The sequence below is a fragment of the Modestobacter sp. VKM Ac-2977 genome (genome assembly GCF_026968045.1).
Lineage (GTDB): Bacteria > Actinomycetota > Actinomycetes > Mycobacteriales > Geodermatophilaceae > Modestobacter.
In genome coordinates, this window is the sequence record NZ_JAPVBQ010000002.1 from 277312 (window position 1) to 333734 (window position 56423).

At 73.9% G+C, this 56423-nt stretch carries 55 protein-coding genes (2 of these 55 only partly in view); 24 read left to right on the forward strand and 31 right to left on the reverse strand.

What is annotated here, in order from left to right:
- Positions 1–123, forward strand: partial view of an amidohydrolase family protein gene (locus tag O2V63_RS08945; RefSeq protein ID WP_269167190.1) — the end only. 1380 nt of this gene lie to the left of the window's left edge; the window shows 123 of its 1503 coding nt (coding positions 1381–1503); its start codon lies off the left edge, out of view; it ends in the stop codon at positions 121–123.
- Between the two features lie 72 nt (positions 124–195).
- Positions 196–1026, forward strand: a complete 831-nt coding sequence (locus O2V63_RS08950) for an IclR family transcriptional regulator domain-containing protein (RefSeq protein WP_269167191.1) — start codon at positions 196–198, stop codon at positions 1024–1026.
- Positions 1027–1042: 16 nt separating this feature from the next.
- Here O2V63_RS08950 and paaZ read toward each other — a convergent pair whose 3' ends face one another.
- From paaZ to paaK, 3 genes are read right to left on the reverse strand one after another with little or no spacing between them, the layout of a single operon-like run.
- Positions 1043–3100, reverse strand: coding sequence for a phenylacetic acid degradation bifunctional protein PaaZ (gene paaZ, locus O2V63_RS08955; protein WP_269167192.1), 2058 nt, complete (start codon positions 3098–3100; stop codon positions 1043–1045).
- Entirely contained in the window at positions 3097–3723 is a 627-nt protein-coding gene (locus tag O2V63_RS08960; protein ID WP_269167193.1) for a TetR/AcrR family transcriptional regulator, read from the reverse strand. Before O2V63_RS08960 ends, paaZ begins: the two co-directional genes overlap by 4 nt.
- On the reverse strand, positions 3723–5075 hold the full coding sequence (gene paaK / locus O2V63_RS08965; protein WP_269167194.1) for a phenylacetate--CoA ligase PaaK: 1353 nt from the start codon (positions 5073–5075) through the stop codon (positions 3723–3725). Before paaK ends, O2V63_RS08960 begins: the two co-directional genes overlap by 1 nt.
- A 222-nt stretch (positions 5076–5297) precedes the next feature.
- Here paaK and paaA point away from each other — a divergent pair, with 222 nt between their 5' ends.
- Genes paaA through paaE form a run of 5 tightly spaced genes read left to right on the forward strand, consistent with a single transcriptional unit; the run spans position 5298 to position 9190 of the window.
- Positions 5298–6263, forward strand: a complete 966-nt coding sequence (gene paaA, locus O2V63_RS08970) for a 1,2-phenylacetyl-CoA epoxidase subunit PaaA (RefSeq protein ID WP_269167195.1) — start codon at positions 5298–5300, stop codon at positions 6261–6263.
- Positions 6263–6655, forward strand: coding sequence for a 1,2-phenylacetyl-CoA epoxidase subunit PaaB (gene paaB / locus O2V63_RS08975; RefSeq protein ID WP_442929009.1), 393 nt, complete (start codon positions 6263–6265; stop codon positions 6653–6655). Before paaA ends, paaB begins: the two co-directional genes overlap by 1 nt.
- Before the next feature lie 14 nt (positions 6656–6669).
- Positions 6670–7578 carry a 1,2-phenylacetyl-CoA epoxidase subunit PaaC gene (paaC, locus tag O2V63_RS08980; protein ID WP_269167196.1) on the forward strand — a complete coding sequence of 303 codons (909 nt, stop codon included), beginning with the start codon at positions 6670–6672 and terminating at the stop codon, positions 7576–7578.
- Positions 7579–7583: 5 nt separating this feature from the next.
- Positions 7584–8114, forward strand: coding sequence for a 1,2-phenylacetyl-CoA epoxidase subunit PaaD (gene paaD / locus O2V63_RS08985; RefSeq protein ID WP_269167197.1), 531 nt, complete (start codon positions 7584–7586; stop codon positions 8112–8114).
- Positions 8114–9190, forward strand: a complete 1077-nt coding sequence (gene paaE, locus O2V63_RS08990; protein ID WP_269167198.1) for a 1,2-phenylacetyl-CoA epoxidase subunit PaaE — start codon at positions 8114–8116, stop codon at positions 9188–9190. Before paaD ends, paaE begins: the two co-directional genes overlap by 1 nt.
- 50 nt (positions 9191–9240) lie before the next feature.
- Here paaE and O2V63_RS08995 read toward each other — a convergent pair whose 3' ends face one another.
- Positions 9241–10428 (reverse strand): aldose epimerase family protein, encoded by a 1188-nt coding sequence (locus tag O2V63_RS08995; protein ID WP_269167199.1) that lies wholly within the window; start codon positions 10426–10428, stop codon positions 9241–9243.
- Positions 10429–10864: 436 nt separating this feature from the next.
- On the opposite strand from O2V63_RS08995, the gene O2V63_RS09000 reads away from it, so the two are divergent.
- From O2V63_RS09000 to O2V63_RS09010, 3 genes are read left to right on the forward strand one after another with little or no spacing between them, the layout of a single operon-like run.
- Positions 10865–11029: a hypothetical protein gene (locus O2V63_RS09000; RefSeq protein WP_269167200.1), complete on the forward strand. Its 165-nt coding sequence runs from the start codon at positions 10865–10867 to the stop codon at positions 11027–11029.
- A gap of 45 nt (positions 11030–11074) precedes the next feature.
- A complete protein-coding gene (locus O2V63_RS09005) occupies positions 11075–11227 on the forward strand; it encodes a hypothetical protein (RefSeq protein WP_164699637.1) in 153 nt (50 codons plus the stop codon).
- A 47-nt stretch (positions 11228–11274) separates the two neighbouring features.
- The gene (locus tag O2V63_RS09010) at positions 11275–12546 is read left to right on the forward strand and encodes a D-arabinono-1,4-lactone oxidase (protein WP_269167201.1); all 1272 of its coding nucleotides are present in this window, start codon (positions 11275–11277) and stop codon (positions 12544–12546) included.
- Here O2V63_RS09010 and O2V63_RS09015 read toward each other — a convergent pair.
- The 12 genes from O2V63_RS09015 to O2V63_RS09070 all read right to left on the reverse strand — a co-directional run bounded on the left by O2V63_RS09015 (position 12543) and on the right by O2V63_RS09070 (position 25107).
- Positions 12543–13484: a CapA family protein gene (locus O2V63_RS09015; RefSeq protein WP_269167202.1), complete on the reverse strand. Its 942-nt coding sequence runs from the start codon at positions 13482–13484 to the stop codon at positions 12543–12545. The two genes, O2V63_RS09010 and O2V63_RS09015, sit on opposite strands and share 4 nt — an antisense overlap.
- A 326-nt stretch (positions 13485–13810) precedes the next feature.
- Positions 13811–14398 carry a class I SAM-dependent methyltransferase gene (locus O2V63_RS09020; RefSeq protein WP_331253835.1) on the reverse strand — a complete coding sequence of 196 codons (588 nt, stop codon included), beginning with the start codon at positions 14396–14398 and terminating at the stop codon, positions 13811–13813.
- A gap of 275 nt (positions 14399–14673) precedes the next feature.
- Positions 14674–15510: a polyphosphate kinase 2 gene (gene ppk2 / locus O2V63_RS09025; RefSeq protein ID WP_269167204.1), complete on the reverse strand. Its 837-nt coding sequence runs from the start codon at positions 15508–15510 to the stop codon at positions 14674–14676.
- A gap of 84 nt (positions 15511–15594) precedes the next feature.
- Positions 15595–16602: a sugar phosphate isomerase/epimerase family protein gene (locus O2V63_RS09030; protein WP_269167205.1), complete on the reverse strand. Its 1008-nt coding sequence runs from the start codon at positions 16600–16602 to the stop codon at positions 15595–15597.
- The gene (locus O2V63_RS09035; protein ID WP_269167206.1) at positions 16602–17789 is read right to left on the reverse strand and encodes a Gfo/Idh/MocA family protein; all 1188 of its coding nucleotides are present in this window, start codon (positions 17787–17789) and stop codon (positions 16602–16604) included. The genes O2V63_RS09030 and O2V63_RS09035 overlap by 1 nt, the downstream gene beginning before the upstream one ends.
- 70 nt (positions 17790–17859) lie before the next feature.
- A complete protein-coding gene (locus O2V63_RS09040) occupies positions 17860–18918 on the reverse strand; it encodes a substrate-binding domain-containing protein (RefSeq protein ID WP_269167207.1) in 1059 nt (352 codons plus the stop codon).
- Between the two features lie 114 nt (positions 18919–19032).
- The gene (locus O2V63_RS09045) at positions 19033–20196 is read right to left on the reverse strand and encodes an ABC transporter permease (RefSeq protein ID WP_269167208.1); all 1164 of its coding nucleotides are present in this window, start codon (positions 20194–20196) and stop codon (positions 19033–19035) included.
- Entirely contained in the window at positions 20196–21749 is a 1554-nt protein-coding gene (locus O2V63_RS09050; protein WP_269167209.1) for a sugar ABC transporter ATP-binding protein, read from the reverse strand. Before O2V63_RS09050 ends, O2V63_RS09045 begins: the two co-directional genes overlap by 1 nt.
- Before the next feature lie 379 nt (positions 21750–22128).
- Complete coding sequence (locus tag O2V63_RS09055) at positions 22129–23328, reverse strand: ROK family protein (protein WP_269167210.1); 1200 nt, start codon at positions 23326–23328, stop codon at positions 22129–22131.
- 56 nt (positions 23329–23384) lie between these two features.
- Positions 23385–23825, reverse strand: coding sequence for a flavodoxin family protein (locus O2V63_RS09060; protein WP_269167211.1), 441 nt, complete (start codon positions 23823–23825; stop codon positions 23385–23387).
- A gap of 17 nt (positions 23826–23842) precedes the next feature.
- The gene (locus O2V63_RS09065) at positions 23843–24610 is read right to left on the reverse strand and encodes a creatininase family protein (protein WP_269167212.1); all 768 of its coding nucleotides are present in this window, start codon (positions 24608–24610) and stop codon (positions 23843–23845) included.
- Positions 24611–24642: 32 nt separating this feature from the next.
- Positions 24643–25107 (reverse strand): RidA family protein, encoded by a 465-nt coding sequence (locus tag O2V63_RS09070; protein WP_269167213.1) that lies wholly within the window; start codon positions 25105–25107, stop codon positions 24643–24645.
- A gap of 69 nt (positions 25108–25176) precedes the next feature.
- Here O2V63_RS09070 and O2V63_RS09075 point away from each other — a divergent pair, with 69 nt between their 5' ends.
- Positions 25177–26721, forward strand: coding sequence for an ATP-dependent DNA ligase (locus O2V63_RS09075; protein ID WP_269167214.1), 1545 nt, complete (start codon positions 25177–25179; stop codon positions 26719–26721).
- A 10-nt stretch (positions 26722–26731) separates the two neighbouring features.
- Here O2V63_RS09075 and O2V63_RS09080 read toward each other — a convergent pair whose 3' ends face one another.
- The 5 genes from O2V63_RS09080 to O2V63_RS09100 all read right to left on the reverse strand — a co-directional run bounded on the left by O2V63_RS09080 (position 26732) and on the right by O2V63_RS09100 (position 30715).
- Positions 26732–27109 carry a DUF4267 domain-containing protein gene (locus O2V63_RS09080; RefSeq protein ID WP_269163271.1) on the reverse strand — a complete coding sequence of 126 codons (378 nt, stop codon included), beginning with the start codon at positions 27107–27109 and terminating at the stop codon, positions 26732–26734.
- Positions 27106–27693: a hypothetical protein gene (locus tag O2V63_RS09085; RefSeq protein ID WP_269167215.1), complete on the reverse strand. Its 588-nt coding sequence runs from the start codon at positions 27691–27693 to the stop codon at positions 27106–27108. The genes O2V63_RS09080 and O2V63_RS09085 overlap by 4 nt, the downstream gene beginning before the upstream one ends.
- Positions 27690–28364, reverse strand: a complete 675-nt coding sequence (locus O2V63_RS09090; protein ID WP_269167216.1) for a class I SAM-dependent methyltransferase — start codon at positions 28362–28364, stop codon at positions 27690–27692. The genes O2V63_RS09085 and O2V63_RS09090 overlap by 4 nt, the downstream gene beginning before the upstream one ends.
- Positions 28365–28431: 67 nt before the next feature.
- Positions 28432–29451, reverse strand: a complete 1020-nt coding sequence (locus O2V63_RS09095; RefSeq protein WP_269167217.1) for a lysylphosphatidylglycerol synthase transmembrane domain-containing protein — start codon at positions 29449–29451, stop codon at positions 28432–28434.
- Positions 29452–29686: 235 nt separating this feature from the next.
- Positions 29687–30715 carry an Atu2307/SP_0267 family LLM class monooxygenase gene (locus O2V63_RS09100; RefSeq protein ID WP_269167218.1) on the reverse strand — a complete coding sequence of 343 codons (1029 nt, stop codon included), beginning with the start codon at positions 30713–30715 and terminating at the stop codon, positions 29687–29689.
- A 123-nt stretch (positions 30716–30838) separates the two neighbouring features.
- Between O2V63_RS09100 and O2V63_RS09105 the strand changes: the two genes are divergently transcribed.
- The 3 genes from O2V63_RS09105 (at position 30839) to O2V63_RS09115 (ending at position 35753) form a co-directional block, all read left to right on the forward strand.
- Positions 30839–32176 (forward strand): M20 family metallopeptidase, encoded by a 1338-nt coding sequence (locus tag O2V63_RS09105; RefSeq protein WP_269167219.1) that lies wholly within the window; start codon positions 30839–30841, stop codon positions 32174–32176.
- A gap of 95 nt (positions 32177–32271) precedes the next feature.
- Positions 32272–34674 (forward strand): phosphoketolase family protein, encoded by a 2403-nt coding sequence (locus O2V63_RS09110; protein ID WP_269167220.1) that lies wholly within the window; start codon positions 32272–32274, stop codon positions 34672–34674.
- Positions 34671–35753, forward strand: coding sequence for an acetate/propionate family kinase (locus tag O2V63_RS09115; RefSeq protein WP_269167221.1), 1083 nt, complete (start codon positions 34671–34673; stop codon positions 35751–35753). Before O2V63_RS09110 ends, O2V63_RS09115 begins: the two co-directional genes overlap by 4 nt.
- Here O2V63_RS09115 and mug read toward each other — a convergent pair.
- Positions 35743–36246 carry a G/U mismatch-specific DNA glycosylase gene (gene mug / locus O2V63_RS09120; protein ID WP_269167222.1) on the reverse strand — a complete coding sequence of 168 codons (504 nt, stop codon included), beginning with the start codon at positions 36244–36246 and terminating at the stop codon, positions 35743–35745. The two genes, O2V63_RS09115 and mug, sit on opposite strands and share 11 nt — an antisense overlap.
- Before the next feature lie 126 nt (positions 36247–36372).
- On the opposite strand from mug, the gene O2V63_RS09125 reads away from it, so the two are divergent.
- From O2V63_RS09125 to O2V63_RS09140, 4 genes are all read left to right on the forward strand, one after another.
- A complete protein-coding gene (locus O2V63_RS09125; protein WP_269167223.1) occupies positions 36373–37233 on the forward strand; it encodes an NAD-dependent epimerase/dehydratase family protein in 861 nt (286 codons plus the stop codon).
- Positions 37230–38543, forward strand: a complete 1314-nt coding sequence (locus O2V63_RS09130) for a glucose-6-phosphate dehydrogenase (protein ID WP_269167224.1) — start codon at positions 37230–37232, stop codon at positions 38541–38543. Before O2V63_RS09125 ends, O2V63_RS09130 begins: the two co-directional genes overlap by 4 nt.
- Positions 38544–38760: 217 nt before the next feature.
- Complete coding sequence (locus tag O2V63_RS09135; RefSeq protein WP_269167225.1) at positions 38761–39900, forward strand: globin domain-containing protein; 1140 nt, start codon at positions 38761–38763, stop codon at positions 39898–39900.
- The gene (locus O2V63_RS09140) at positions 39897–40676 is read left to right on the forward strand and encodes a DivIVA domain-containing protein (protein WP_269167226.1); all 780 of its coding nucleotides are present in this window, start codon (positions 39897–39899) and stop codon (positions 40674–40676) included. The genes O2V63_RS09135 and O2V63_RS09140 overlap by 4 nt, the downstream gene beginning before the upstream one ends.
- Positions 40677–40734: 58 nt before the next feature.
- Here the strand turns inward: O2V63_RS09140 and gdhA are convergent, their stop codons facing one another.
- Positions 40735–42084 (reverse strand): NADP-specific glutamate dehydrogenase, encoded by a 1350-nt coding sequence (gdhA, locus tag O2V63_RS09145; protein WP_269167227.1) that lies wholly within the window; start codon positions 42082–42084, stop codon positions 40735–40737.
- Positions 42085–42185: 101 nt separating this feature from the next.
- A complete protein-coding gene (locus tag O2V63_RS09150) occupies positions 42186–42917 on the reverse strand; it encodes an HpcH/HpaI aldolase family protein (protein ID WP_269167228.1) in 732 nt (243 codons plus the stop codon).
- Between the two features lie 197 nt (positions 42918–43114).
- Here O2V63_RS09150 and O2V63_RS09155 point away from each other — a divergent pair, with 197 nt between their 5' ends.
- Positions 43115–44512 (forward strand): short-chain fatty acid transporter, encoded by a 1398-nt coding sequence (locus tag O2V63_RS09155; RefSeq protein WP_269167229.1) that lies wholly within the window; start codon positions 43115–43117, stop codon positions 44510–44512.
- A gap of 24 nt (positions 44513–44536) precedes the next feature.
- On the opposite strand, the gene O2V63_RS09160 is transcribed toward O2V63_RS09155, so the two are convergent.
- Together O2V63_RS09160 and O2V63_RS09165 are read right to left on the reverse strand one after the other, a co-directional pair.
- Positions 44537–44761 carry a hypothetical protein gene (locus O2V63_RS09160; RefSeq protein ID WP_269167230.1) on the reverse strand — a complete coding sequence of 75 codons (225 nt, stop codon included), beginning with the start codon at positions 44759–44761 and terminating at the stop codon, positions 44537–44539.
- Between the two features lie 121 nt (positions 44762–44882).
- Positions 44883–45338 carry an Lrp/AsnC family transcriptional regulator gene (locus O2V63_RS09165; protein ID WP_269167231.1) on the reverse strand — a complete coding sequence of 152 codons (456 nt, stop codon included), beginning with the start codon at positions 45336–45338 and terminating at the stop codon, positions 44883–44885.
- A 131-nt stretch (positions 45339–45469) separates the two neighbouring features.
- On the opposite strand from O2V63_RS09165, the gene pdhA reads away from it, so the two are divergent.
- The 4 genes from pdhA to O2V63_RS09185 all read left to right on the forward strand — a co-directional run bounded on the left by pdhA (position 45470) and on the right by O2V63_RS09185 (position 49483).
- Complete coding sequence (gene pdhA / locus O2V63_RS09170; RefSeq protein WP_269167232.1) at positions 45470–46561, forward strand: pyruvate dehydrogenase (acetyl-transferring) E1 component subunit alpha; 1092 nt, start codon at positions 45470–45472, stop codon at positions 46559–46561.
- Positions 46561–47574, forward strand: coding sequence for an alpha-ketoacid dehydrogenase subunit beta (locus O2V63_RS09175; protein WP_269167233.1), 1014 nt, complete (start codon positions 46561–46563; stop codon positions 47572–47574). The genes pdhA and O2V63_RS09175 overlap by 1 nt, the downstream gene beginning before the upstream one ends.
- A complete protein-coding gene (locus O2V63_RS09180; RefSeq protein ID WP_269167234.1) occupies positions 47571–48965 on the forward strand; it encodes a dihydrolipoamide acetyltransferase family protein in 1395 nt (464 codons plus the stop codon). The genes O2V63_RS09175 and O2V63_RS09180 overlap by 4 nt, the downstream gene beginning before the upstream one ends.
- Before the next feature lie 74 nt (positions 48966–49039).
- Complete coding sequence (locus tag O2V63_RS09185; protein WP_269167235.1) at positions 49040–49483, forward strand: thioesterase family protein; 444 nt, start codon at positions 49040–49042, stop codon at positions 49481–49483.
- 24 nt (positions 49484–49507) lie between these two features.
- Here the strand turns inward: O2V63_RS09185 and O2V63_RS09190 are convergent, their stop codons facing one another.
- From O2V63_RS09190 to O2V63_RS09210, 5 genes are all read right to left on the reverse strand, one after another.
- Positions 49508–50707 carry an alpha-hydroxy acid oxidase gene (locus tag O2V63_RS09190; RefSeq protein ID WP_269167236.1) on the reverse strand — a complete coding sequence of 400 codons (1200 nt, stop codon included), beginning with the start codon at positions 50705–50707 and terminating at the stop codon, positions 49508–49510.
- Complete coding sequence (locus O2V63_RS09195) at positions 50704–51540, reverse strand: ABC transporter ATP-binding protein (RefSeq protein WP_269167237.1); 837 nt, start codon at positions 51538–51540, stop codon at positions 50704–50706. Before O2V63_RS09195 ends, O2V63_RS09190 begins: the two co-directional genes overlap by 4 nt.
- Positions 51541–51592: 52 nt before the next feature.
- Positions 51593–53503 (reverse strand): branched-chain amino acid ABC transporter ATP-binding protein/permease, encoded by a 1911-nt coding sequence (locus tag O2V63_RS09200; protein ID WP_269167238.1) that lies wholly within the window; start codon positions 53501–53503, stop codon positions 51593–51595.
- Between the two features lie 3 nt (positions 53504–53506).
- The gene (locus tag O2V63_RS09205) at positions 53507–54376 is read right to left on the reverse strand and encodes a branched-chain amino acid ABC transporter permease (RefSeq protein WP_269167239.1); all 870 of its coding nucleotides are present in this window, start codon (positions 54374–54376) and stop codon (positions 53507–53509) included.
- A 100-nt stretch (positions 54377–54476) separates the two neighbouring features.
- Positions 54477–55679 (reverse strand): ABC transporter substrate-binding protein, encoded by a 1203-nt coding sequence (locus O2V63_RS09210; RefSeq protein WP_269167240.1) that lies wholly within the window; start codon positions 55677–55679, stop codon positions 54477–54479.
- A gap of 253 nt (positions 55680–55932) precedes the next feature.
- Here O2V63_RS09210 and O2V63_RS09215 point away from each other — a divergent pair, with 253 nt between their 5' ends.
- A protein-coding gene (locus O2V63_RS09215) for a pyridoxamine 5'-phosphate oxidase family protein (protein WP_269167241.1) crosses the window boundary here: on the forward strand, positions 55933–56423 show its 5' portion. It continues 13 nt past the right edge of the window; only the first 491 of its 504 coding nucleotides appear in the window; the start codon lies at positions 55933–55935; its stop codon lies beyond the right edge, outside the window.

Genomic DNA, 56423 nt, shown 5'->3' on the forward strand with positions numbered 1-56423 from the left:
CTGCCGGACGACGACGTGCTGGACAACCCGTACACCTACACCGAGTACAAGTCCCACTCCACTCACGGAGCGCGGGGCAACGTGTTCGGCGAGCCGTCGCTGGACCAGCACAGCTCACACTGAACACCCGTCGCACCGCGCCGGCCCGGCGCGGTGCGACGCACCAGCAGCAACGGGACGGGGAGGTGGCACACAGTGGCAGGACGGGGCACGGGGCCGGACTTCGTGGAGGCGCTCGCGCGCGGGCTGGACGTGCTGGCCTGCTTCGACGCCGACCACCCGGTCATGTCACTGAGCGACGTCGCGACCGCCGCCGGGCTGGCCCGGCCGACCGCGCGACGGCTGCTGCTCACCCTGGAGGAGCTCGGCTTCGTCCGCTCCTCCGCCGGTGCCTTCCGGCTCACGCCCAAGGTGCTCACCCTCGGCATGGCCTACGTCGGGGCGCTGGGGCTGTGGGAGATCGCCCGCCCGCACCTGGAGGCACTGGTCGCGCAGACCGGTGAGTCCTCCTCGATGGCCCAGCTGGACGGCTCGGACATCGTCTACGTCGCCCGGGTCGCCGTCCCGAAGCTGATCACGCTGCGGGTGGAGATCGGGACGCGCTTCCCCGCCGTGCAGACCTCGCAGGGCAAGGTGCTGCTCGCCGGCCTCTCCCCCGCCGAGCTGGAGGCCACCCTCGCCCAGCCCAGCCGGGCCGGGCTGCCGACCTACATCGGTCGCTCCGCCGACCAGCTGCAGACCGAGCTGACCGAGGTCCGCGCCCGTGGCTGGGCACTGGCCGACGAGGAGCTGGCCCCGGGCGTCCGCTCGGTCGCGGTCCCGGTCCGGGACGGCGCCGGCGCCGTGCGCGCCGCGATGAACGTGACGGTGCACGCCGCGGAGACCTCGACCGACCGGCTGCTCACCGAGCACCTCCCCCGGCTGCTGCGCACCGCCGGCGACGTCAGCGCCGAGTGGGCGCTGTGGCAGACCCGGCCGCACGTCGAGGTCACCCGCCGGCCGGACGGCTCGACCGCCGCCGGCTGAGCCCCTCTGCCGCCGATCAGCTCGGGTCGGCCGCCGGGGGCCAGGTCTTCGCGACCATGGTGAGCACGTCGTAGGTGGCCACCGGCTGTCCGTCGCCGTCCACCACGACCGCGTCCCAGCGGACCTCGCCGTGGTCGGCGCCGCCCCGCGGGGTGATCTGCTTGGCGGTGAGGGTGACCGTCAGCTCCGCGCCGGGCTTGACCGGGGTGAGGAACCGCAGGTTGTCGACCCCGTAGTTGGCCAGCACGGGGCCCGGGTCGGGGTCGACGAACAGGCCTGCGGCCCAGGAGACGATCAGGTAGCCGTGCGCGACCCGCCCGCCGAACAGCGGGTTGGCCGCGGCGGCCGCCTCGTCCATGTGGGCGTAGAAGGTGTCGCCGGTGAACTCGGCGAAGTGCTCGATGTCGGCGAGGGTGACCGCGCGTGGCCCGGCGGTCACCGAGTCCCCGATCCGCAGCTCGGCCAGCGACTTGCGGAACGGGTGCACGCCGTCGTCGGTGCGCGCGGCGCCGGTCACCCAGCGCCCGCCGATCGTGGTCAGCATGTCCGGCGAGCCCTGCACGGCGGTGCGCTGCATGTGGTGCAGCACCCCGCGTATGCCGCCGAGCTCCTCGCCGCCACCGGCCCGCCCCGGGCCGCCGTGCACCAGCACCGGCAGCGGGGAGCCGTGGCCGGTGTTCTCCCCGGCGTCGTCCCGGTCCAGCACCAGGATGCGGCCGTGCGCGTGCGCGGCGCCGAGCACGAACTCCCGGGCGACCGCCGGGTCGTGGGTGACGATCGAGCCCACCAGGCTGCCCTGACCGCGCGCCGCCAGCTCGACCGCGTGCGCCACGCCGTCGTAGGGCAGCACCGTGCTGACCGGCCCGAACGCCTCGACGTCGTGCGGCTCGCGGGCGGAGAGGTCGTCGCAGCGCAGCAGCATCGGCGGCAGGAAGGCCCCCCGGTCGCGGTCGGCGCCGACCACGGAGAAGTCGTCCGGGTCCCCGGCGACCAGGTCGGCGACCCCGCGCAGCGCCTTCACCGCGCGGAGCACCTCCTGCCGCTGGTCCAGGCTGGCCAGCGCGCCCATGGTGACGCCCTCGGCGCCCGGCGCACCGACGACGACCTCGGCGAGCTTCGCCCGGGTGGCCTCCACGACGTCGTCGGCCAGCTCGCGCGGCACCAGCGCTCGGCGGATGGCGGTGCACTTCTGCCCCGCCTTGACGGTCATCTCGGTGACCAGCTGGTCGACGAACAGGCCGAACTCGGGGGTGTCCGGGGTGGCGTCGGGGCCGAGAACCGCGCAGTTGAGCGAGTCGGCCTCGGCGTTGAACCGCACCGAGTTCGCCACCACCGCGGGGTGGCTGCGCAGCTTGCGGGCGGTGGACGCCGAGCCGGTGAAGAAGACCAGGTCCTGGCCGGCCAGTCCGTCGAGGACGCCGGCGGCGCTGCCGGCCAGCAGCTGCACGCTGCCCTCGGGCAGCAGGCCGCTGTCGACGATCGAGCGGACGACGGCCTCGGTCAGGTAGGCGGTCTGACTGCCCGGCTTCACCACGGTCGGCACGCCGGCGATGAAGGCGGGGGCGTACTTCTCCAGGAAGCCCCAGACCGGGAAGTTGAACGCGTTGACCTGCACCGCGACCCCGCGCAGCGGCGTGTACAGGTGCTGGCCGAGGAAGGTGCCGCCCCGGCCCAGCGGCTCGGGTGCCCCGTCGAGCACCACGGTGTCGTCGGGCAGCTCCCGGCGTGCCTTGCTGGCGTAGGACAGCAGCGTGCCGAAGCCGCCGTCGACGTCCACCGCGGTGTCCCGGTCGGTGCACCCGGTGCGCCGGGAGAGCGCGTAGAACGCGTCCTTCTCCGCCATCAACCGCAGGCCCAGCTGCTTGAGCAGCGCGGCGCGCTGGTGGAAGGTCAGCTCGCGCAGCGCCGGACCGCCGACCGAGCGGGCGTGGTCGAGCATCGCCGGCACGTCCAGCCCGGTGCTGGACACCCGGACGACTGTCTCGCCGGTGACGGCGTCGGCGATCGGCGTCCCCTCGTCGGAGGCGGTGTACCAGCGGCCGGCGACGTAGCTCGGCAGCAGCGGTGCGGTCATCGGAGCGCCTCCGGAGGGACGGGTGCGGCTGCGGTGCGCAGGCCGCTGAAGGTGGTCGTGACCAGCGCGTCGGCCAGCGCCTCGGCGTCCAGGCCACGACCGGGGCGGTACCACTCGGTGAGGGAGTTGACGGTGCCGAACAGCAGCCGGCTGGTCACCGCGGGGTCGACGTCGGGCCGCACGTCGCCCTCCGCCTCGGCCGCGCGGACAAGGTCGGTGACGATCCGGTCGAACTCGCGGCGCCGGTCCAGCGCCTCGGACTCGACGGCGGAGTTGCCGCGCACCCGCAGCAGCAGGGTGACGAACGGCAGCTGGGTGGTCAGCACCCGCACCGACCCGCGGACGACGTGCTCCAGCCGGTCGATGGCCGGGCCGTCGAGCGCCCCCGGCTCGTCCAGGACGGCGAACAGCGCGTTCAGCGCGCGGTCCAGCGCCAGCCGCAGCAGCTCCACCTTGCTCGGCACGTGGTGGTAGATCGCCGACTTGGTGACGCCGAGCCGGGCCGCCAGCTCGTCCATGCTCGTCGCCTCGTACCCACGCTCGATGAACACAGCCACCGCGGTGTCCAGCAGCGAGTCCAGCGAATGGCCGGGCCTCCCCCGCCGCGCCGGGATCACGGTCATCAGCGCTCCCGGCGGTCGGTCAGCCGCTGCAGCTTGCCCACCGAGCGGGCCAGCGTCTCCGGGTCGACGACGGACACCTCGACGGTGATCCCGATGGTGTCCTTGACGGCCGTGCCGACCTCCTGGGCCGCAGCGTCGCGCCGGTCGGCCGGGCAGTCCGGGCGGGCCTCCACGTGCACGGCCAGGTGGTCCATCCGGCCGCGGGTGGTCAGCTCGAGGGAGAAGTGCGGGGACAGCCCCGGGGTGCGGAGCACGACCTCCTCGATCTGCGTCGGGAAGACGTTGACCCCGCGCAGGATGATCATGTCGTCGGTCCGGCCGGTCACCTTCTCCATCCGGCGCATGCCCGGCCGGGCGGTGCCCGGCAGCAGCCGGGTCAGGTCACGGGTGCGGTAGCGGATGACCGGCATCGCCTGCTTGGTCAGCGAGGTGAACACCAGCTCGCCCTGCTCCCCCTCCGGCAGCACCTCGCCGGTGTCCGGGTCGATGACCTCCGGGTAGAAGTGGTCCTCCCAGATGTGCAGGCCGTCCTTGGTCTCCACGCACTCCTGTGCGATGCCGGGGCCCATCACCTCCGACAGCCCGTAGATGTCGATCGCCTCGATGTCCAGGCGCTCCTCCATCTCCCGGCGCATCTCCTCGGTCCACGGCTCGGCGCCGAAGATGCCGATCTCCAGCGAGCAGGCACGCGGGTCCAGGCCCTGCTTCTCGAACTCGTCGATGATCGTGAGCAGGTAGGACGGCGTCACCATGATCACCCGCGGCTGGAAGTCCTGGATCAACTGCACCTGGCGCGGGGTCATGCCACCGGAGACCGGGATGACCGTGCAGCCCAGCTTCTCCGCGCCGTAGTGCGCCCCGAGCCCGCCGGTGAACAGCCCGTACCCGTAGGCGTTGTGCAGCTTGTCCCCGGCGCGGCCGCCGGCCGCCCGGATGGAGCGGGCCATGACGGTGGCCCAGATGTCGATGTCGTCCTCGGTGTAGCCGACGACGGTCGGCCGTCCGGTGGTGCCCGAGGAGGCGTGCACCCGGCGGACCTCTTCCTGCGGGACGGCGAACATCCCGAACGGGTAGTTCTCCCGCAGGTCGGCCTTGCCGGTGGTCGGGAAGCGCGCCAGGTCGGCGAGTTCGCGGCAGTCGTCGGGGTGCACCCCGGCGGCGTCGAACGCCGTCCGGTAGTGCGGGACGTTCGCGTAGACGTGCCGCAGGGTCCACTGCAACCGTTCCAGCTGCAGGGCGCGCAGCTCGTCGACGCCCATCCGCTCGGCCGGGTCGAGCAGCGCCGGGTCCGGCGCCGAGCCCAGCCGGCGGGAGCTCTCGTCGGTGCCCGTGGTCCCGGTCGCTGTGGTCATGGGCTGTGTCCTCCGCGGTCGCCGAGCGTCGTTGCCGGCCGTCCGGCCGGGCGCACGCAGCGCCCAAATACCGTCCAGGTGGTCAGTAACCAACTCCTCACCGGGACGGCTGTCAACCCGCGCCGCGCCGTCCGGCGGGGACGGCTTGTGCCTCGCCGCGCCAGGGTGGACACTGAATACCGACCGCATGGTCAGTAAATGATCGCCCAACGAGGGGACGTCATGTCTGCGCCGACGCTGGACCGCCCGACTCCGGACGAGACCGTGCTGCAGCAGCAGTTCGACGCCACGATCGCGGCCGACCACCGCATCGAGCCGCGCGACTGGATGCCCGAGGGCTACCGCAAGGGACTGATCCGGCAGATCGCCCAGCACGCCCACTCGGAGATCATCGGCATGCAGCCCGAGGGCGACTGGCTGCTCGCCGCCCCCAGCCTGCGGCGCAAGGCGATCCTGCTGGCCAAGGTGCAGGACGAGGCCGGCCACGGGCTGTACCTCTACTCCGCCGCCGAGACCCTCGGCGCCGACCGGGCCGACCTCACCGACAAGCTCATCGAGCGCAAGCAGAAGTACAGCTCGATCTTCAACTACCCCACGCTCACCTACGCCGACGTCGGCGTCATCGGCTGGCTGGTCGACGGCGCGGCGATCTGCAACCAGGTGCCGCTGTGCCGCAGCTCCTACGGGCCCTACGCCCGGGCGATGATCCGGGTCTGCAAGGAGGAGTCCTTCCACCAGCGGCAGGGCTACGAGCTGCTGATGACGATGATGCGCGGCACCGACGCCCAGCGGGCGATGGTGCAGGACGCCGTCGACCGCTGGTGGTGGCCCTCGCTGATGATGTTCGGCCCGCCGGACGACGACAGCCCCAACTCGGCGCAGTCGATGGCCTGGGGCGTCAAGCGGCACAGCAACGACGAGCTGCGCCAGCGCTTCGTCGACATGACCGTGCCGCAGGCCGAGGTGCTCGGCGTGACCCTGCCCGACCCCGAGCTCGCGCTGGACCCCGGGACCGGCCGCTACCGCTTCGGCGCCATCGACTGGTCTGAGTTCAAGCAGGTGCTGGCCGGCAACGGCCCGTGCAACGACGAGCGGATCGCCCGCCGCCGGGCCGCCCGCGACGACAACGCATGGGTCACCGAGGCGGCGACCGCCTACGCCGACAAGCACGCGGCCGTGAGCGCCTGATGAGCGACGCAGCTGCCGGCGGGCCGATGGGCGACGTCACCGCCGAGGGTGGGCACGGCGCCGTCCCCACCGGGCCGGGCGTGCCGGTGGCCGACCAGCCCGCAGTCAGCAAGCGCGACTGGCCGCTGTACGAGGTGTTCGTCCGCGGCAAGCGCGGGCTGAACCACGTGCACGTCGGCTCGCTGCACGCCCCCGACGACGAGATGGCCGTGCACGCCGCCCGCGACCTCTACACCCGGCGCAACGAGGGCGTGAGCATCTGGGTCGTGCAGGCCAACGACATCACCGCCTCCAGCCCGGACGAGAAGGACCCGCTGTTCGCCCCCAGCGGCGACAAGGTCTACCGGCACCCGACGTTCTACGAGATCCCGGAGAACGTCCCCCACATGTGAGCGGAGCGAACTCCATGCACGAAGAGACCGTGTACGAGGCGTTGGACCATGCGCACGGGGGCGAGGGGCAGTGGGCGTTCGGCACCGGCTTCGACGAGCCGCTGGCCGGGGTCGACACCACCGTGCCCGAGGGCATCGACCCGGCTGACCTGGGCGCGTACTGCCTGATGCTCGGCGACGACGCACTGGTGCTGTGCCAGCGGCTCACCCAGTGGGTGACCAACGCCCCCGAGCTCGAAGAAGAGGTCGCGCTGGCCAACTGCGGGCTGGACCTGCTCGGCCAGGCCCGGCTGCTGCTGGCCCGGGCGGGGTCGGTCGGCGTGCTCGGCCGCAGCCGCGAGCGGGCGACGGCGAGCATCCCCGACGAGGACGCACTCGCCTACTTCCGCGACCCCGACGAGTTCCGCCACTCCGGGCTGGTCGAGGCCCCCAACGGCGACTTCGGGCAGACCGTCGTCCGGCTGCTGGCCGCCTCCGCCTGGCGGTTGGCACTGTTCGCCCGGCTGCGCGAGTCCCGCGACCCGGTGCTCGCCGCGATCGCCGCCAAGGGCGTGCCCGAGCTGACCTACCACCGCGACCACGCCGCCCGCTGGGTGCTCCGGCTCGGCGACGGGACGCCGGAGTCGCACCGCCGCACCCAGGCCGGGGTCGACGCCGTCTGGCCGCTGCTCGCCGACCTGTTCACCGCCACCGACGTCGAGACCCGGCTGACCGCCGCCGGGGTGGCCGTCGACCCGGCGGAGCTCGCCGACGAGGTGCGCGACGTGCTGACCCTGGTGCTCGAGCGGGCGACCCTCACCGCGCCCGAATGGCCCACCCCGCAGCCCAGCCGCGGCCGCGCCGGTGAGCACAGCGCGGACTTCACCGCGCTGCTCACCGAGCTGCAGTCCACCGCCCGCGAACACCCGGCCGCGACCTGGTGACCGCGATGACGTCGACCCCGAGGGGCCAAAGTCGCGATTTTGGCCCCTCCGACGCGCGGGCGGTGGCGGAGACGGTCACCGACCCCGAGCTGCCGATGCTGACCCTGGCCGACCTCGGCGTACTGCGCGACGTCCGGGACGAGGCCGGCACGGTGGTCGTGGAGATCACCCCCACCTACTCCGGCTGCCCGGCGATGGGCGTCATGCGCGCCGACCTGGTGCACGCGCTGCACCGGGCCGGGTTCGCCGACGTCGACGTCCGGACGGTCCTCTCCCCCGCCTGGAGCACCGACTGGATCAGCCCGGCCGGCCGCCGCAAGCTGGCCGCCGGCGGCATCGCACCCCCTGGCGACGCGCCGGTACGCCACACGGGCCCGGTGCCGCTGCAGCTCGGCCCGTCCCGCCGGACGGCGAGCTGCCCGCAGTGCGGGTCGGCCGACACCGAGGAGATCAGCGAGTTCAGCGGGACCGCGTGCAAGGCGATGCGCCGCTGCCGGGTCTGCCTGGAGCCCTTCGAGCACCTCAAGGAGATCTGATGACGGCCCCCGCCCGCCGGCGTCCGCAGTTCCACCCGCTGAAGGTCGCCCAGGTCGAGCGGCTCACCGACGACGCCGTGGCGGTGACCTTCGACGTCCCACCGGAGCTGGCCGAGGACTACTCGTTCCGCCCCGGCCAGGCGCTGACCCTGCGCCGGGTGGACGGGGACCGCGACGAGCGACGCTCGTACTCCATCTGCGCCCCGGTCGGCGCCGCACCCCGGGTCGGGGTCCGCGAGGTGCCCGGCGGCTTCTTCTCCGCCTACCTGGTCAACGAGGTGCGGCCGGGCGACGAGATCGAGGTGCTCCCCCCGTCGGGCACCTTCACCGCCGACCTGTCCGTCCCCGGCGACCACGTGTTCGTCGTCGCCGGGTCCGGGGTCACGCCGGTGCTCTCGCTGGCCGCCACCGTGCTGCGGGACGGCGAGTCGACGGTCACCGTCTTCTACGGCAACCGCCGCACCAACACGGTGATGTTCGCCGACGAGCTCGCCGACCTGAAGGACCGCTACGGCACCCGGCTGCAGCTGGTGCACGTGCTCTCCCGCGAGCCGCGGGACGCCGAGCTGACCAGTGGCCGGCTGGACGGCGACCGGCTGCGCACCCTGGTCGACGCCTTCACCGACGCGCCGCTGGTCGACCACTGGTGGCTGTGCGGCCCGCACGGGATGGTCACCGACGCCCGCGAGCTGCTCACCGAGCTGGGCGTGCCGACCGAGCGGGTGCACCAGGAGCTGTTCTACGTCGACGACCTGCCGCCGGAGCCGGTCCGCGGCGACGACCAGACCGTCGAGGGCCCCAGCAGCTCGGTGACGATCGTGCTGGACGGCCGCACCACCACCCTGACGCTGCCGCGCGGCGTGCCGGTGCTCGACTCCGCGCAGCAGGTGCGCGGCGACCTGCCGTTCGCCTGCAAGGGCGGGGTGTGCGGCACCTGCCGGGCCCGGGTGACCGACGGCGAGGTGGAGATGCGCCGCAACTACGCGCTGGACCCGGGCGAGGTGGACGCCGGGTACGTGCTGACCTGCCAGTCGCTGCCGCTGACCGACGAGGTCACCGTCGACTACGACGCCTGACGTCGCCGGCTGCGAGTGGGGAGCCCCACCCGCAGCCGGCGACCCGGCCGTCAGTTGTCCAGGATGAACACCGTGGTGCTCTGGTACTCCTCGCCCGGCTGCAGCTCCGTCGAGGGGAACTCCGGCTGGTTCGGGGAGTCCGGGAAGTGCTGGGTCTCCAGCGCCAGCCCGTCACCCTGCCGGTAGACGCTCCCGCCGGTGCCCACGATCGTGCCGTCGAGGAAGTTGCCCGAGTAGAACTGCAGGCCCGGCTCGGTGGTGGCGATCGTCAGGGTCCGGCCGCTGTCCGGGTCGTGCAGCACGGCGGCCTTCTCCAGCGCGTCCTCGCTGTCCGAGCCCTCGCGCGCGCCGTCGTCCTCGCGGTCGAGCACCCAGTTGTGGTCGTAGCCCTGGCCGTACAGGATCTGCTGGTCGGCCACCCGGATGCGCTCCCCGATCGCGGTGGGCTCACGGAAGTCGAACGGCGTGCCCTCGACCGGCGCGATCTCCCCGGTGGGGATGAGCGTCTCGTCGACCGGGGTGTAGGCGTCGGCGTCGATCATCAACTCGTGGTCGTAGATGGTCCCCGAGCCCTCACCGGCGAGGTTCCAGTAGGTGTGCTGGGTGAGGTTGACGACGGTCGGTGCGTCGGTGGTGGCCTCGTAGCGGACGGCCAGCCGGTTGTGCCGGTCCATGGCGTAGGTGACCGCCGTGGTGAGGGTGCCGGGGAAGCCCTGGTCGCCGGCCGGGCTGACCAGCTCCAGCCGCAGCGCCGCGACGTGCTCGTTGCCGACCGGGGTGGCCGTCCACACCCGGTCGTCGAACCCGTCGGGACCGCCGTGCAGCGTGTTCGGGCCGTCGTTGAGCGGGAGCTGGTAGGTCTCGTCCTCCAGGTCGAAGGCGCCGCCGGCGATGCGGTTGCCGTAGCGGCCGATGATCGAGCCGAAGTACGGGTCGGCGTCCGAGGCGTAGCCGGCCACGTCGGGGAAGCCCAGGACGACGTTCTCCACGTCCCCGTCCTCGTCGGGCACCTCCAGGGTCTGGATGACGCCGCCGTAGGTGAGCACCCGGACCGTCATGTCGCCGTTGCTCAGCGTCCAGCGCTCGACCGGGGTGCCGTCGGGCGCGGTGCCGAAGGGCTCGACGGTCGTGCTCGCGGAGCCGCGGTCGGAGCCGCCGCCGCGCCCGGGGTGCCCCTCGCCCGCAGCGGCCGGTGCGGCCGCGCTGCCGACGAGGAGGCCGGTGCTGAGGGTGGCCACCAGGGGCCAGTGGCGCCGTCGGTGCCGTCGGCTCGCCGCGGCGGCCGGCTGACGGGAGGAGGGCAGGGTGGCGCGTCCAGGCATGCGGGACTCCGGTGTCCGTGGTGGTCCACCGGCGTCATCGCGCGGTGGCGGGAGCCGTGCCCCGCAGCACCAGGAACGGCGAACGGGGTCGTGCCCTCGGTCAGTCCGGTGGAACGCGCCCGACCGTAGGGAGGTCAGCGGAAGGGTGTCAATGGGACGTCTGGGCTGCGCGCGTGGCCCGGGATCACGGCTCCGAGTCGGCTCCGACGTCTGGATCGTGCTCGGGCTGGGCATGGAGCTGGTCGACCCGGGCGAACCGAGCCCGGGGACCCGAGCCCCTCCGGCGGCCCGGCGTGGCCTCACGGTCCACGAGTGCGCCGCGGTGGGGCTCCCGTCCTGGGAGGAGAGACCCATGGCCGACACCCCCGACTCCGGTCACTCGGACGAGCCGGGCCTGCGCCAGCAGATCGCCAACGGCGGCTGGCAGCTGTACGCCCTGGAGTTCGCCGCGCTGCTGGTCGTCTTCGGCTGGCTGTTCGTCACCGTGTACTTCGGCGGCGGGGAGGGCCCCTGGTGACCCGGTGCCGCGTTTCACCCCGACCTCCCCGGGCAGGCACCCGTCGTGCGTGAGATGGACCCCAAGGACCCCAGCACCCTCTACGCCGAGGGGCCCGTCGCCGACGAGCCACCCGACGACGACGTCCCCGAGTCGTCCCCCGTCCGTGACTCCGGGGGGACCGGGCCGGGGCCGGACGACCTCGACCGGCTGCTCTGACCGACGTCTCGCCCGACGCGGACGGCGGACCTGCGGGACACTGGGGTGTGACCGAGGCACCCGTCGCACTGGCGACCACGAACTGGGCAGGCAACCACACCTATCGCGCGACGCAGCTGCACCGGCCGGAGTCGCTGGCCCAGCTGCAGGAGACGATCGCGAACGCCCGGCAGGTGCGGGTGCTGGGCTCGAGGCACTCCTTCACCGCCATCGGGGACAGCGCCGAGCTGGTGTCGCTGGAGGCGATGACCTCCGACCGGGTCGACGTGAGCAGCGACCGGCGCACGGTCACCGTCGATGCGGGCCTCCGGTACGGCGAGCTGGCTGCCGCCCTGCACCAGGAGGGCCTGGCGCTGCACAACCTCGCCTCGCTCCCGCACATCTCGATCGCCGGCGCGGTGGCCACGGCCACCCACGGATCCGGTGTCGGTAACGGCAACCTGGCGACGGCGGTCGCCGGCCTCGAGCTGGTGACCTCCAGCGGGGAGCTGGTCCGGTGCGCCCGCGGCGACGCCGACTTCGACGGCATGGTGGTCGGGCTCGGTGCGCTCGGGGCGGTCACCCGGATGACCCTCGACGTCGAGCCGACCTTCGACGTGCAGCAGCGGGTGTTCGAGCAGCTGCCCTGGGACGCGCTCTACGGCAACCTGGACGAGGTGCTGTCGGCCGGCTACAGCGTCAGCCTGTTCACGCTGCTGGGACCGAGCGTGGACATGGTCTGGGTGAAGTCCCGCACCGAGGTCGCCGACTCCCCCGCCGGTGACCTGTTCGGCGCCGTCGAGGCCGCCGCCGAGCGGCACCCGCTGCCGGGCATCGACCCCGCCCCGGCCACCGCGCAGCTGGGCAGCGCAGGCCTCTGGTCGGACCGGTTGCCGCACTTCCGGATGGGCTTCACCCCGAGCAACGGCAACGAGATCCAGTCCGAGTACCTGCTGCCCCGCACCGCAGGGGTGGAAGCGCTGGAGGCGCTGCGCTCGCTGGCGCACCGGATCCGGCCGCTGCTGCAGATCTGCGAGATCCGCACGATCGCCGCCGACGAGCTGTGGATGAGCACCGCGTACGGCGAGCCCACCCTCGGCCTGCACTTCACCTGGCTGCCCGCCCAGGCCGACGTCGAGGAGCTGCTGGTCGAGCTGGAGGCCCAGCTGCTGCCGCTCGGCGCCCGCCCGCACTGGGGCAAGCTCTTCCTCGCCGACGCGGCCACCCTCGCCCCGCGGTACCCCCGCCACGCCGACTTCCTCGCCCTGGTCGACCGGCTCGATCCGCGCGGCGCCTTCGGCAACGACTGGCTCACCCGGCACGTCCTGGACGTCGGCTAGTCCGCCGACCGCCGAGGTCGGGTGGGGGCGTCGGCGAGCCCGGCGCAGGCGCGGAGGGCGGCGAAGTCGACCTCCGCGCGGTCGGCGTCCGGCCCCGTGAGGGGTCGCGGGATGCCCGTGTCGTCGATCCGCGCCGGTACGAAGTCCGCCTGGAGGACCTCTCCGTCGTCGACGGTGAGGTCGAGGACCCCGGTCTGGACGGAGATCTCCGAGAGCGAGCGCCACCAGACGAAGTTGCCGAGGCCGTAGGCGACGTACGTCTGCCCGAGCCACCCGGCTCCCTGCAACTGGTGGGCGTGGGTGCCCACGACGATGTCCGCACCGACGTCGGACAACTGCTGGGCGAGCGCCTGCTGCAACGCCGTGGGGCAGCTGTGCTCCTCCTGGCCCCAGTGCAGGTAGACCACCACCGTGTCGGCCTGCTGCCGTGCTGCGGCCACCGCCTGCAGCAGCCGATCGGTGTCGAAGGCCGACGCCACTCCGCCCCGACCCGGCCCGGCGGAGTACCGCGCCACGGTCTCGTCGGGCACCTGGTCGGCGCCCAGCACCGCGATGCGCTCGCCGCGGATCGTCACCAGGTGGGGCGCGAAGGCGGCGGCGTCGTCGACGCCGAGCCCGACCAACGGGAAGCCCCGCTGTCGAGCGGCGTCCAGGCTGTCGGTGAGCCCGACCGGTCCGAAGTCCACGCCGTGGTTGTTGGCCATGCTCACCACGTCGACGCCGGCCACCCGCAGCGCGTCGAACACCGACGGCGGTGCGCGAGAGGTGAACGACTTGTCCTCGGCCGTGCCGCGGTCGGTCACCGCGGTCTCGAGGTTGACGACGGTCAGGTCGGCGCTCCCCAGCAGCGGACCAACCGATGCAAGGGCGGTCTCCGGCTGCTGCTGGAAGCGTTCGGTGAGCCGGCCGGCGGTGTGCACGTCCCCGGCGAAGGCCAAGACGACCGGTCTCGGCTCTGGAGGACTGCTGCTGGAGGTGGGAGCGGGCCTCTGCGACGGGGACTCACTCGTCGTCCGTTCCGCCGTCGTGCTCCGAGGCTCCGGCGCCGCCGAGCATCCGGTCACCGTCAGGGCGGCGATGAGGCAGACGAGGCGACGGGCCATCTCCGGGAACCTAGCTCAGCGGGGGCGGGCGGCCTCGCCCCACATCACCGGCTCGAACTGCCGTCTACAGCCGACGCCCTCCGTGGCCATGGCGGTGTACCTCTCCAGCTGCTCGCGTCGACGTCCGGGGTGCCTCTTAGTGGCCCACCATGGGACACGGGCTACGGGCGGCGAAGCACGTACTGGGCGAAGATCCCATCGGTGGAGTACTCCGCCTGCTCGATGGTGAAGCCAACTCTCTGTGCGATGGCTTCCAAGACCCAGGTGTAGGTCGAGTGTTCGTCACGGACATGCTCTTCGTAGTCGGCCCTGCTCCAGCCTTCAGCATCGACCGAGCCTCCGGTCGCGCACCACGCCTCCAGGCGGCTCTCCGCTTCGGCCGGCTCGAAGTTGTAGACCACATCCCATAGACGCAAGAGCCCACCGGGCCGCAGAGCAGTGTGCAGCCGGGCGAATGCCACGCCCTTCCAGAAATCGGGAACGTGGTGCAGGGCGTAGCGCGAGTAGATGACATCGGCGGGCGCCCCGTGGTGTTCGTAATCGAGGAAACCGGCCTGCACCACCTCGACGTTGTCCATCCCAGCGCGGTCGAGCTTCCCCCGAAGTTCAGCAAGCATCACGGGTGAGACGTCGACTGCGACTGCGCGGGCGCAGTGTGCAGCCACCGCCAGTGCGAACTGCCCCGTCCCGGTGCCGAGGTCGACGACGACGGCGTTCTGATCTAGCCCCAGGTTCTGGAGCAGCGCCACCTCCCCGGGGGCACCGGCGTCCTCGATTGTGTCGTACCGGGCGACGTGGACCGGGTCGAGATTCTCTCGGCCCGCGGTCGCCACTTGGTCAAGGCGCCACCCTGGCTCGATCGCTGAACGCGGAGCAACGGACATGCCGCATCTTGGCACGCCCGCTCAGGGTCCTTCGACACACACCGTGTCCCTGAAGCCGCCTTCAGGGCGGACGTTGCCGGCGCGGCGCCAGCTCAGCTCGGCCGAGGGTGCGGTCCGAAGGCGCGGCCGCCCCGAGCGGCTCAGGGGACGATGTCGGGGACGATGTGCTGGCTCTCCTTGGGCGGGCGGAGGTAGTCCTCCTCCACCGGCGGCCGGGGCGGCAGCTCCGGCGCGGACGGGGTCAGGTCCTCGTACGGCACCTGGGTCAGCAGGTGCGCGATCACGTTGAGCCGGGCGCGCTTCTTCACCTCGGCCTCGACGACCCACCAGGGCGCCTCGGGGATGTCGGTGGCGGCGAACATCGCGTCCTTGGCCCGGGAGAAGTCGACCCAGCGGTTGCGCGCCTCCAGGTCCATCGGGCTCAGCTTCCAGCGCTTCGTCGGGTCCTTGAGCCGCTTCTGGAACCGGGCCTCCTGCTCGGTGTCACTGACGGAGAACCAGTACTTCACGACCGTGATCCCGCTGCGCACCAGCATCCGCTCGAACTCCGGGCACGACCGGAGGAACTCCTCGTACTCCTCGTCGGTGCAGAAGCCCATGACCCGCTCGACGCCGGCGCGGTTGTACCAGGAGCGGTCGAACAGCACCATCTCCCCCGGGCCGGGCAGGTGCGCCACGTACCGCTGGAAGTACCACTGCCCCTTCTCCCGCTCGGTCGGCGCCGGGAGCGCGACGACGTGCGCGTGCCGGGGGTTGAGGCTCTCGGTGATCCGCTGGATCGCACCGCCCTTGCCGGCGGCGTCGCGGCCCTCGAAGAGGACGACGACCCGCAGGCCCCGCGCGCGGATGTGCTCCTGCTGCTTCACCAGCTCCGTCTGCAGCCGGGACAGTTCCTTCTCGTAGAACTTCGTGTCGACCTTGCCGGTGGACTCCGGCGTCTCCTCGACCGACGACGTCGGACCCGGTGCGCTGACCATGTGACGAGCATCACGTGCTGACCGGCTGGGGGCAAACGGTGCACCGTCGGGCTGCGGGACCCCGTGGCCCCGCAGCCCGACGGGTCAGGCGCCGCTGGAGAAGGCGGCGTCGAAGGCCGCGTCCGGCGGGTCGAACGCCAGCCGGCGGACGAACTCCAGTGCCTCCGGCGCCCCGACCAGCCGGTCCATCCCGGCGTCCTCCCACTCCACGGAGATGGGCCCGGCGTAGCCGATGGTGTTGAGCATCCGGAAGCAGGCCTCCCACGGGACGTCGCCGTGCCCGGTGGAGACGAAGTCCCAGCCGCGCCGCGGGTCGGCCCAGGGCAGGTGCGACCCCATCCGGCCGTTGCGCCCGTTGCCGACCTGCTTCTTCGCGTCCTTGCAGTCGACGTGGTAGATGCGGTCCTTGAAGTCCCAGAGGAAGCCGACCGGGTCCAGGTCCTGCCAGACGAAGTGGCTGGGGTCCCAGTTCAGCCCGAACGCCTCGCGGTGGCCGATCGCCTCCAGGGCGCGCACCGTCGTCCAGTAGTCGTAGGCGATCTCCGAGGGGTGCACCTCGTGCGCGAACTTCACGCCGACCTCGTCGAACACGTCCAGGATCGGGTTCCAGCGGGCGGCGAAGTCGGCGTAGCCCTCGTCGATCATCGACTCGGGCACCGGCGGGAACATCGCCACGGTCTTCCAGATCTTCGACCCGGTGAACCCGACGACGACGTCGACGCCCAGCGCCCGCGCCGCCCGCGCGGTCGCCTTCATCTCCTCCGCCGCACGCTGCCGCACTCCCTCCGGGTCGCCGTCCCCCCACACCCGGGGGTGCACCATGCCGCGGTGCCGCTCGTCGATCGGGTCGTCGCAGACGGCCTGGCCGTTGAGGTGGTTGGAGATGGCGAACACTGACAGGCCGTGCCGGTCGAGCAGGTCCAGCCGCTCCTTGACGTAGCCGGGGTCCTCGGCGGCCCGGACGACGTCGAGGTGGTCGCCCCAGCAGGCGATCTCCAGGCCGTCGTAGCCCCACCCGGAGGCCAGCCGGCACACCTCCTCGAACGGCAGGTCGGCCCACTGGCCGGTGAACAGGGTGACGGGGCGGGGCATCAGCGGTCTCCTTCGATCTCGGTGAAGGTGGAGTTGTCGGCGGCGCTGCGCTCCACGGCGGCCAGCACCCGCTGCACCTGCAGGCCGTCGGCGAACGACGGCGTCGGCTGCTCGCCGGCAGCCAGCGCGGTGACCAGGTCGACCACCTGGTGGGTGAAGCCGTGCTCGTAGCCCAGCCCGTGACCGGCGGGCCACCACGCACCCACGTAGGGGTGCTCGGGCTCGGTGACGACGATCCGGCGGAAGCCGGCCGTCGTGGCCGGTTCGCCGCCGTCGAAGAAGTGCAGGACGTTCATGTCCTCGAAGTCGAAGGCCAGGCTGCCGGCCGAGCCGTTCACCTCGATCCGGATGGCGTTCTTCCGGCCGAGGGCGAACCGGGTGGCCTCGAAGGTGCCGAGCGCTCCCCCGGTGAACCGGCCCAGGAAGACGGCGGCGTCGTCGACGGTGACCTCGCCCATCCCCTCGCCGCCGACCCCGCCGAGCTTCCCGCTGCTCGCCGGCAGCGGCCGCTTGTTCACGAAGGTCTCCAGCAGCGCGCTGACGCCGGTGAGCGTCTGCCCGGTGATGAACTGGGTGAGGTCGACGATGTGCGCGCCGATGTCGCCCAGCGCGCCGGAGCCGGCCTTGTCCTTCTCCAGCCGCCAGGACATCGGCGCGGCCGGGTCGGCGATCCAGTCCTGCAGGTACTGGGCCCGCACGTGCCGGATCTGCCCGAGCCGGCCCTCGGCGACCAGCTGCCGGGCGAGGGTGATGGCCGGCACCCGCCGGTAGGTGAAGCCGACCATCGCCCGCACCCCGGACCGAGCAGCCCGGTCGGCGGCCTCCGCCATCGCCTCCGCCTCGGCCACCGAGTTGGCCATCGGCTTCTCGCACAGCACGTGCTTGCCGGCCGCCAGCGCCGCGATCGCCATCTCGGCGTGGGTGTGGCCGGGGGTGCAGATGTCGACCAGGTCGACGTCGGGCCGCTCCAGGACCCGGCGCCAGTCGGTCTCGGTGTCGGACCAGCCGAGCCGCCCGGCAGCCGCGGCGACCCCGTCCGGGTCACGGCCGGCCAGCACGGTGAGCTCCGGGGCCAGCGGCAGGTCGAAGAAGCGCGGCGCGGTACGCCACGCGTGGGAGTGCGCCGCGCCCATGAAGGCGTGGCCGATCAGTCCGACGCGCAGCGCCGGCCGGGCAGGGAGGGTCATCGCAGGCTCCAGGGGTGGGACCGGTGCCGTCGGTGACCGGAGGGGGTCACCGACGGCACCGGGGGTGCGGTCAGGACTCGAACGCGTCGTCGATGTACTGGTCGACGTTCTCGGCCGTGACCACCGGCGCGTTCAGCACGATCTCCCGCGGCACCTCCTGGGACACCAGGTCGGACATGCTCTTGCCCTGGGCGATCAGGCGGGCGAGCGCGATGCCGTCGGCGGCCTGGGTCGCCGGGTAGATGACGGTCGCCTCCAGCACCGAGTCACCGGACTGGATGTCCCGCATGGCGTTGGCAGAGCCGGCCCCGCCCACCATGAAGAACTCGTCGCGGCCGGCGTTGTTGATCGCGGCCAGCACGCCGACGCCCTGGTCGTCGTCGTGGTTCCACAGCGCGTCGATCTCGGGTGCGGCCTGCAGCAGGTTGGCCGCCGCCTCCTCCCCGGACTCGACGGTGAACTCTGCGGCCACCCGGTTGTCGACGTCCAGGCCGCAGTCGGCCAGCGCGTCGGCGAAGCCCTGGCTGCGGTCCTGGGTCAGCGGCAGCGAGTCGATGCCGGCGATCTCGGCGACGACGGCGTCGGGCTGGTCGCCCAGCCGCGAGCAGATGTAGGTGCCGGCCGAGACGCCCATGCCGTAGTTGTCGCCCAGGATGGTGGCCCGGGCGGCGAACGGGCTGGAGAACTCGCGGTCGACGTTGATGACCGGGATGCCGGCCTCCATCGCCCGCAGCGCGACCGGGGTGAGCGCGGCGCCGTCGAAGGGCAGCAGCACGATCGCGTCGACGCCCTCGTTGATGAAGGTCTCGACCTGGGCGATCTGGGCGCCGACCTCGTTGGTGCCCTCGGCGACGATCAGGTCGACGTCCTCGTGCCGGTCGGCCTCGGCCTGGGCGGCGTTGCTGATGCCGGCCATCCAGCCGTGGTCGGCGGCGGGTGCGGAGAAGCCAATCCGCACCGTCTCGCCGGTCTCGTCGTTGGAGCTGGCGACGACGTCGCCACCGCCCTCGTCGGACCCGGAGCTCTCCGGGGTGTTGCTGGTGCAGCCGGCCACCAGGACCCCGGCGCCGAGCAGGCCGACGGTGGTGGTCAGCAGGCGACGGTGCGGACGCTGCCTCGTTGCAGACATGTTCTCTCCTCGTGGATCGCCGCCCTGGCTGCGCCGCCAGGGAGTCGGGTGGTGCGCCGGCTGGCCGGGAGGCCGTCCGGAGGTCAGGTGTGGGAGGTCGGGGGGCGGGCGGGGTCAGTGCGGCGGGCGGCCGCCGGAGTCGCCGGGGCGGGCGCCGGCCGGTCCCCCGGCGGTCGCCGAGCCACCGGGCAGGGCGCCGGCCGGGTTGCCCGGCGCCGCGGCGCCACCGCCACGCGCCTTCTTCCGGGGACGCACCCCGCCGGTGGCCAGCCGCTGCTGCAGCAGGACGGCGATCACGATGATCACGCCCTTGGCGACCGCCTGCGCGGAGCTGGACAGGTTGTTCAGCACGAAGACGTTGCTCAGCGTGGTGAAGATCAGCACGCCGAGCACGGTGCCGACGATGGTGCCCCGGCCGCCGATGAGCAGCGTTCCGCCGATGACGACGGCGGCGATCGCGTCCAGCTCGTAGAGGGTGCCGTGGGTGGAGCTGCCGGTCGTCGTCCGGGCCATCAGCATGACCGCCGCGATGCCACAGCAGACCCCGGACAGCACGTACAGCCACACGGTGTGCCGCTGCACCCGGATGCCGGCCAGCCGGGCGGCCTCGGCGTTGCCGCCGACGGCGAAGGTGCGGCGGCCGAAGGTCGTGCGGTTGAGCAGCACCCAGCCGGCCGCCGCCACCAGCGCGAAGATGATCACCAGAGTGGGGATGCCGAGCACGTCGCCGGCGAAGAACTCGATGAAGCCGCGGTCCTGGACGATCTGCGTCCGCCGCTGGGCGATGATCTCCGCCAGGCCACGGGCAGCCGCGAGCATCGCCAGGGTGGCGATGAAGGCCACCAGCTTCCCGTACGCGATGACGATCCCGTTGACCAGTCCCGCCCCGGCGCCGACGAGGATCGCGGTGGCCACCATGACGATCCAGTGGAAGTCCTCGGCCATCGCCTGAGTGGCCAGCGTGGTCGCCCAGATCGAGGAGAGGGCGACCAGCGCGCCCACCGACAGGTCGATCCCGCCGCCGATGATCACGAAGGTCATCCCGACGCTCACCACGCCGATGACGGCGGCCAGGCGGAGGATCGTCAGCACGTTGTCCACGTCGACGAACCGCCCGGGCGCGGTGAGGGCGCCGACCACGCAGAGCACCAGCAGGGCCACGACCAGGCCGAGGTTGCGGCCCAGCGGGCCGGCCAGCAGGCCCGGCCCCTTGCCCCCGCCGTCGGAGGCGCCGGCGGCGCTGCCCGCCGGCGGAGTCGCAGTGGTGGTCTCGCTCATCACGCCACGTCCCCTTCGCGTGCGGCGCCCGGGGTCGGGGCCGCTCCTTCCATGACCAGGTCGAGCACGCGGTGCTCGTCGAGCTCGTCGGCCGGGCCGCGGGCGACGATGGCGCCGTCGGCGATCACCAGCACCTGGTCGGCCAGGCCGAGCACCTCCGGGATCTCGCTGGAGACGACGACCACGGCCACGCCGCGGTCGGCCAGCTCCCGGATCAGTGCGTAGATCTCCGAGCGCGCCCCGACGTCGACGCCCCGGGTGGGCTCGTCGAGCAGGAGCACCTTGCAGTCGCGGAGCAGCCAGCGGGCCAGCACGACCTTCTGCTGGTTCCCGCCGGACAGCGTGCGCACCTCGGGTTCGACGTCGACCGGCCGCAGGTCGAGCGCCTCGGCCTGATCCCGGGCGGCCTGCTTCTCCGCTCCCCCGGACAGCAGGCCACCGCGGGCGAACCGGGCCAGGCTGGACAGCGTGATGTTGCGGTAGATCGGCTCGCTCAGCAGCAGGCCCTGGCTCTTGCGCTCCTCCGGCGCCAGCCCGACCCCTGCGTCCACGGCGGCGGCCACGTTGCCGGGCCGCAGCCGGCGTCCGGCGATCTGCACCGTGCCGGTGGTGGCCCGCCGGGCCCCGTACACCGTCTCGAGGATCTCCGACCGGCCGGAGCCGACGAGCCCGGCCAGGCCGAGCACCTCCCCCGGGCGGACGGCGAAGGAGACGTCGCTGAACGTCCCGGCCAGGGAGAGGTCCTGCACCTCCAGCACCGGTTCGGCGGTCTGGCCGGGGAACTCGCGGCGGGTGGGGAAGACGTACTCGATCGTCCGGCCGGTCATCAGCGTGATGACCTCCCGGGTCGAGGTCTCGGCCGCCGGCAGCCCGGTGGCGACCGTCCGGCCGTCCTTGAGCACGGTGATCCGGTCGCCGACCTCGCGGATCTCCTCCAGCCGGTGGGAGATGTAGACGACGGCGACCCCCTCGGCGGTGAGGTCGCGGATGACCTGGAAGAGGTGCTCGACCTCCTCGCTGTCCAGCACCGCCGACGGCTCGTCCATCACGATGAGCCGCGCGTCCTGGGACAGCGCCCGGGCCATGCTGACCATCTGCTGCGCGGCTGCCGACAGCGAGCCGACCTCGGCGGTGGACCGGATCTCCGGGTGTCCCAGCCGGGCCAGCAGCTCCCCGGCGGCCCGGTTGGCCTGGGCCGGCCGGGTGATCCCCAGGCGGGACCGCTCCCGGCCCAGGAAGACGTTGTCCGCGACGGACAGCCCGGCCACCAGGTCGAGCTCCTGGTAGATGGTGGCGATGCCCCGGGACATCGCGGCCTGCGGGTCGCCCAGGGTGACCTCGGCGCCGTCCCAGGTGATCCGGCCCTCGTCGGGCTGGTGGGCGCCGGCGAGCACCTTGATCAGCGTGGACTTGCCCGCGCCGTTCTGACCGAGCAGGCAGTGCACCTCACCGGCCCGGACGTCGAGGTCGACGCCGTCGAGGGCGCGGACGCCGGGGAACTGCTTGACGATGCCGTGCATCTCCAGCAGCGGCGTCGCCGACGGAGCGCTCACGCGGGGACCCCGTGCCGGGCGAACAGGACGCCGGTCATGCCACCACTCCAGACTTATGCTCAGCACTGAACAGAAGTACGTCAGGCGGGACACTATGTCCGTCGTCACACAGGGGTCAAGAGACCGCGGCGGCGTTACCGAACCGCAACGACAGAAGGTCAGCCGCGAGGCCGCCGGCGTCCGGGGCATCCGTGCCGTCGCGCTCGCCGGGTCAACCCGGTGCCGGAGGGGTTGACCCGCGTGCGCCTGCGGCTCAACCCCTCACCGTCCGGGTCAACCCGGGCTTGGCGCGCCGATGAGGTCGTCAGCCCGGGCCGACCAGCCGTCGTCCGGGCACGTCGGCCTGGGAACGGACTGCCCGAGGGGACGGACCCCGAGGTCAGCGGGCGGTCGGGGCCTCGGCGGAGTCGGCGTCGGCGCGCCCCACCTGGTAGGCGGAGTCCTCGTCCAGGAAGCCCTCGATCGCCATCAGCGCGGCACCGAGCCGCCCGGACAGGTCCGGCGCCGCGCTCACCGAGATGTCCAGTGCGCGGGCGGCCAGCGGCAGGGAGCGGCCGTAGACGGCCTCCCGGATGCCGGCCAGCAGCGGCGGCCCGGCCTGCGCCACCCCACCGGTCATCACGATCCGGTGCGGGTTGAAGAAGTTGACCAGGCTGGCCAGCACGGTGCCGATCGTCCGGCCGGCGTTGCGGACCAGCTCCAGGGCCGGCCCGTCACCGTGCGCGGCCAGCTGCACCAGCTCGCGCGTCGTCGTCACCGGCAGGCCGGCTGCCAGCGCGTCGCGGAGCAGGGCACCGCCACCGGCGATCGCCTCGAGACAGTTCTCGTTGCCGCACCGGCAGAGGACGGGCTCCCCGTGCGGCGGCGGGACGGAGATGTGCCCGATGTCGCCGGCGCTGCCCTGCGCACCGCGGTAGACCTGCCCGTCGACGACGATGCCGCAGCCGATCCCGGTGCCGACCTTGATCACCAGCACGTCCTCGGTCGACCCGGCGATGCCCATCTCGCCCAGCGCCATCACGTTCACGTCGTTGTCGGCGAAGACCGGGCAGTCGTACCGGCCGAAGGCGCTGGGGATCGGGTGGTCGTGCCAGCCCGGCATGATCGGCGGGTGCACCGGCCGGCCGGTGGAGAACTCCACCGGACCGGGGACGCCGACGCCGACGGCGCACACGTCGGCCGGGGTCAGGCCCGCCTCGGCCAGCACACCCTGGGCCAGCCGGTCGACCTCCGCCAGCACCGGGCCGGGGCCCTCCGCGATGTCGATGGGGTGGCCCACCGTCGCCAGGATCTCCGCGGAGAGGTCGGTGACCGCGACGTCGACGCTGGTCACGCCCAGGTCGACGGCGAGGACGCACCCGGCCTGGCTGTTGAAGCGCAGCAGCGTCGGCGGCCGCCCACCGGTGCTCCAGCCGCGGCCGCCCTCCTCGAGCAGGTTGGCCGCGATCAGCTGGTCGACCCGGGCACTCACCGTGTTCCGGGACGAGCCGGTCAGCGCGACGAGTTCGGCGCGGCTCCGCGCCCGCCCGGTGCGCACGTGGTGCAGCAGTGCGCTGGCCGAGGCGGAGGTGGAAGCCACGCCGCCATGGTGGCACGCGCGGCGGTGACCCGGCGGCGGTCATCGTGCGCGCGCTGTCACAGACCGACCGCGACCGTCGCCGCCAGCTCCCGGCACGCCTCGAGGTCCTCGGCCCCCGGCGCCCCGGTCAGGCTCAGCGGTGCCGCCACCTGCCGCCAGTCCAGCGCACCGGTGATCCGCTGCACGCTGGTCAGGGCTCCGGCGGTGTCGTCGTTGCCGTGCACGTAGACCCCGTACGGCAGCCCGGCTGTGGCGTCCAGGCACGGGTAGAAGACCGTGTCGAAGAAGTGCTTGAGCGCACCGGACATGTACCCGATGTTGGCCGGCGTCCCGAGCAGGACGCCGTCGGCGGCGAGCACGTCCGCCGCCCCCGCCGACAGCGCGGGCCGCACGGTCAGCTCGACCTCCTCCACCAGCGCGACGCCCTCGCGGACGGCGGTCAGCACCGCCTGCAGGGCCGGCGAGGGCGTGTGGTGGACGACCAGCAGGCGCGGCATCCCGGCATCCTCCCCGCTCAGGGCAGCGTCCGCACCGCCTCCAGTCGCTGGGTGAAGTGGGCCGCGAGCGCGTCGGCGACCCGCGCCAGGCACAGCTCGCCGATGGCGGTGGAGAGCCCGTGCGCGTCGCCCATGACCCCGGTGTCGGAGATCGCCCCGATGCCGCCGGTGAACATGCGCTGCAGCAGGGCGTCGTCGACCGGCCCGGTGTAGCCGCGGACCAGCCGCTCGGTGCGCACCTGCCCAGGCCGGAGGGCGGCGTAGACGGAGGACTCCGCGACGTCGGCGTGCCCACCGACCCGCTCGGGGTCTCCCCCGGCGTCGGCGACGGCGGACCGCCAGAGGTCGACCAGGCCGAGGAGGTCGGAGTAGACGACCACCCGGCAGTCCGGGCCCACTGCGGCGTCCAGCCGTGCCTCCATCTGCGCCAGCGGGGCGAAGTTCCCGCCGTGGGCGGAGAAGCAGAGGATGGACCGGAAGCCGTGCGCGGCCAGGCTCTGGCAGTAGTCGGTGTAGACCGCCTCGAACGTCTCCGGGCGCAGGCTGATCGTCCCGGCGAAGCCCATGTGGTGCGGCGAGACGCCCACCCGGATGGTGGGGGCGACCAGCGCCGTCCCGAGCCGCTGTGCCAGCTCCACCGCCAGCCGGTCGGCGTGCACCGCGTCCACGTCCAGCGGCAGGTGCGGGCCGTGCTGTTCCACCGCGCCGCACGGCACGATGACGTCGCACCGCCCGTCCGCGAGCGCGGCCTGCACCTCGTCGGAGGTCATCGTCTCGAGCAGCACGTCATCTCCTGAGGGCTCGGCGGGGATCGGGCTCACGCGGTGACGCGGACGACGGCCTCGATCTCCACGGCGATGTCGAACGGCAGCTCGGCCATGCCGACGGCCGACCGGGCACCACGGCCGACGTCGCCGAGCACGTCGACGAAGAGGTCCGAGCAGCCGTCGATCACGGCGGGCGTGCGGTTGAAGCCGGGCCGGCAGTTGACCATCCCGAAGAGCTTGACCACCTGCTGCACCCGACCGAGGTCGCCGAGCTCGGCGCGCAGCGCCGCGAGCAGCTGCAGCCCGGTGAGCCGCGCGGCCTCCCGCGCGGTCTCCAGGTCCAGGCCACCCTCGCCGACCTTGCCGGTGACCAGGGTGCCGTCGGGCCGGACCGGGCCCATCCCGGAGAGGAAGACCAGGTCCCCGGCGGCCATGGCCGGCAGGTAGTTGCCGCCCGGGCCCATCGGCGAGGGCAGTTCCAGTCCGAGCTCGCGGAGCCGTGCGTCGACGTCCATGGGCGCATCCTGGCCTGCGGCAGCCCGCAGCGGGAGCCCTCCGGCCCACCGGACTGGGAACATGACCGGGTGCTGCTCGCCGACGTCCTCGCCGCGTCCACCGCGGTCACGGCCACCCGGTCCCGCACCGCCAAGGCCGCGGCCATCGCCGCACTGCTGCGGGCCGCCGCCCGCGATGAGGTCGTGCCGGTCACCGGGTGGCTGGCCGGCGAGCCCCGCCAGGGCCGGCTCGGCGTCGGCTGGCGCACCCTGTCCCGGCTCGGCGGGGGCACCGCGGCCGCGCCGTCGCTGACCGTCGCGGCGGTCGACTCGGCGCTGACCGAGCTGGGCGGGACGACCGGGGCCGGGTCCGCGGCGCGGCGGGACGCCGTCCTGGGCGGGCTGCTCGACGCGGCGACCCCGGAGGAGCAGCAGTTCCTGGTCCGGCTGCTCACCGGCGAGCTCCGGCAGGGTGCGCTGGAGGGCGTCGTGCTGGATGCGGTCGCCGCCGCCGCCGAGGTGCCGGCCCCCGTCGTCCGCCGGGCCTTCATGCTCTCCGGCCGGCTGCCGGAGACCGCCGCGCTCGCGATGGCCGGCGGGGCCCCGGCGCTGGCGGGCGTGCGGCTGGGGGTGGGCCGCCCGGTGCGGCCGATGCTGGCCAGCCCCGGGTCGTCGCTGGACGCCGCGCTCGACGACCTCGGTGCCGACGTCACCGTCGAGTTCAAGCTCGACGGCGCCCGGATCCAGGTGCACCGGGACGGCGACGTCGTCCGGGTGTGGACCCGGTCGCTGCGGGAAGTGACCGACGGCGTGCCGGAGCTGGTCGAACGGGTCCGGGCGCTGCCCTGCGAGACCGCCGTGCTCGACGGGGAGACCCTCGCGCTGGACGACGACGGCCGGCCGCGCGCCTTCCAGGACACGATGAGCCGTTTCGGCAGCGAGTCGGCCGACGCGGGCGTCCTGCTGAGCCCGTTCCTCTTCGACGTCCTGCACCTGGACGGCCGGGACCTGCTCGACGAGCCGCTCGCGGTGCGGCTGGACGCGCTGGCCGGGCTGCTGGCCGACGACGCGCACGCGGCGCTGCGGATGCCCGGGGTGCGCCGGCCCACCCCGGAGGAGGCGGCCGGCGTCCTCGACGACGCGCTGACCGCTGGGCACGAGGGCGTGGTGGTCAAGGCGCTGGACGCGCCCTACGCGGCCGGTCGCCGCGGCAAGGCGTGGCAGAAGGTCAAGCCGGTGCACACCCTCGACCTGGTCGTGCTCGGCGCCGAATGGGGGTACGGCAGGCGCGCCGGCTCGCTGTCCAACATCCACCTCGGCGCCCGCGACCCCGACGGCGGCGAGCCGGTGATGGTCGGCAAGACGTTCAAGGGGATGACCGACGAACTGCTGGCCTGGCAGACCCGGACGTTCCCCGAGCACGCCGCCGAGCGTCCCGACTGGGGCGTGCTGCTGCGCCCCGAGCTCGTGGTCGAGATCGCAGTGGACGGCGCCCAGCGCAGCACCCGATACCCCGGCGGCGTGGCGCTGCGGTTCGCCCGGGTGCTGCGCTACCGCCCGGACAAGACCCCGGCCGAGGCCGACACGATCGACGCGGTGCGCGCCCTGCTCGCCGGTGGCCCGACGGCCGGCTGACCGGGGCCGGTCAGCGGCGGTGCCAGTGCGCGGCGCCGGCCGCGGCCAGCCCCAGGACGGTCATCGACAGCCCCACGCTCCGGTCGGCCACGTCACCGCCGCGCCGACCGACCAGCACGGCGGCGCCGTCCAGCGCGGTGAGCAGCAGGGTGACCTCCGTGGTGCGGCGGGCCTGGGGCACGGGGGTGACCAGCAGGGCCGCGCCCATCGCGATGTTCCGGGCGGCGATCAGCCGCACCAGCAGCGGCAGTGCGATGTCGTTGCCGGTGGCCCGCTCGTCGACCCCCAGCGCCCGGGTCATCGCCCGCGGGGCGAACAGGGCGCCGGTGCCCAGCCAGATCGACAGCGTGCCGATGCTCTTGCGGGTCACGTCCCAGTTCAGCGTCATGCCCGGCTGGTGCCCGGCCGGCCGGCTCGGAAACCGGTGGCCACCAACACCAGCACGAACGCCAGGTACGGCAGCGTGGCCGCGCTGGCCACGACATCGCTGACGGTGGCCACCGCGAAGGCACCGACGTCGGGTGAGTCCAGCGGCCCGAGCACCCGGCCGGCGCCCAGTGCGGCGATCGACGCCGGCAGGGTCAACAGCGCCGACACCGCCCCGCCGGTGACCACCCCGGCCAGCACCGTCCCGGGCGCACGCCGCACGGCCCGCACCGCCAGTGCGGTCCCCCGACGCAGGGCACCGGCAGGGGTGAGCCGCCCGCCGTCGAGCAGGCCGGCGAGCGCACCGGTCACCCACAGCTGGGCGACCAGTGCGGTCAGGAAGCCGACGACGTCGACGGCGAGGGCGGCCCACAGGCGGGGGTCGTCCCAGACCAGCACCTGCCGCAGCACGTCGGGGACGGTGTTGACGGCGGTGGCGACGACGGAGGCGAGGAAGGCGGCCGGGGCGTGCCGGCGGAGCAGCCGGAGGGCGGCGGCGAGCGTGCCGGCCGTGGAGTGCCCGGAGACGTCTCCCGGCGCGGTCACGACCGGGTGGCGACGAGCGCCGTCCAGCAGCCGGCCAGTCGGGTCTCCTGCGCGGTGACGGTCAGCCCGGCGGCCCGGCACGCCTCCGCCAGGGTCGCGGGGGTGGGGCGGTCGCCGTCAGCCGGATGTGCGGAGACCGCGCGGAGCACCCGGCTGTCGATGAACCGGGCGGTCATCTCGCAGGAGTAGAAGCGGCCGCCGGGGCGCAGCACCCGCGCGGCCTCGGCGACCACCGCCCGCCAGTCCTCGGTGTGGTGCAGCACGTGCCAGCCGAAGACCGCGTCGTAGGCGGCGTCGTCCGCGCTCAGCCGGGTCGCGTCGCCCTGGCTGACCTGCACCCGGTCGCCGAGGTCGCGCACCGCCGCGCGACAGTCCGCCACGCTGGCCGGGAAGATCTCCACCCCGTCCGCGTGCGCGGCGCCGAAGGTGTCCAGCGCCGACCGCAGGCCGGTGCCGCGCCGGCCGGTGCCCAGCTCCAGCACCCGGCCGTCGAGCACCGGGCCGCCGAGCCGGCGCAGCAGCCGGGCCTCGATGCGCGCCTGGACCAGCGCGCGCAGGCGGGCGTCGACCCACAGCCGGGTGCCGTCGACGAAGGTGGGTGGGACGCCGGGCGCCCGGCCGCTGCGTGCGGTGGCCGGGCCGGACGGGGAGTGTTCGGGGAGGTCACGCACGCCAGCCCGTGTGCCCGCCGGGGACCGCCCGAAACGGGACGGCGCCGTCCCGGGCCGGTCGCGCGGGTCAGCTCGCGGGGGTGTCGGCGTGCCGGCGGCGACCCCCGCGCGCCGTGGAGCCCGGGTCGGCCAGGAGGAGCAACGCCCCGATCCCGACGAGCAGCCAGAGGCTGACCAGTCGGTAGACGAGCACGGCCGGCACCGCTTGGCTGGCCGGGAGGCCGACGGCGACCAGCGCCGAGGCAAGCGCCGCCTCCACGACCCCGATGCCGCCCGGGGTGAGCCGCGCCGAGGAGACCAGCGCGCCGGCACCCCAGGCGAGCAGCAGCCCCTGCCACGGGACGGGCGCGCCGACGGCCACCAGGGCCAGCGCCAGCGCGGCGACGTCCAGCACCCAGTTGGCCAGCGCGAGCAGGCCGGCGGCGGACGCGGCACCGAAGGACAACCGGAAGGCACCCAGGGAGGTCAGCAGCTCCTCGATCCGCCGCTCCACCTGCCTGCCCCGCAGCGCGCGCACCCAGCGGGACAGCGCGGTGACGACGCCGGTGGCCAGCCGGACGACGACGGTGCGCGACCGCTCGTGCCGGAGGACCAGCACCAGCCCCACCACCGGCAGGACGCCGGCCGCCGTGGCGAGGAAGGCACCGAGGGAGCCCCAGAGCGAGCCGGTGGCTGCGGACCCGACGGCCAGGACCACCGCCAGCGTGGCCGTGGCCGCGATCCCGGAGACCGCGAGTGCCCAGCCCACGAGAGCGGGGCCGTTGCCCAGCGCGTGCAGCCGGCGGTAGGTGTACGCCGCGCTCGCCGCGGCTCCGGCGACCGGGACCGTGGAGGCGATGGTGTTGCCGGCGTAGATGGTGGTCGAGGCGTGACGCAGCGGGACGTCGCCGCCACCTGCGCGTATGAGCACGCGCTGCTGCAGCGCCAGGCAGTGCAGGGACAGCAACTGGGTCAGCGCGGCGAGCACGACCCAGGACCAGGCGACGCCCACCAGGCCGTCCCACCACTCGGCGAGCCGGTCCCGGAAGACGACGACCGCGGCACCGACCGCGGCCAGCAGGACGACCCTGAGCAGAGCGGCGATCACCCGCCGGCGACGATTCCGCAGGCCCGCCGGTGAGGCACCGGAGGCACGGTCTGGCGCCGGTGGCGCTCCCGACCCTCCTCCCTCACCCACCCACACATGGTCCCCGCCGACGCACATCGGGCACACAGCAGGGGTCGGAACCCGGCCGCACACAACTGAACCGGGCCGGACCGGGAGCCCACAGACCGTCCCAGCCGGCACGCACCCGGCCCGGCCGCCCCCACGGTTGACCGGGTCAGGCGTCGGCGACCTTCGGTGCCACCTCGGTGCCGAGCAGCTCGATGCCGCGCAGCAGGTCGGCGTGCGCCAGCCGGGGGTTGGTCATCTGCAGCGAGATCCGGTCGACCCCGCCGACCTGCCCGGAGATCCGCACCAGCTTCTCGGCCACGGTGTCCGGGTCGCCCATGAAGAAGGCCCCGTTCGGCCCGCTGGTGGCGTCGAACTGCGCCCGGGACGGCTGGGAGAAGCCGCGCTCGCGGGAGATCTTGGCGAACATCTCGTGCCACCCCGGGTAGATGGTGTCCGCGGCGGCCTGGTTGCTGTCGGCGACGTACCCGAACACGTGCAGCCCCACCTGCAGCTTCTCCGGCGCGTGCCCGGCCTGGGCACCGGCGCGGCGGTAGAGGTCGATCAGCGGCGCGAACTGGCGGGGCTCGCCGCCGATGATCGCGACCATGAGCGGCAGCCCGAGCAGCCCGGCCCGAGCGAAGGACTCGGGGCTGCCCCCGACGCCCACCCAGATCGGCAGCGGGTCCTGCAGCGGCCGCGGGTACACGCCCTGGCCGCTCAGCGCCGGGCGGTGCCGGCCGGACCAGGTGACCTGCTCGGAGTCGCGGATCTGCAGCAGCAGGTCGAGCTTCTCGCTGAAGAGCGTGTCGTAGTCGCCCAGGGAGAGCCCGAACAGCGGGAAGGCCTCGGTGAACGAACCGCGCCCCACGACCAGGTCGATCCGGCCCTTGGCGATCAGGTCGAGGGTGGCGAACTGCTGGAAGACCCGCACCGGGTCGGCGGCGCTGAGCACGGTCACCGCGCTGCCCAGCCGGATCCGGGAGGTCCGCGCCGCGGCGGCCGCCAGGATGACCGCCGGCGCCGAGTCGTAGTACTCGCTGCGGTGGTGCTCGCCGATCCCGAAGGAGTACAGCCCCACGCGGTCGGCGAGCTCGATCTCCTCGAGCAGGTCCGCCATCCGCTCCTCGGGGCCGACGAGGCGCTCCGTGGTCGGGTCGGTCACTGCTGAGACGAAGCTGTCGACGCCGAGGTGCATGGGGTCCTCCTGGGGGCTCGCGGACGACGCGGGTCGGCGTCCGTCAAGCGCTCAACCAACTGCCGACCGAGATCGTTCCCCACCGGACCTCCCGGGTGCCCCGGCACCGGGTAGACACGGTCCATGACCGACCACGCCGACGCCCGGCTCCCCCGCCCGGCGGACCCCGCCCACCTGGACCAGCTGCGGGCGGCCACCGACCGCGCGGCCGCCACCGCCGAGCCGCTCGCCTCGGCCCACGACGGCGCCCCCGAGGAGCTGCTGGCCCGGGCCGAGCAGGCGATCGAGTCGGCGTCGGCGGACCTGCTGGGGCTCAGCCACGACCTGCACGCCCATCCCGAGGAGGGGTACGCCGAGCACCGCTCGGCCCGGGCGGTGGCCGACCTGCTCGCCCGCTCCGGGATCGAGGCCGAGGTCGGCGTGTTCGGCCTGGAGACGGCGCTGCGGGCCGGCGTGGGCAGCGGCGGGCCGACGGTGGCGGTGCTGGCCGAGTACGACGCGCTGCCCGGCATCGGCCACGGCTGCGGCCACAACGTCATCTGCGCGTCCGCCGTGGGCGCCTTCCTCGGCCTGGCCGCCGTGCTGGCCGACGGCGAGGTGCCCGGGACGGCGCTGCTGCTGGGCACCCCCGCCGAGGAGGGCGGCGGCGGCAAGGAGGTGATGGCCCGCGCCGGCGCGTTCGACGGCGTCGACGCCGTGGTGATGCTGCACCCGTTCTCCTACGACGCCGCGGTGCAGCCCTTCCTCGGCCGCCGCCAGCTGCGCGCCGTCTACACCGGCATCGCCGCGCACGCCTCGGCCCAGCCGTTCATGGGCCGCAACGCACTGGACGCCGTGGTCGCCGGCTACAACGGCGTGGCGATGCTGCGCCAGCACGTCCCGGACACCGACCGGGTGCACGGCGTCATCACCGACGGCGGGCAGCGGCCCAACGTCGTCCCGGAGACCGCCGAGGCGCTCTACTACGTGCGCTCCGCCACGCCGGAGACGCTGGCCGACCTCAGCCGCCGGGTGGAGGCGGTCATGGCCGCCGCCGCGGAGATGACCGGCTGCGGGTACGAGCTGTTCTGGGACGAGCTGCCGGCCTACCTGCCGATCCGGGCCAACCTGGAGCTCGCCGCCCGGTGGACCCGGCACCAGGCCCGCCGGGGCCGCACCGCCCTCCCGCCCGGCGTGACCCCGGCGTCGCTTGCCGGGTCGACCGACCTGGGCAACGTGAGCGTCCGGGTGCCCTCGATCCACCCGATGATCGCCATCGCCGGGCCGGACACCTCCATGCACACCACCGGCTTCGCCGAGGCCGCCGCCTCCCCGGCCGGTGACAAGGGGGTGCTGGACGGCGCGGTGGGCCTGGCGCTCACCGCGCTGGACGCGCTGGTCGACCCGGCCGTGCTGGCCGCGGCGAGGGCGGAGTTCGAAGCGGACGGCGGCGTCCTGGAGCTCACCGACCTGCTGGGGTGACGGGACCTTCGACCCGGGCGCCCGGCGGCCCGGTCCGCGCACGATCGGACCGCGCCGACCCCCGGCGTTCACCCGCGACCGACAGTGTGGAGCGCATGACCGAGCAGGCGACCGCGACGGTGCACTACCCCGACGACGAACTCGACCTGGACCTGCGGTGGTGGGCCGCGGCCAACTACCTCACCGTCGGCCAGATCTACCTGCGGGACAACGCGCTGCTCCGCCGGCCGCTCGCACACGCCGACGTCAAGCCGAGGCTGCTCGGTCACTGGGGCACCAGCCCCGGCCTGTCGGCGCTGTACGTGCAGCTCAACCGGCTGATCCGGCGTACCGGCACCCCGTGCCTCTACGTCGCCGGGCCCGGTCACGGCGGCCCGGCGCTGGTCGCCGCCACCTACCTGGAGGGCACCTACAGCGAGGTCTACCCGCAGGTGGGCGGGGACGCCGAGGGGCTGCTGCGGCTGTTCCGGCAGTTCTCCAGCCCCGGCGGCATCCCGAGCCACGTGAGCGTGCAGACCCCGGGCAGCATCCACGAGGGCGGGGAGCTGGGCTACGCGCTGGTGCACGCCGCCGGGGCCGCCTTCGACTCCCCCGACCTGCTGGTGGCCTGTGTGGTCGGGGACGGCGAGGCGGAGACCGGCCCGCTGTCCGGCTCCTGGAAGATCCCCGCCTTCCTGGACGCCCGCCGGGACGGCGCCGTCCTGCCGGTGCTGCACCTGAACGGCTACAAGATCAACAGCCCGACGGTCTGGGGCCGGTCGTCGGACGGGGAGATCGCCGACTACCTGAGCAGCCAGGGCTGGGCGCCGGTGTTCGTCGCCGGCGACGACCCGCGCACCGTGTTCCGGGACCTGGAGGCCGCCGTGCGCACCTCGCACGACCGGATCCGGGAGATCCAGGCCGCCGCCCGCGGCGGGGCCGAGGACGTGCGCCCGGGCTGGCCGGCGATCGTGCTGCGCACGCCCAAGGGCTGGACCGGCCCCCACGAGGTGGACGGCGTGCAGATCGAGGACACCTTCCGCGCCCACCAGGTGCCGCTGTCGGGGGTGCAGACCGACGGCGCGCACCTGGCCCTGCTGGAGGACTGGCTGCGCTCCTACTCCCCCGAGACCCTCTTCACCGCCGAGGGCGCGCTGGTGCCCGAGCTGGCCGCGCTGGCCCCCGGCGGCGACCTGCGGATGGGCGCGACGCCGTACGCGAACGGCGGGCGCCGCCGCACCCCGCTGGACCTGCCCCCGCTGGAGCCCTACGCCGTCGACGTCCCGGCACCGGGGACCACCTACGCCCAGACCACCCACCCGCTCGGTGAGCTGCTGCGCGACGTCTACACCCGCACGACCACCGACGACGGCGGCGGGACCTTCCGATTGTTCTGTCCCGACGAGACGGCCAGCAACCGGCTCCAGTCGGTGTTCGAGGTGACCGACCGCTGCCTGCAGTCCGAGGTGCTGCCCACCGACGACCACCTCTCCCCGCACGGCCGGGTCATGGAGGTGCTGTCGGAGCACCTGTGCCAGGGATGGCTGGAGGGCTACCTGCTGTCCGGCCGGCACGGCCTCTTCGCCACCTACGAGGCCTTCGCCATGGTGAGCGCCTCGATGGTCATCCAGCACGTGAAGTGGCTGCAGCACGCCGCGACGCTGCCCTGGCGGGCGCCGGTCTCCTCGCTGACGATCCTGCTGACCAGCACCTGCTGGCGCAACGACCACAACGGCTTCAGCCACCAGGGCCCCGGCCTGCTGGACACCGTCATCCCGCTCTCCCCGCAGGTGGTGCGGGTGTGGCTGCCGCCGGACGCGAACACCCTGCTGTCGGTGGCCGAGCACTGCCTGCAGAGCACCGACCACGTGAACCTGCTGATCGCCGACAAGCAGCCGCACCTGCAGTACCTGACGCTGGAGCAGGCGCACGCCCACGCGGCGGCCGGGGCGTCGGTGTGGGAGTGGGCCGGCACCGAGGACGACGGGCAGGCGGAGCCCGACGTGGTGCTGGCCGCCGCCGGCGACGTCCCGACGATGGAGACCCTGGCGGCCGCCGAACTGCTGCGGGAGTGGGTGCCCGCGCTGCGGGTCCGGATGGTGAACGTGATCGACCTGATGGGCCTGCTCCCCCCGGACGACCACCCGCACGGGTTCTCCGAGCAGCACTTCGACCAGCTGTTCACCGCCGACACCGACGTCGTCTTCGCCTTCCACGGCTACCCGCGCGCGGTGCACCAGCTGCTGCACGGCCGCCCCGACCCGGGCCGCTTCCACGTGCGCGGCTTCGAGGAGCAGGGGACGACGACCACCCCCTTCGACATGGTGGTGCTCAACCGGATGAGCCGGTACCACCTGGTGATCGAGGCGCTGCGCCGCTCCCGGCGGGCGCCGGAGCGGGGCGCGGAGCTGGTCCAGTTCTGCCGCGCGCAGCTCGACCGGCACCACGGGTACGTGCGCGAGCACCTGGAGGACATGCCGGAGGTCCGGGACTGGACCTGGGGGGCGGGGCGCGGATGACCGACGGAGCCGTCCTGGCCGTCAACCCCGGCTCCCGGTCCCTGAAGGCCGCCGTGCACGACGCGGCCGGGCACCGGCTGCTCGACGTGCACGTCACCCGGCCGGTCGACGACGCCCGCACCGCGGTCGCCGAGCTGGCCGACCGGGTGGCCGCCGAGGGCATCCAGCTCATCGCCGTCGCCCACCGGGTGGTGCACGGCGGGCCGGAGCACGTCCGGCCGGCGCTGGTGGACGACGAGCTGCTCGCGTCGCTGCGGGCGCTGGCGCCCTTCGCCCCGCTGCACCTGCCCGGGGACGTCGCGGAGATCGCGGCCGCCCGGGCGCAGTGGCCCGACCTGCCGCAGGTCGCCTGCTTCGACACCGCGTTCCACGCCGACCTGCCCGCGGAGGCCCGGCGGCTGCCGCTGCCCGCCGAGGTCGACGCCCTCGGGGTGCGGCGCTACGGCTTCCACGGGCTCAACCTCGAGCACGTGGTCGACACCGTCCCCGAGCTCGGCCGGGCGGTGATCGCCCACCTGGGCGGCGGCTGCAGCGTCACCGCGGTGGCCGAGGGCCGATCGGTGGCGACCTCGATGAGCTTCTCCCCCACCGGCGGCGTCCTGTCGGCGAGCCGCAGCGGCGACCTGGACCCCGACGCGCTGCTGTTCCTGGCCGACCGAGGCTGGTCGGTCGAGGAGCTGCGCGACCTGGTCGACCACCGCTCGGGGCTGGCCGGGATCGCCGGCTCCACCGACGTCCGGGAGATCACCGAGCGGGCAGACGCCGGGGACGCCGACAGCCGGTTGGCCCTCGACGTCCTCAGCCGATCGGTGGCGGTCGCCGTCGCCGGGTACACCGCGGTGCTCGGCGGCCTGGACACCCTGGTGTTCACCGGCGGCGTGGGCGAGCACTCGGCGCCCGTGCGCGCCGCCGTCGCCGACCGGCTGACCCACCTCGGCGTCGTCCTGGACCCCGCGGCGACCGCGCCCGGGGACCTGTCCGCCGCGGGGGCGGCGGTGCGCACCCTCGTCGTCCCGGCCGACGAGGAGGTCGTGCTGGACCGGCAGGCCCGCCGGGTGCTCCGCGAGCTCAGCCGCTGACCTCGGGGGCGTCGCGCAGCTCCCGGTACAGCCGGGCCAGGTCGGGCAGCTGGTGGTGGGCGTTGAGCCCGCTGGGGTTCGGCGCGACCCAGGTGGTCACCCCGCCGACCCGCTCGGGCTGGCGCCCCAGCGTGGCCCGCGGCCGGTCGAACGCCTGTCGCCAGGCGGTGACCCCGAGGACGGCGAGCACCCGCGGCCGGTACCGGGCCACCAGCGCCTCGAGCGCCTCTGCGCCGGCGCGCAGCTCGGCGGGGTCCAGCTCGGCCGCCGTCCGGGTCGGCCGGTCGACGACGTTGGTCACCCCGAGCCCGTGGCGCAGCAGCTCCGGGCCCTCCGCCGGGGTCAGCCGGCGCGGGGTGAGGCCGGCCAGGTGCAGCGCGGGCCAGAACCGGTTGCCCGGCCGGGCGAAGTGCTGACCGGTCTCCGCCGAGCGCAGCGACGGGTTGATCCCGCAGAACAGCACGTCCAGGCCAGGGGCGATCAGGTCGGGCACCGGTTTCGACCCTCCGTGCGCTGTCATGGCGGCCATGATCCCGCCCCGGTGTGCGGCCGGGCCCGGCACGGGTGAGGCTGTCCCGGGCACATCGCCCGAAGGACAGTCGAAGGACAGAGGAGCACCATGGCGCGGGCAGCGGTCACCGGCAGCAGCGGGAAGCTCGGCCGGGCGGTGGTCACCCACCTGGTCGAGCAGGGCTGGGACGTCCTCGCCCTGGACCGGGTGCCCAGCCCGCGGGCCGACGTCGAGTCCGCGGTCGTCGACCTCACCGATTCCGGCCAGGCGGTCGAGGCGCTGGCCGGCTTCGACGAGCACCGCGCGCCGATCGACGCCCTGGTGCACCTCGCCGCCGTCCCCGCGCCCGGCCTGCTGCCGAACGCGGCCACCTTCGCCAACAACGTGACCGCCTCCTACAACGTCTACAGCGCCGCGCTGCGGGCCGGCGTCCGGAAGATCGTCTGGGCCTCCAGCGAGACGGTGCTGGGCCTGCCCTTCGACGAGGCCCCGCCCTACGTCCCGGTCGACGAGGAGTACGCGCCCCGGCCGACGACCACGTACTCGCTGGTCAAGACGCTGGAGGAGGAGCTGGCCCGGCAGCTGTGCCGCTGGCACCCGGACCTGTCGATGACCGGGCTGCGGTTCAGCAACGTCATGTACCCCGAGGACTACGCCGCCTTCCCCGGCTACGACGCCGACCCGGCCGTGCGGCGCTGGAACCTGTGGGGCTACATCGACGCCCGCGACGGCGCCCAGGCGGTGCGGCGGGGCCTGGAGCACCGCGAGCCGGGGGCCGACGTGTTCATCGTGGCCAACGCCGACACGGTCTCCGCCCGGCCGAACGACGAGCTGCTGGACGCGCAGTTCCCCGGCGTCCCGCGCCGCCGGGAGGTCGGCGAGCACGAGACGCTGCTGTCGATCGACAAGGCCCGCCGGGTGCTCGGCTTCGCGCCCGAGCACTCCTGGCGGGACTCCGTCGGCCGGTGATCAGCCGGCTGCTCCTGCTCGGCGCCACCGGCGACCTCGCCGGCCGCTTCCTGCTGCCCGCCCTCGCCGAGTCGCTCGCGGCGGGCCGGCTGCCGGCAGGGCTGCAGCTGCTGGGGGCCGCCGAGCAGGACTGGGACGACGCCCGGTTCGCCGAGCACGTCGCCACCCGGCTGCGGGAGCACGCCGGTGACCTGCCGGCGACCGCCCGGCAGGCGCTGGTGGACGCCGCCCGCTACCGCCGGGTCGACCTGGCCGAGCCGGACACCGTCGCGGCCGCGGTGACCGCCTTCACCGGGACCGGGCCGGTCGCCGGGTACCTGGCGCTGCCGCCCGTGCTGTTCCCCGCGGCCGTCCGGGCCCTGGGGGCCGCCGGACTCCCGCCGGGCAGCCGGATCGCGGTGGAGAAGCCGTTCGGCCGGGACCTGCCCGACGCACAGGCGCTGAACGCGCTGCTCGCGGAGGCGACCGGCGACGTCGCGGAGGCGGCCTTCCGGGTCGACCACTTCCTGGGCATGCCGGCGGTGGCCGCCCTGCTCGAGCTCCGGCAGCCCGGCGGCGTCCTGGCCGGGCGGTGGAGCGCGGAGCACCTCGCCCGGGTCGACGTCGTCTGGGAGGAGACCCTGGACGTCGAGGGCCGGGCCGGCTTCTACGACCGGACCGGCGCGCTGCGCGACGTGCTGCAGAACCACCTGGTCCAGGTGCTGACCGTGCTGGCGATGGAGCCGCCCGCGACGTCGGCCGAGGCCGACCTGCACCGGGTACGGCTGGACCTGCTCCGGGCGGTGCGGGTGCCCGAGGTGGCGGCCACCCGCCGGGCGCGCTACACGGCCGGCCCGTCCACCCGGGCCTACGTCGACGAGGACGGCGTCGACCCGGCCCGGTGCACCGAGACCTTCGCCGAGCTGGAGTTGACGGTGGACACGCCGCGGTGGGCCGGCACCCGGTTCGTGCTGCGCACCGGCAAGGCCCTGGCCACCGACCGCAAGCACGTGGCGCTGCACCTCCGGGCGCCCGCGCCCGCGGAGTGCCCGCCGGGGGTCGAGCGGGTCGCCGAGGACCGGCTGCACGTCCCGCTGGACGGCGCCCGGCAGGCCGGCGCCGGGGTGGCGGTGCACGCACCGGGCGAGCGCAGCGCCTACAGCGCGGTGCTCACCGACGTGCTGTCCGGCAGCAGCCGCACCGCGGTCAGCGCCGCGGAGGCGGAGGAGGCCTGGCGATTCGTCGACCCGGTGCTGCGGGCCTGGGCCGGCGGCGAGCCGCCGCTGCTGGAGCACCCCGCCGGCTCCGCCGGGCCGCCCGGGGAACGCTGACCACGGCCCACCGCCCAGAGCGCCGGCGCGACTCGGTGGGGGTCCACCGAGTCGTCCACCGCCCGGTCCACCTGGTGATCCACGAGTGGCATCGCCCGTGCGGAGCGACCAGACTCGCCGTCGTGTCCGTGGCCCTTCGGCTACCGGCGGTGAGCACGGCAGGCAGCGCCGGCACTGAGGGGCGCACCGAACGCCGACCAGGAGGAGGACCGAGCGAGTGGACATCCCCGCGATGCGGGCGAGCTTCAGCAAGGCGGCCGCCCACGGAGACCAGGTCCCGCTGTGGTTCTACTCCCACCTGTTCCTGACCCACCCGGAGACGCGGGACATGTTCCCGGTGTCCATGGCGACCCAGCGCGACCGGCTGTTCGCCGCCCTGGGTGAGGTCATGGCCCGGGTCGACGACCTCGACGCCCTGGTGCCGATCCTGCAGCAGCTCGGGCGCGATCACCGCAAGTTCGGTGCGCTGGCCGCCCACTACCCCGCGGTCGGGGCCAGCCTGCTGGCCACCCTCGAGCACTTCGACGACGAGTGGGACGACGAGCTGGCCGCCTCCTGGACCGAGGCCTACGGCCTGATCGCCGACGTCATGATCGGCGCGGCCGACGAGGCAGCCGAGCAGCCGGCCTGGTGGGAGGCCGAGGTGGTCGCGCACGAGCGGCGCACCCTGGACGTCGCCGTCGTGCACGTGCGCCCGCGGACGCCGCTGGAGTACCTGCCCGGGCAGGCGATCTCGCTGGAGATCGACCAGCGCCCGCGACTGTGGCGGTGGTACTCCCCCGCCAACGCCCCCCGCCCCGACGGCGTGCTGGAACTGCACGTCAAGGCCCGCGACGGCGGCCCGGTCAGCTCCGCGCTCGTCCGGCTGACCCAGGTGGGCGACGTGATGCGGCTCGGGCCCCCGGTCGGGCACCTCAGCCTGGACACCGACTCCGACCGCGACCTGCTGCTGGTCGCCGGCGGCACCGGGCTGGCGCCGCTGAAGGCGGTCGTCGACCAGGTCGCCCGGCACGGACCGGCCCGGCGGGTCGACCTCTTCGTCGGCGCCCGGACCGAGGACGCGTTCTACGACCGGGCCGACCTGCGCCGCCTGGAGCAGGAGCACCCGTGGCTGACGGTGACGCCGGCGGTCTCCCAGGAGAAGGGGTCGCCCTCCGAGCACGGGGACATCGGCGACGTCGTCCTCCGGCACGGTCCCTGGAACAGCCGGGACGTGTACGTCGCCGGCAACCCGGCCATGATCGAGGACACCGTGACCCGTCTCATCCACTCGGGGGTGCCCATGTCGCGCATCCGCACCGAGGTGTTCGCCCCCAGCCGACCGAGCCCGACTCTCGACGGGAAGGTGACCGAATGACCACCAGCCACTCCGGGTCCGGCTACGAGGCGGGGCCGCCCACGGCCGACGACCTCCGCGCCGTCCACTTCACCCCGGCGAGCATGCTGCACCCCGGCTACACCGACCGCGAGGTCGACGCCTTCGTGACCCGGGCGGCCGACGGGCTGGCCCAGCTCACCGACGAGAACGGCCGGCTCGCGCGGGAGAACGTCCAGCTCGCCGAGGAGAACGCCCAGCTGCGCGCCCACCTGCAGGCGCTGCAGGAGCAGGTGGACGCCGCGGCGTCCCGGCCCTCCCCCAGCGACCAGGCCGTCGGCATCCTGGCGACAGCGCAGCTGACCGCCGACGAGTACGTGGCCGAGGCGGAGGACTTCAGCCGGCAGATGACCAGCGAGGCGCGCGCCCAGTACGAGGAGCAGCTCACCGCGGCGCGGGAGAAGGCCGGCGCGATCATCGAGGCGGCACAGGAGGCCGCCGTGGCGATGCGGGGCAACGGCGTCCCGATGGGCGACACGCGCCTGCCGGAGTCCGAGGAGCTGCAGGAGCAGGTCGCCTACCTCAAGGCCTTCAGCCAGGCCTGCCGGGTGCAGCTGCGCTCCTACCTCGAGGCGCTGCTCAGCGACGTGGAGACGGAGTGGGGACGAGCGCACCCCGGCGCGCTGCCCACGCCGCCGCGCGGCACCCGGCCCCAGCAGCTGGAGCGCGGCCGGCCGGAGGTGGCGTTCTCCGCCAACGCGACCGCCGACGACACCGAGCCCGCCGGCGCCGTCCCGGCGTCCCGCTCCTCTTCCTGAGCCGAGACGCCCCGCGGCCAGAGCCGGCCGCGGGGCGTCGGTCAGACGAGGGATCCGGTCAGACGAGGCCGTGCGCGTGGACGGCGTCGGCGACCTGCAGGAAGCCGGCCACGTTCGCTCCGAGCACCAGGTCGCCGGGGGCGCCGTACTCCTCGGACGTCTCGTGGCAGCGGGCGTGGATGGCCCGCATGATCTCCTCCAGCCGCTGCTCGCTGTGCTCGAAGGTCCAGCGGTCCCGAGAGGCGTTCTGCTGCATCTCCAGCGCCGAGGTGGCCACCCCGCCGGCGTTGGCTGCCTTCCCCGGGGCGAACGCCACCTCGCCGCCGCGGAGCTCCCGCACGGCGTCCGGCGTGGTCGGCATGTTGGCGCCCTCGACCACGTAGCGGCACCCGTTGCCGATCAGCGCGCGGGCGGCGTCCGCGTCCAGCTCGTTCTGCGTGGCGCTGGGGATCGCGACGTCGCACGGGACGTCCCAGATGCTGCCGCCCTCGACGAAGCGGGCCGAGGCCACCCGGTCGGCGTAGCCGCTGATCCGGGCGCGCTCGACCTCCTTGACCTGCTTGAGCACCTCGAGGTCGATGCCCTTCTCGTCGACCACGTAGCCGGCCGAGTCCGAGCAGGCCACCACCGTGCCGCCGAGCTGGTGCACCTTCTCGATCGCGTAGACCGCCACGTTGCCCGAGCCGGAGACGGTCACCCGCTTGCCGTCGAAGGAGTCACCGCGCACGTCCATCATCGCCGCGGCGAAGAAGGCCGCGCCGTAGCCGGTCGCCTCGGTGCGCACCTGCGCGCCGCCCCAGCCCAGCCCCTTGCCGGTGAGCACGCCGGACTCGTACCGGTTGGTGATCCGCTTGTACTGGCCGAACAGGAAGCCGATCTCCCGCCCGCCGACCCCGATGTCCCCGGCCGGGACGTCGGTGTACTCGCCGAGGTGCCGGTAGAGCTCGGTCATGAACGACTGGCAGAACCGCATCACCTCGGCGTCCGATCGGCCCTTGGGGTCGAAGTCCGAGCCGCCCTTGCCGCCGCCGATCGGCATGCCGGTGAGCGCGTTCTTGAAGATCTGCTCGAAGCCCAGGAACTTGACGATGCCCAGGTTCACGGACGGGTGGAAGCGCAACCCGCCCTTGTAGGGCCCCAGCGCCGAGTTGAACTCCACCCGGAAGCCACGGTTGATCCACACCTCGCCCCGGTCGTCCTGCCACGGCACCCGGAAGATGACCTGCCGCTCCGGCTCGCAGATCCGCTCGATCGTCTTCATCTCGGTGTACTCGCGGTGCCGGGTCAGGACGGGGACCAGCGAGTCCAGCACCTCCCGGACCGCTTGGTGGAACTCGGTCTCCCCGGGGTTCCGCTGCAGGACGTCCTGGTAGATCTGCTCGACGACCGCCGACACGTCGGTGTCCATGACCTGCTCCTGTCCTCGATGTGGCGTGCACCACACCACTGCCCCAGGGCTGCCCGCTCAACCCGCGCCCTCCGGCAGCGGGCTGCGACACGCTCGCTCCGTCAGGCCCCGCGGGCCGTCCGCAGCTGCTCGGCCAGGGCGGTGGCGAGCGCGGTGGTGTCCATGGCCGCGGTGACGATCGTGGCCCCCTGCGCCGCGTGGGACGCCGCCCCGGTGCCGTCGAAGGCGTGCACGCCGACGGGCACGCCCGCGGCCCGGGACCGCGTGATGACCGAGTAGAGGACCTCCTGCAGCTGCGCCGGGTCGCCGGCCAGCCCGAGGGACGAGGCCAGGTCGACCGGCCCGACGTAGACCCCGTCGAGGCCGTCGACGGCCAGGACGGCGTCGAGCTCGGCCAGTGCCTGCGCGGTCTCCAGGACGACCAGCACCAGCGGTTCGTCCACCCCGCCGGACAGCCGCCCGGCCGACCTGTTGCCCCGCGGCGCGTAGCGGCAGGCGGCGACGACCTCCCGCACGTGGTCGGCACCGAGCACGTTCGGCACCAGGACGCCGTGGGCACCGAGGTCCAGCGGCCGGCCGACGTCGGCGAACTGCGCGCTCCGGGTGCGGACCAGCGGTACCGAGCCGGCCGCCGTCACCGCCGCGGTCACCCCGGGCAGCTCTGCCTCGGCGAGCGCGCCGTGCTGCAGGTCCAGCACGACGAAGTCCGCCCCGGTGCGGGCCAGCAGCTCCGCGGTCATCGCGCCCGGCAGCTGGCTCCAGAGCCCGTGGCAGGCCTCCCCGGCCGCCCACCGCTCCCGGAGGACGCCGACTCCGCCCAGCTCCGCGCTCACGTGTCCCGCCCCATGTCCCGCTCCACGACCAGCACGGCCACCAGTCTGCCGCCCGACCTCTTGCGTCCGACGGCGATGCGGGTGCCAAGATCCCTGGATCGCGACTGCCGTCGGTGGGGTCCCCCGTCGTGCGGCCGGCGCGAGGACAGCCTTCCCGGCGTGGCCCCGGCCACCTGCCTCCACGAGAGCGAGAACTGATGACCAGGCCTCCGAAGACCGAGTCCGACTCCAGCTCCCCGGACCGGTCGAGCGGCCTCTCCTCGCTGATGCGGCCGGTCAACGCCGTCGTCGAGCGCTACATCCCCAGCGCGCTCGTCTTCGCCGTCGTGCTGACGTTCGTCGTGGCCGCACTCGCCCTGCTGCTCACCGACGCCGGTCCGGTCGCCGTCCTGGACGGCTGGGGCGACGGGCTGTCGGGGCTGCTGGCCTTCATGACCCAGATGGCGCTGATCCTGCTGCTGGGGCACACCCTGGCCAACACCGCGCCGGTGCGGCGGCTGCTCACCCGGCTGGCCGCCGTCCCCAGGACGGCGCTGCAGGCCTACCTCTACGTCTTCGTGATCGCGGCGCTGGCCTCGCTGATCACCTGGGGGCTGGGCCTGGTGGTCGGTGCGCTGCTGGCGCGCGAGCTGGCCGTCCAGGGGCGGGAGCGGGGTCTGCGCCTGCACTTCCCGCTGCTGGTGGCCGCCGGGTACTCCGGCTACGTCATCTGGCACATGGGCTACTCCGGCTCCGGTCCGCTGACCGCCGCCACCGAGGACTCCTTCCTCGCCGAGACCCTCGGCGGCACCATCCCGGTCAGCGAGACCATCTTCACCTGGTGGAACATCACCGCCGCCGTGGCCACGATCGTGGTCGTCGGCCTCGCCCTGGCCGCGGTCGCACCCCGCGGCGGTGACCGGGTGGTCGAGCTCCCGGCGGACGTGCGCGACTCCGACGGCGTGGCGCTGGACGACGAGGTGGTCACCCCGGCCGACCGGGTCGACGCCAGCCGGCTGGTGACCACCCTGGTCGGCCTGGCGTTGGTCGCCTACCTGGTGCACCACTACGTCGACGGCGGCACCGCCACCCTGGACATCGTCAACTGGACGTTCCTGGCGCTGATCTTCCTGCTCGTCCGCAACCCGTTCGAGCTCATCGCGCTGGTGAAGAACGCGGCCGCCAACGTCGGGGAGATCCTGCTCCAGTTCCCGCTCTACGCCGGGATCATGGGGATCATGTCGACGACCGGCCTGATCGCCGTGTTCTCCGACGCCGTCGTCGACATCTCCACACCGGCGACGTTCGGCCTGCTGGCCTTCCTCTCCGCCGGCCTGGTCAACTTCTTCGTCCCCTCCGGCGGTGGCCAGTTCGCCGTCCAGGGGCCGGTGATGCTCGACGCGGCACAGAGCCTGGGGGTCGACCCGGCGGTGGCGATCATGGCGATCGCCTACGGCGACCAGTGGACCAACATGATCCAGCCGTTCTGGGCGCTCCCGGTACTGGCCATCGCCGGGCTCAAGATGCGCGACATCCTCGGGTACACGACGGTCACGCTGATCGCCTCGGGCCTGGTCTTCGGCACCGTGACGCTGCTGCTCGGGGTGCTGGCCTAGGGCCGGCCGGCGACGGCCGGCCGGTCAGCTCCAGGGCGACCGGCCGCGCCGTTCCCGGTTGGCGGCGTCCAGCCGGGCCAGGGTGCGCACCCCGCGGCCGACGTCGCCGGCCAGCTGCACCACGGCGTCGACCACCCCGTCCAGCCAGGTGTCGGTGCGCGGCCGGGCCGGCGGGGACTCCGGCCGGGAGCCCCGACCCAGGGCACGGAACAGCAGGAAGCCGAAGGCCAGGAACAGGACCAGCTCCACCGGGCTCCCCCGTCCAGCAGGTCGGCGCCCCGGGTGGGGTGCCGTGCCTCCACGATGACCCCGTCGGCCGCAGAGGGCCAGTGGCAGGCGAGCCACCGACCGCCGGAGGACTGCCAGTCCGTCAGACCCGGGCGCAGGCCAGCGGCGGCGGCTCCTCGAACACCAGCAGCGTGCGCGAGCTCAGCACGCCGGGCATGCCCTGGATCTCGTCGAGAACCAGCCGCCGCAGGTCGGCGTTGTCCCGGGCGCGGACCAGCAGGATGACGTCGAACTCGCCGCCGACCAGGCCGATGTGCGCGATGCCCGGCAGGGCGCGCAGCCGTTCCCGCACGTGCCGCCAGTCGGCCTGCCGGGTGTTCAGCGTGACGTAGGCCGAGGTGCCCAGCCCGGCCGCGACCGGGTCGACGTCGACACAGAACCCCCGGATCACCCCGGAGGTCCGCAGCCGCTCGACCCGGGCGTAGGCGTTGGCCCGGGAGATGTGCAGCTTCTCGGCCAGGGCCCGCATGGGCATCCGGCCGTCGGCGGTCAGCTCGTCCAGGATGCGGCGGTCGATCTCGTCCAGGGCACTGGCCACGTGTCTTCTCCTCCGGGTGTTTCGCGGTCGGGCGCTGGACATCTGGCTCGATCCAAGCTGGTTCGACGCGACGTCCTCTCGCATCTGGCCAGCTCCTGGCGCGCAGATGACGCCTGATCCACGATCCCACCATGACACGTGACCTGGATCTCCTCCTGCCGTCACCTCACCCGGTCGAGCTGATCGACCCCACCGGCCAGACCGTGGCCGAGGCCGCGCACGAGCTGCCCGACGACGCCGCCCTGCTGCGCGCCTTCGCCGGGTTGACCACCGCCCGCCGGATCAACGACCAGGCCGGCGCGCTCGCCCGCCAGGGCCGGCTCGCCGTCTACCCCTCGTCGCACGGGCAGGAGGCGTGCCAGGTGGCCGCCGCCCAGGTGCTCTCCGACGACGACTGGCTCTTCCCCACCTACCGGGACACCGCCGCCGTGGTGATCCGGGGCGTCGACGTGGCCGAGGCCTTCCTGCCGCTGCAGGGGGCCTGGCACTCCGGCTACGACCCCCACCGGTACAAGGTCGCGCCCCAGGCGACCCCGCTGGCCACCCAGCTGCTGCACGCGGTCGGCGTCGCGCACGCCGCCCGGCTGCGCGGCGAGCCGACCGTCGCGCTCGCGCTGTGCGGTGACGGCGCGACCAGCGAGGGCGACTTCCACGAGGCGCTGAACTTCGCCGCGGTGTTCCGGGCGCCGGTGGTGTTCCTGGTGCAGAACAACCAGTACGCGATCTCGGTGCCGCTCGCCCGGCAGTCGGTCGCCCCCTCCCTGGCGCACAAGGGCATCGGCTACGGGGTGCCCGGCGAGCGGGTGGACGGCAACGACGTCGCAGCCCTGCTCACCGTGCTCGGCGCCGCCATGGCGCGGGCCCGGGCCGGGGAGGGCCCGCAGCTCGTCGAGGCGCACACCTACCGGATGCAGCCGCACACCAACGCCGACGACTCCCGGCGCTACCGGCAGGACGACGAGGTGGCGGGCTGGGTGCAGCGCGACCCGCTGGCCCGGCTGGAGACCTGGCTGCGCCAGCACGACCTGCTCGACGACGCCCAGCTGGCCGCCGTCACCGCCGACGCCGACCAGCTCGCCGCCCGGATGCGCACGGAGCTGGCCCAGGACTCGACGCCCGAGCCGGCCGAGCTGTTCGCGCACGTCTACGCCACCCCGACACCGCAGCTGGTCGAGCAGGCCGCCGTCGTGGCCGACGAGCTGAGCCGAGAGGACGAGCACTGATGACCAGCACCGCGACGACGGGGACCGTCGGGCACGAGAAGCTCACCATGGCCCAGGCGCTGAACCGCGCCCTGCGGGAGTCGATGGCCGAGGACGACTCGGTGGTCGTCTTCGGCGAGGACGTCGGCGCCCTGGGCGGGGTCTTCCGGATCACCGACGGGCTCACCGCCGAGTTCGGCGACACCCGCTGCTTCGACACCCCGCTGGCCGAGTCCGGCATCGTCGGCATGGCCGTCGGCATGGCGATGAACGGCATGCGGCCGGTGGTGGAGATGCAGTTCGACGCCTTCGCCTATCCGGCGTTCGAGCAGATCACCAGCCACGTGGCCAAGATGCGCAACCGCACCCGCGGCGCGGTCTCCCTGCCGATGGTCATCCGGATCCCCTACGCCGGCGGGATCGGCGGGGTCGAGCACCACTGCGACTCCTCCGAGGCCTACTACGCGCACACCCCCGGCCTGCACGTCGTCACCCCGGCCAACGCCGCGGACGCCCACCGGCTGCTGCGCGCGGCCATCGCCTCGCCGGATCCGGTGGTCTTCATGGAGCCCAAGAAGCTCTACTGGACCAAGGAAGAGGTCGACCTCGGCGCCGAGCTGCCCGGCATCGGCCGGGCGATGGTCCGCCGCGAGGGCACCGACGCCACGCTGATCGCCTACGGCCCCTCCGTCCCGGTCGCCCTGGAGGCCGCGGAGGTCGCCGCCCAGGAGGGGCGCAGCCTGCAGGTCGTCGACCTCCGCTCGATCGTGCCGTTCGACGACGAGACGGTCTGCGCCGCGGTCCGCTCCACCGGGCGCGCCGTCGTGGTGGCCGAGGCCCCCGGCTTCGCCAGCGTCGCCTCGGAGATCGTCGCCCGGGTCACCGAGCGCTGCTTCCACTCCCTGGCCGCACCGGTCCGCCGGGCCGTCGGCTTCGACATCCCCTTCCCGGCCCCCAAGCTCGAACACGTCCAGCTGCCCGGGGTCGACCGGGTGCTCGACGCCGTCGACGACCTGCAGTGGGACCTGTCGTGAGCGCGGAGACCTTCCTGCTGCCCGACCTGGGCGAGGGCCTCACCGACGTCGAGGTGGTCCGCTGGCTGGTGGCCGAGGGCGACGTCGTGGCCGTCGACCAGATCGTGGTGGAGGTCGAGACGGCGAAGTCGGTGGTCGACGTCCCCACCCCGTTCGCCGGGCGGGTGGCCACGCTGCACGCCGCGGAGGGCGAGACCGTGCTGACCGGCAAGCCGCTGATCACCGTGACCGCGGCGGAGTCGGCACCCGAGCCGGCCGCCGCGCCGGTCCAGCCCGGCGCCGCCGACTCCCCCGAGGCCGAGGCCTACCGGGAGGAGGAGCAGGCCGGCTCCGGCAACGTGCTGATCGGCTACGGCACGCCGGTCAGCACCGGCTCGGGACGGCGGCGCCGCCCCCGGCCGTCCCGACAGACGGACCCCGCACCGGCCAGCGCCACCCCCGCCCCCGATCCTGCGCCGGCCGCCGCACCCGCTGACGCTCCCGCCGCCGCTGCCGTCGAGGAGCCCGGTGCCCGTCGCGGGGTGCCGCAGGTCGTCTCCCCGCTGGTCCGCCGGCTGGCGCGGGAGAAGGGCGTGGACCTGCACGGGCTGGCCGCGGCGAACGGCGGTGGGGTGATCACCCGCGCCCACGTGGAGCTGGCCTCCACCGCACCGGCCGCCGTCGAGGCCGCGCCCCCGGCGCCGTCCGCCGCCCCGGTCGACGGCGAGCGTCGGATCCCGCTGAACGGGTTCCGCCGGGCGGTGTCGGCCGCGCTGTCCCGCAGCCGGGCGGAGATCCCCGAGGCGACCGTCTGGGTCGACGTGGACGCCACGCCGCTGGTGGAGCTGCGGGAGAGCGCGCGCACCGCGAGCGACCCCGGGCCGGGGCTGCTGGCCTACCTGGCCCGGTTCGTCGTCGCCGGCCTGCGCCAGTACCCGGTGCTCAACTCCCGGCTGGACACCGAGCGCCAGGAGATCGTCGAGCAGGACCGGGTCAACCTGGGGCTGGCGGTGCAGAGCGACCGCGGGCTCGTCGTCCCGGCGGTGCTGGGCGCGGAGACGATGACCACCGAGCAGCTCGACCGGGAGATCCGGGCGCTCACCGCCCGGGCGCGCGAAGGTCGCGCCAGCGCCGAGGAGCTCAGCGCCGGCACCTTCACGCTGAACAACTACGGCGGGTTCCGGGTCGACGGCAGCGCGGCGATCATCAACCACCCGCAGGTGGCGATCCTCGGCTTCGGCCGCATCCTCGACCGGCCGTGGGTGGTGGACGGCGAGATCGTGGTCCGGAAGATCACCCAGATGTCGTTCGTCTTCGACCACCGGGTGTGCGACGGCGGGACGGCGTCGGGGTTCATCCGGGCGGTGGCCGACGCGATCGAGGACCCGGCGTCGGCCATCCCCCGGCTGTGACCGGCCGCCCGCTGCCCACCCGCCCGGCGGGGACCCCCGCGGTCCCCGCCGGCCCCGCTGCCCGAGGAGGGCCCGTGCCCGACGTCCCTGTGCTCGACATCCCCGTGGGGGCGACCGCGACGCTGGAGGTCGTCGTCACCCCCGAGCTCACCGTGCACTTCGACGAACTGGGCCCCGTACACCCGGTCTACGCGACGTACAGCATGGCCAAGCACTTCGAGGAGGCCGGCCGCAAGCTGCTGCTCCAGCACCTCGCACCCGGCTCGGCGGGGATCGGCCGGTCGGTGGCGGTCGAGCACCTGGGGCCCAGCTGGGTCGGGGACACCGTCACGGTGGTGGCCCGCTGCACGGAGGTCTCGGGCAACCGGCTGACCTGCGCGTGCACGGCCACCGACGCCCAGGGCCGGGAGCTGGGCCGCGGGACGACGGTGCAGGTGGTGCTGCCCGAGGAGCTGCTGGAGCAACGGATCGGCCCGGCCGCGCGGTCGGCCCGGGACACAGCAGCCCAGCCCCGCTGAGCTGCCCCCGGGCCGCGCCCCGGCTCAGCGGCGGCGCAGCACCGAGCGGTCGAGCTGCGCCACGTCGGTGACCCCGAGCAGCTGCAGCGCCCGGCGCAGCTCGGCGGCGAGCAGGTCGACCGCCCGCTCGACCCCGGCCTGACCGCCGACGGCGAGTCCGTAGAGCTGCGGTCGGCCCAGCAGCACGGCACGAGCGCCCAGCGCCAGCGCCTTGGCGACGTCGGTTCCCCGCCGGAAGCCGGAGTCGACCAGCACCTCGAGGTCGGCGCCGACGGCGTCCACGACCTCGCTCAGCGCGGTCAGCGTCGCCCCGACGTGGTCCAGCTGCCGGCCACCGTGGTTGGACACCACGACGGCGTCCACCCCGGCCGCCGCGGCGCGCCGGGCGTCGGCCGCGGTCAGCACGCCCTTCACCACGAACGGCCCGCCCCACGCCTCGACCATCCACGCGATGTCGTCCCAGGTGACGGTCGGGTCGAACTGCCGGCCGACGAACTCCATCACCGCCTGCGGCCCGCCGGCCACGTGCCGCACGTTGGCGAAGGTGACCGCCTCCGAACGCAGCAGCCCCCACCACCAGTGCGGCCGCCGGGCGCCGTCGGCCAGCGTGCGCAGGCCGAGCTCCGGTGGGATGGTCAGCCCGTTGCGCAGGTCGCGCTCCCGCGCACCGGGCACCGGGGTGTCCACGGTCAGCACCAGCGCGCGGTACCCGGCCTCCCGGGCCCGGCTGATCAGCTCCTTGCACAGCCCACGGTCCCGCCAGACGTAGAGCTGGAACCACTGCGGCGGGCTGCCCGCAGCGGCGATGTCCTCGAGCGACGTCGTGCCCAGGGTGGCCGCGGTGTACGGGATGCCACGGGCCGCGGCCGCCCGGGCCACCGCCAGCTCGCCGTCCGGGTGGACCATCCGGGTGAACCCGGTCGGGCCCAGCACCAGCGGCAGGGCCGAGCGGGCACCGAGCACCTCGGTGCCGAGCTCCACCTCCCCGACGTCGCAGAGCACCGAGGGCATGAGCTCCCACTCGTCGAAGGCGGTGCGGTTGCGGCGCATCGTGACCTCGTCCTCGGCGGCGCCGTCGACGTAGTCGAAGACCGCGCGCGGCAGCCGCCGGCGGGCCGTCGTCCGCAGGTCCGCGACCGTGTGGCAGCGGGCCAGCCGGCGCCGGTCGCCGTCCAGCTCCGGCCGCTGCACCCGCAGCAGCGCGACCATCTCCGCCGGCGTCACGTCCGCTCGGTCGCCCGGGTCGCACCGCTCCCCGAACCGGGGGCCACCGGGGTCCCGCCGGGAGCCTCGGCAGCAGCGGCGCCATCGGCGTCGACGTCGGCATCGGCGTCGGCTGCGAAGCCACCGCCCAGGAAGCCGCCGGAGACCCGCGGGTCGGTCGACAGCGCCGCGGGGTCGCCCTCCAGCACCACCCGCCCGCGGTCCATCACCGAGACCCGGTCGGCGACGGCGAAGGCGGCCCGGGCGTTCTGCTCCACGACCACCAGGGTCAGCCCGTCGTCGCGGAGCTTGCCGAGGGCGGAGAAGATCTCCCCCACCAGCCGCGGCGCCAGCCCGACGCTGGGCTCGTCCAGCACCAGGACCCGGGGCTGGGCCATCAGCCCCCGCGCGATCGCCAGCATCTGCTGCTCACCGCCGGACAGCGTCCCGGCCGCCTGCTCCAGCCGCGGCTCCAGCCGCGGGAACAGCGCCATCGCCCGGTCGCGGGCCTCCTTGCGGGCGGCCGCCGGCCCCCGCCGCCGGGTGTAGCCACCCAGCACCAGGTTGTCGGCGACGCTCAGCGACGGGAACACCAGCCGGTTCTCCGGCACGTGCGCCAGCCCGGTGCGGGCCAGCTTCTCCGGCCCGTACCCGGTGACGTCGGTGCCGGCCAGGTGCACCGTGCCGTCGGTGACCGGCAGCAGCCCGGACAGCGCCCGCAGCAGGGTCGTCTTGCCCGCACCGTTCGCGCCGATCACCGCGACCAGCTCGCCGTCCCCCGCGCTCAGGTCGATGCCGTGCAGCACCGCCAGCCGGCCGTAGCCGGCGTGCAGCCGTCCGACCTCCAGGCTCATGGCCGTCCCTCCTCGGGGACCGGGTGGGCCGGTCCGTCCGTGTCCGGCCGGGTCACGGGGCGCCCGCCTCGGCGACCGCGGCCGCGGCACCGTCCTCCGGCTCGACGCCCAGGTAGGCCGCGATCACCGCCGGGTCGTGCCGCACCTCGTCGGGCGTGCCCAGCGCGATGCGGACGCCGTCCTCCAGCACGGCGACCCGGTCGGCGAGGGCGAGCACCGCCTCCACGTCGTGCTCGACCAGCACGATCGCCATGCCGCCGGCGCGGAGCCGACGCAGCAACCGGGCCAGCTCGCGCCGCTCGGTGCCGGACAGGCCGGCCATCGGCTCGTCGAGGAGCAGCAGGTCGGGGTCCAGGGCCAGCGCCCGGGCGATCTCGACCAGCCGCTGCCGGCCGAAGGGCAGGTCGGCGGCGAGCCGGTCGGCGTCCTCCCCCAGGCCGAGCAGCTCCAGCAGCTCGCGCGCCGACTCCTCGACGGCGCGCTCCTCCCGCCGGGCCGGCAGCACCAGCGCGGCCCCGAGCATCCCGGAGCGGCTGCGCAGGTGGCGGCCGACCATCACGTTGCCCAGCACGGTGGCCGAGGTGAAGATCTGCAGGTTCTGGAACGTGCGGGTCGCCCCGGCGCGGGCGAACACGTGCGGCTTGCGCCCCTCGACCCGGGTGCCGGCCATGGTGACCTCGCCCGCGGTCGGGGTGACCGCACCGCTGATCATGTTGAAGGCGGTGGTCTTGCCGGCACCGTTGGGCCCGATCAGCGCCACGATCTCCCCCGCCGAGACGGTGAGGTCGAAGTCGTCGACGGCGGTGACGCCACCGAAGCGCTTGGTCAGCCCGCGCACCTCCAGCAACGGCGTGCCCGGGGCCGGCCGGCCCTCCCGCGCCAGCAGCGGCACGTCGTCGGCCACCGGCTCCAGGTGGATCTCCTCCTCGTCGCCGTCCGGCTCGGGCGCGCTGCCGGCCATCCGTCGCCGCGCCCCGGTCCACAGCTGGTGCAGGCCACCGGGCAGGAAGATCATGATCGTGGTGAGCAGGATGCCGAAACCGATCAGCTGCACCTCGCCGACGGCGCCGGGCAGCAGCTCCGGGATCAGCCGGCGCAGCCCGTCGTCCAGCCCCTCCACGGCGAAGGCCCCGACGACCGCGCCGTAGACGCTGCCCACGCCGCCGAGGACCGCCATCAGCAGGAACTTCACCGACAGCGGGAAGTTGGCCGCGTTCGGGTTGATCACCCCGAGCCAGTGGGCGAACGCCGTCCCGGCGACGCTGGCGTAGGCGGCCGAGAGCACGAAGACCTGCACCCGCAGCCGGAAGGTGTCCACGCCGAGGGACTCCGCGGCCACCTCCGAGTCGTTGACCGCGCCCAGCGCACGGCCGATGCGGCTCTCCACGATGTTGCGGGCCAGCCACAGGCCCAGCAGTACGACCGGGACCAGCAGCAGGTAGTACTCGGTCGGCGAGTTGTAGGTGCGGCCGTTCATCTCCGGCTTGGTGATGCCGTAGATGCCCGACGTGGCGCCCAGGAAGTCGGACTCGGTGGCCAGCACGGTGACGATGACGCCGAAACCGAGGGTGGCCAGGGCGAGGTAGTGGCCGCGCAGCCGCAGCAGCGGGAGCCCGACCAGCAGCGCCGCCAGCATCGTCACCCCGACCGCGAGGACCGACGCCGGCAGCCCGCTCCACTCGTACCGGGTGACCAGCACCGCCTGGGTGTAGGCCCCGATCGCGAAGAAGCCGGCCTGCCCCAGGCTGACCTGGCCGGCCAGCCCCATCAGCAGCGAGAGCCCGAGCGCGGCGAGGGCGTAGATGAGCGCGTACACCCCGACGTTGATGACGCTGGAGGAGGCGACCAGGGGCAGCGCCAGCATCAGCAGCGCCACGACGGCGATGCCGATGACGTCGCCGCGGCGGCTGCGGCGGCTGCGGGCCCCGATGCGGGGCAGTCGACGGACCGGTCGACCGACCATGGGTCAGACCCTCGCTTCCGCAGAACGCCCGAAGATCCCGGCGGGCCGGGCGACGAGCACGATGATCAGGAGCAGGAACGCCACCGCGTCCCGCAGGCCGGTGCTGATGTAACCGGCGGTGAGCGTCTCCAGCACGCCCAGCAGGAGCCCACCGAGCACGGCACCGCGCACCGAGATCAGCCCGCCCAGGGTGGCCGCGACGAAGCCCTTGAGCCCGAGGGTGAGCCCGGACTCCCAGCTGGTGAAGAAGATCGGGCTGGCCAGCACCCCGGCGATCGCGCCCACGGTCCCGGCGATCAGGAAGCTGATCAGCGAGGCCTTGGTCAGCGAGATGCCGACCAGACGGGCGGCCACCGGCTGCTCCGCGCAGGCGCGCAGCGACTTGCCGGCCAGGGTGCGCTCGTAGAACCAGTAGACGGCCAGCGAGACGATCCCGGCGATCAGCAGGATCCACAGCTCCTGGTACCGGATGCTCACCCCGGCGACGGAGAAGCCGCCCGGGGTCAGCGGGGTCAGCCCCTCCGCGTTCGGGCCGTAGACCAGCAGCATCAGGGCCTTGAGCCCGGTGGAGACACCCAGCGTGAGGATCAACGACACCAGGGTCGTCATCCGCTTGACCGGGAAGATGACCAGCCGCTCCATGATCACGGCGACCAGGGCGACCGACACCACGGCGAGGACCACCGCGGCGAGCAGCGGGAGCCCGCTGCTCACCGCGGAGATGGCCACCAGACCGGCCAGGGCGGCGAACTCGCCCTGGGCCAGGTTGATGACCCCGCTGACGGTGAAGATCGCCACGAAGCCGATGGCGACGAGTGCGTAGACCGCACCCTGGCTGAGCCCGGCGAACAGCAGCTGCAGCAGGTCGGTCACCGACCCACCACCTCACCGCTGTACGCCGGGCACCCGCCGACCGGCTGGACCGGGGGCAACAGCCCCCTGCAGGACCTGGCGACGACGTCCACGGCGGGCGTCAGTCGCCCTGGTCCGGGACGAGCTGCCACTGACCGTTCTCCACGGTGACCAGCGCGAGGGCCTCCTTCGACAGCCCCGCGTGGTCCTCCGGGGTCATCGTGAAGACCCCGCTGATGCCGGTGAAGTCGGTGATGCTCTCCAGGTGGTCGCGGATGGCCTGGGGGTCGGTGCCCTCCTCGCTCAAGGCGTCGACGGCGAGCTGCCAGGCGTCGTAGGCGTGCCCGGAGAAGGTGGAGGGCCCGGCCCCGTACTCGGCGGTGTAGTCGTCGATGAAGGAGGTGATGATCTCCTTCTGCGGGTCGTCCTCGGGCAGCTGCTCGGCGACGACGAGGCGGCCCAGCGGCGCGACCATGCCCTCGGCGGCGTCCCCGGCGGTGTCCAGGAAGACCTGGTTGCCGATGCCGTGGCTCTGCATCACCGGCGTCTCGATGCCCAGCTGGTCGTAGGCCCGCTGCGCCAGACCGGCGGCCGGCGGGATCCCCCAGATCACGTTGACGTCGGCACCGGCGTCGCGCAGGTTCACCATCTGCGCGGTGAAGTCGGTGGCGTCCGGGGCGAACTTCTCCGTCGCGACGACGGAGATGCCCTTCTCCGCGCCGATCTCGTCGAACATCTCGGCGACGCCCTCACCGAAGCCGGAGGCGTCGCGGGCCAGGCCGATGGTGCTCCAGCCCTGCTCGGCCATGTAGTCGATCATGCGCTCGATCACGACCCGGTCGTTCTGGGCGGTCTTGAAGACCCACTCCGAGTCCTCGACGATCGCCTGGTTCGCGGCCAGGGAGATCATCGGCGTCTCGGTGGACTCCGCGATCGGCCGCATCGCCAGGCTGGGGCCGGTGCGGCTGGCGCCCAGGACGATGTCGACCTCGTCCTCGTTCACCAGCTTGTTCATCGCCTTGGCGGCGCCGTCCTCGGTGGACTGGTTGTCCTCGATGATCAGCTCGACCTCGCGGCCGTCGATGCCGCCCTCCTCCTCCAGCTGCCCGGCGAGCAGCTCGAGGGCCTGGCGCTCGGGCACCCCGAGCGACGCCCCGGCGCCGGTGATGTCGAGGACCGCACCGATCTTGATCGGGCCCGTCTCGTCGGCGCTGCCCCCGCCGCCACCACCACCGCCGTCGTCGGACTCGGCGCAGGCCGCCAGGCTGAGGGTCATCGCCGCCAGCAGTGCGGCGGTGCGCGTCGTCGCGGTCCTTCGTCCCATGAGGTCTCCTTTGACCGCAGCTCGATGATCGAGCGCTTCGTTCGAAGTCCGCCACAGGCTAGCCACCATGTGGTCCCGATCACAAGGACCGCGGCGCCCAGCACCCGGCGACTCCGATGGAGCCCGAGGACCCGAGAGGACCAAGGACCTCAGGAGAGGACCAAGGACACCGGCACCGATCGACCCGGCTCTGGACGATGAGCGGAACGGCGGCCCCGCGGGCCGGTCTCAGCACAGACCCCGAGGAGGCCCGGTGGACACCCTGGACGACGGACGCGACGCGCAGGCCCTGGACGAGGCCGAGTGCCTGCGCCTGCTGGACACCGCGGCGATCGGCAGGATCGCCTTCACCGAGGGCGCGCTGCCCGCCGTCCAGCCGGTCACCTTCGTCCGGGGCGACCGGGAGATCTACGTCCCCACCCACCCGGGCAGTGCGGTCGCTGCGGCCAGCCGGGGTGCGGTGGTCGCGTTCGAGGTGGACGAGGTCGACGTCGATGCCCGCACCGGGTGGAACGTCACCGTGGTCGGCCCCTCCCGGCTGATCGCCGACCCGGCCGAGGTGCGTCGTCTCGACGCTCTGGGGGTCGGCCCGTGGGTCCCCTCGGGAGCGCACTGCTACGTCGGTGTGCAGGTGCGGCTCGTGCGCGGCCGGCGGATCGGGCTCCGCCCGGCGCCGACTGCCGCGCCGGCCGCCGTCCCGGCCGCCCCGGCGGGCCTGTCGCCGGCCGGGGCGGGGATGCCAAG

What these genes read in the sequence shown, in the direction of transcription:
- pdhA (WP_269167232.1), top strand. Translation starts at nt 45,470, where the DNA reads ATGACACGTGACCTGGATCTCCTCCTGCCGTCACCTCACCCGGTCGAG.
- paaA (WP_269167195.1), top strand. Translation starts at nt 5,298, where the DNA reads ATGTCTGCGCCGACGCTGGACCGCCCGACTCCGGACGAGACCGTGCTG.
- O2V63_RS09030 (WP_269167205.1), bottom strand. Translation starts at nt 16,602, where the DNA reads ATGCCCCGCCCCGTCACCCTGTTCACCGGCCAGTGGGCCGACCTGCCG.
- paaB (WP_442929009.1), top strand. Translation starts at nt 6,263, where the DNA reads ATGAGCGACGCAGCTGCCGGCGGGCCGATGGGCGACGTCACCGCCGAG.
- paaC (WP_269167196.1), top strand. Translation starts at nt 6,670, where the DNA reads ATGCACGAAGAGACCGTGTACGAGGCGTTGGACCATGCGCACGGGGGC.
- O2V63_RS09105 (WP_269167219.1), top strand. Translation starts at nt 30,839, where the DNA reads ATGACCGACCACGCCGACGCCCGGCTCCCCCGCCCGGCGGACCCCGCC.
- O2V63_RS09070 (WP_269167213.1), bottom strand. Translation starts at nt 25,107, where the DNA reads ATGGACGTCGACGCACGGCTCCGCGAGCTCGGACTGGAACTGCCCTCG.
- ppk2 (WP_269167204.1), bottom strand. Translation starts at nt 15,510, where the DNA reads ATGGTCAGCGCACCGGGTCCGACGTCGTCGGTCGAGGAGACGCCGGAG.
- O2V63_RS09100 (WP_269167218.1), bottom strand. Translation starts at nt 30,715, where the DNA reads ATGCACCTCGGCGTCGACAGCTTCGTCTCAGCAGTGACCGACCCGACC.
- O2V63_RS09140 (WP_269167226.1), top strand. Translation starts at nt 39,897, where the DNA reads ATGACCACCAGCCACTCCGGGTCCGGCTACGAGGCGGGGCCGCCCACG.
- O2V63_RS09060 (WP_269167211.1), bottom strand. Translation starts at nt 23,825, where the DNA reads ATGCCGCGCCTGCTGGTCGTCCACCACACGCCCTCGCCGGCCCTGCAG.
- gdhA (WP_269167227.1), bottom strand. Translation starts at nt 42,084, where the DNA reads ATGGACACCGACGTGTCGGCGGTCGTCGAGCAGATCTACCAGGACGTC.
- O2V63_RS09200 (WP_269167238.1), bottom strand. Translation starts at nt 53,503, where the DNA reads ATGGTCGGTCGACCGGTCCGTCGACTGCCCCGCATCGGGGCCCGCAGC.
- O2V63_RS09110 (WP_269167220.1), top strand. Translation starts at nt 32,272, where the DNA reads ATGACCGAGCAGGCGACCGCGACGGTGCACTACCCCGACGACGAACTC.
- paaK (WP_269167194.1), bottom strand. Translation starts at nt 5,075, where the DNA reads ATGACCACAGCGACCGGGACCACGGGCACCGACGAGAGCTCCCGCCGG.
- O2V63_RS09210 (WP_269167240.1), bottom strand. Translation starts at nt 55,679, where the DNA reads ATGGGACGAAGGACCGCGACGACGCGCACCGCCGCACTGCTGGCGGCG.
- O2V63_RS09155 (WP_269167229.1), top strand. Translation starts at nt 43,115, where the DNA reads ATGACCAGGCCTCCGAAGACCGAGTCCGACTCCAGCTCCCCGGACCGG.
- O2V63_RS09195 (WP_269167237.1), bottom strand. Translation starts at nt 51,540, where the DNA reads ATGAGCCTGGAGGTCGGACGGCTGCACGCCGGCTACGGCCGGCTGGCG.
- O2V63_RS09035 (WP_269167206.1), bottom strand. Translation starts at nt 17,789, where the DNA reads ATGACCCTCCCTGCCCGGCCGGCGCTGCGCGTCGGACTGATCGGCCAC.
- O2V63_RS09080 (WP_269163271.1), bottom strand. Translation starts at nt 27,109, where the DNA reads ATGACGCTGAACTGGGACGTGACCCGCAAGAGCATCGGCACGCTGTCG.
- O2V63_RS09175 (WP_269167233.1), top strand. Translation starts at nt 46,561, where the DNA reads ATGACCAGCACCGCGACGACGGGGACCGTCGGGCACGAGAAGCTCACC.
- paaD (WP_269167197.1), top strand. Translation starts at nt 7,584, where the DNA reads ATGACGTCGACCCCGAGGGGCCAAAGTCGCGATTTTGGCCCCTCCGAC.
- O2V63_RS09125 (WP_269167223.1), top strand. Translation starts at nt 36,373, where the DNA reads ATGGCGCGGGCAGCGGTCACCGGCAGCAGCGGGAAGCTCGGCCGGGCG.
- paaE (WP_269167198.1), top strand. Translation starts at nt 8,114, where the DNA reads ATGACGGCCCCCGCCCGCCGGCGTCCGCAGTTCCACCCGCTGAAGGTC.
- O2V63_RS09045 (WP_269167208.1), bottom strand. Translation starts at nt 20,196, where the DNA reads ATGAGCGAGACCACCACTGCGACTCCGCCGGCGGGCAGCGCCGCCGGC.
- O2V63_RS09115 (WP_269167221.1), top strand. Translation starts at nt 34,671, where the DNA reads ATGACCGACGGAGCCGTCCTGGCCGTCAACCCCGGCTCCCGGTCCCTG.
- O2V63_RS08960 (WP_269167193.1), bottom strand. Translation starts at nt 3,723, where the DNA reads ATGACCGTGATCCCGGCGCGGCGGGGGAGGCCCGGCCATTCGCTGGAC.
- paaZ (WP_269167192.1), bottom strand. Translation starts at nt 3,100, where the DNA reads ATGACCGCACCGCTGCTGCCGAGCTACGTCGCCGGCCGCTGGTACACC.
- O2V63_RS09040 (WP_269167207.1), bottom strand. Translation starts at nt 18,918, where the DNA reads ATGTCTGCAACGAGGCAGCGTCCGCACCGTCGCCTGCTGACCACCACC.
- O2V63_RS09000 (WP_269167200.1), top strand. Translation starts at nt 10,865, where the DNA reads ATGGCCGACACCCCCGACTCCGGTCACTCGGACGAGCCGGGCCTGCGC.